This is a genomic window from Hydrogenophaga sp., assembly GCF_048549895.1.
GTDB lineage: Bacteria > Pseudomonadota > Gammaproteobacteria > Burkholderiales > Burkholderiaceae_C > Hydrogenophaga.
In genome coordinates this window covers 1-54,878 of sequence record NZ_JBLYYB010000037.1, presented here as the reverse complement: position 1 = coordinate 54,878, position 54,878 = coordinate 1, and the positions used below count along the sequence as shown (strand labels likewise).

General features: G+C 65.8%; 43 protein-coding genes and 2 tRNA genes. 17 read left to right on the top strand and 28 right to left on the bottom strand.

Annotated features, from left to right (window positions below):
- Window positions 1–117: 117 nt before the first annotated feature.
- The 3 genes from ACN4F8_RS03265 (at window position 118) to ACN4F8_RS03255 (ending at window position 4,756) form a co-directional block, all read left to right on the top strand.
- Entirely contained in the window at window positions 118–447 is a 330-nt protein-coding gene (locus ACN4F8_RS03265) for a hypothetical protein (protein ID WP_419472283.1), read from the top strand.
- A gap of 151 nt (window positions 448–598) precedes the next feature.
- Entirely contained in the window at window positions 599–2,497 is a 1,899-nt protein-coding gene (locus ACN4F8_RS03260) for an ATP-binding cassette domain-containing protein (RefSeq protein ID WP_419472282.1), read from the top strand.
- Between the two features lie 48 nt (window positions 2,498–2,545).
- On the top strand, window positions 2,546–4,756 hold the full coding sequence (locus tag ACN4F8_RS03255; RefSeq protein WP_419472281.1) for an ATP-binding protein: 2,211 nt from the start codon (window positions 2,546–2,548) through the stop codon (window positions 4,754–4,756).
- On the opposite strand, the gene ACN4F8_RS03250 is transcribed toward ACN4F8_RS03255, so the two are convergent.
- Window positions 4,743–6,170, bottom strand: coding sequence for a PLP-dependent aminotransferase family protein (locus ACN4F8_RS03250; RefSeq protein ID WP_419472280.1), 1,428 nt, complete (start codon window positions 6,168–6,170; stop codon window positions 4,743–4,745). The genes ACN4F8_RS03255 and ACN4F8_RS03250 overlap by 14 nt on opposite strands.
- 153 nt (window positions 6,171–6,323) lie before the next feature.
- Here ACN4F8_RS03250 and ACN4F8_RS03245 point away from each other — a divergent pair, with 153 nt between their 5' ends.
- Genes ACN4F8_RS03245 through ACN4F8_RS03225 form a run of 5 tightly spaced genes read left to right on the top strand, consistent with a single transcriptional unit; the run spans window position 6,324 to window position 10,719 of the window.
- Entirely contained in the window at window positions 6,324–6,938 is a 615-nt protein-coding gene (locus tag ACN4F8_RS03245; protein WP_419472279.1) for a LysE family translocator, read from the top strand.
- Window positions 6,935–7,879 (top strand): DMT family transporter, encoded by a 945-nt coding sequence (locus ACN4F8_RS03240; protein ID WP_419472278.1) that lies wholly within the window; start codon window positions 6,935–6,937, stop codon window positions 7,877–7,879. The genes ACN4F8_RS03245 and ACN4F8_RS03240 overlap by 4 nt, the downstream gene beginning before the upstream one ends.
- A gap of 12 nt (window positions 7,880–7,891) precedes the next feature.
- Window positions 7,892–9,184: a PLP-dependent aminotransferase family protein gene (locus ACN4F8_RS03235; RefSeq protein ID WP_419472277.1), complete on the top strand. Its 1,293-nt coding sequence runs from the start codon at window positions 7,892–7,894 to the stop codon at window positions 9,182–9,184.
- A gap of 3 nt (window positions 9,185–9,187) precedes the next feature.
- Entirely contained in the window at window positions 9,188–10,027 is an 840-nt protein-coding gene (locus ACN4F8_RS03230; RefSeq protein WP_419472276.1) for a PhzF family phenazine biosynthesis protein, read from the top strand.
- Window positions 10,024–10,719: a VOC family protein gene (locus tag ACN4F8_RS03225; RefSeq protein ID WP_419472275.1), complete on the top strand. Its 696-nt coding sequence runs from the start codon at window positions 10,024–10,026 to the stop codon at window positions 10,717–10,719. The genes ACN4F8_RS03230 and ACN4F8_RS03225 overlap by 4 nt, the downstream gene beginning before the upstream one ends.
- A gap of 5 nt (window positions 10,720–10,724) precedes the next feature.
- On the opposite strand, the gene ACN4F8_RS03220 is transcribed toward ACN4F8_RS03225, so the two are convergent.
- Window positions 10,725–13,058: a hybrid sensor histidine kinase/response regulator gene (locus ACN4F8_RS03220; RefSeq protein ID WP_419472274.1), complete on the bottom strand. Its 2,334-nt coding sequence runs from the start codon at window positions 13,056–13,058 to the stop codon at window positions 10,725–10,727.
- Between the two features lie 193 nt (window positions 13,059–13,251).
- Between ACN4F8_RS03220 and ACN4F8_RS03215 the strand changes: the two genes are divergently transcribed.
- A complete protein-coding gene (locus ACN4F8_RS03215) occupies window positions 13,252–13,935 on the top strand; it encodes a histidine phosphatase family protein (protein ID WP_419472273.1) in 684 nt (227 codons plus the stop codon).
- Window positions 13,936–13,937: 2 nt separating this feature from the next.
- Here the strand turns inward: ACN4F8_RS03215 and ACN4F8_RS03210 are convergent, their stop codons facing one another.
- The 7 genes from ACN4F8_RS03210 to ACN4F8_RS03180 all read right to left on the bottom strand — a co-directional run bounded on the left by ACN4F8_RS03210 (window position 13,938) and on the right by ACN4F8_RS03180 (window position 20,976).
- Window positions 13,938–15,431 (bottom strand): hypothetical protein, encoded by a 1,494-nt coding sequence (locus ACN4F8_RS03210; RefSeq protein ID WP_419472272.1) that lies wholly within the window; start codon window positions 15,429–15,431, stop codon window positions 13,938–13,940.
- Window positions 15,432–15,509: 78 nt separating this feature from the next.
- Window positions 15,510–16,334, bottom strand: a complete 825-nt coding sequence (locus ACN4F8_RS03205; RefSeq protein WP_419472271.1) for a phosphodiesterase — start codon at window positions 16,332–16,334, stop codon at window positions 15,510–15,512.
- Window positions 16,331–17,395 (bottom strand): ABC transporter ATP-binding protein, encoded by a 1,065-nt coding sequence (locus tag ACN4F8_RS03200; protein ID WP_419472270.1) that lies wholly within the window; start codon window positions 17,393–17,395, stop codon window positions 16,331–16,333. The genes ACN4F8_RS03205 and ACN4F8_RS03200 overlap by 4 nt, the downstream gene beginning before the upstream one ends.
- A complete protein-coding gene (locus ACN4F8_RS03195; RefSeq protein ID WP_419472269.1) occupies window positions 17,385–18,185 on the bottom strand; it encodes an ABC transporter permease in 801 nt (266 codons plus the stop codon). The genes ACN4F8_RS03200 and ACN4F8_RS03195 overlap by 11 nt, the downstream gene beginning before the upstream one ends.
- A 9-nt stretch (window positions 18,186–18,194) precedes the next feature.
- Complete coding sequence (locus ACN4F8_RS03190) at window positions 18,195–19,004, bottom strand: ABC transporter permease (RefSeq protein WP_419472268.1); 810 nt, start codon at window positions 19,002–19,004, stop codon at window positions 18,195–18,197.
- Window positions 19,001–20,011 carry an ABC transporter substrate-binding protein gene (locus tag ACN4F8_RS03185; protein WP_419472267.1) on the bottom strand — a complete coding sequence of 337 codons (1,011 nt, stop codon included), beginning with the start codon at window positions 20,009–20,011 and terminating at the stop codon, window positions 19,001–19,003. Before ACN4F8_RS03185 ends, ACN4F8_RS03190 begins: the two co-directional genes overlap by 4 nt.
- Window positions 20,012–20,145: 134 nt before the next feature.
- Complete coding sequence (locus ACN4F8_RS03180) at window positions 20,146–20,976, bottom strand: creatininase family protein (RefSeq protein WP_419472266.1); 831 nt, start codon at window positions 20,974–20,976, stop codon at window positions 20,146–20,148.
- 219 nt (window positions 20,977–21,195) lie between these two features.
- Here ACN4F8_RS03180 and ACN4F8_RS03175 point away from each other — a divergent pair, with 219 nt between their 5' ends.
- The 4 genes from ACN4F8_RS03175 (at window position 21,196) to priA (ending at window position 27,907) form a co-directional block, all read left to right on the top strand.
- A complete protein-coding gene (locus ACN4F8_RS03175; RefSeq protein WP_419472265.1) occupies window positions 21,196–23,385 on the top strand; it encodes a protein-disulfide reductase DsbD family protein in 2,190 nt (729 codons plus the stop codon).
- Between the two features lie 45 nt (window positions 23,386–23,430).
- On the top strand, window positions 23,431–24,051 hold the full coding sequence (locus ACN4F8_RS03170) for a redoxin domain-containing protein (protein ID WP_419472264.1): 621 nt from the start codon (window positions 23,431–23,433) through the stop codon (window positions 24,049–24,051).
- A 100-nt stretch (window positions 24,052–24,151) separates the two neighbouring features.
- The gene (hemE, locus tag ACN4F8_RS03165) at window positions 24,152–25,255 is read left to right on the top strand and encodes a uroporphyrinogen decarboxylase (RefSeq protein ID WP_419472263.1); all 1,104 of its coding nucleotides are present in this window, start codon (window positions 24,152–24,154) and stop codon (window positions 25,253–25,255) included.
- Between the two features lie 468 nt (window positions 25,256–25,723).
- Window positions 25,724–27,907 carry a replication restart helicase PriA gene (priA, locus tag ACN4F8_RS03160; protein ID WP_419472262.1) on the top strand — a complete coding sequence of 728 codons (2,184 nt, stop codon included), beginning with the start codon at window positions 25,724–25,726 and terminating at the stop codon, window positions 27,905–27,907.
- On the opposite strand, the gene ACN4F8_RS03155 is transcribed toward priA, so the two are convergent.
- Genes ACN4F8_RS03155 through ACN4F8_RS03145 form a run of 3 tightly spaced genes read right to left on the bottom strand, consistent with a single transcriptional unit; the run spans window position 27,904 to window position 29,846 of the window.
- Window positions 27,904–28,329, bottom strand: coding sequence for a hypothetical protein (locus tag ACN4F8_RS03155; RefSeq protein ID WP_419472261.1), 426 nt, complete (start codon window positions 28,327–28,329; stop codon window positions 27,904–27,906). The two genes, priA and ACN4F8_RS03155, sit on opposite strands and share 4 nt — an antisense overlap.
- Window positions 28,326–28,823, bottom strand: a complete 498-nt coding sequence (locus ACN4F8_RS03150) for a GAF domain-containing protein (RefSeq protein WP_419472260.1) — start codon at window positions 28,821–28,823, stop codon at window positions 28,326–28,328. The genes ACN4F8_RS03155 and ACN4F8_RS03150 overlap by 4 nt, the downstream gene beginning before the upstream one ends.
- A gap of 60 nt (window positions 28,824–28,883) precedes the next feature.
- Window positions 28,884–29,846 (bottom strand): AEC family transporter, encoded by a 963-nt coding sequence (locus ACN4F8_RS03145; protein ID WP_419472259.1) that lies wholly within the window; start codon window positions 29,844–29,846, stop codon window positions 28,884–28,886.
- 100 nt (window positions 29,847–29,946) lie between these two features.
- Between ACN4F8_RS03145 and ACN4F8_RS03140 the strand changes: the two genes are divergently transcribed.
- The 4 genes from ACN4F8_RS03140 (at window position 29,947) to ACN4F8_RS03125 (ending at window position 35,138) form a co-directional block, all read left to right on the top strand.
- Entirely contained in the window at window positions 29,947–32,025 is a 2,079-nt protein-coding gene (locus tag ACN4F8_RS03140; RefSeq protein WP_419472258.1) for an ATP-dependent helicase, read from the top strand.
- Complete coding sequence (locus ACN4F8_RS03135; protein ID WP_419472257.1) at window positions 32,022–32,507, top strand: hypothetical protein; 486 nt, start codon at window positions 32,022–32,024, stop codon at window positions 32,505–32,507. The genes ACN4F8_RS03140 and ACN4F8_RS03135 overlap by 4 nt, the downstream gene beginning before the upstream one ends.
- Window positions 32,508–32,704: 197 nt before the next feature.
- Window positions 32,705–33,730, top strand: a complete 1,026-nt coding sequence (locus tag ACN4F8_RS03130; RefSeq protein WP_419472256.1) for a PEP-CTERM sorting domain-containing protein — start codon at window positions 32,705–32,707, stop codon at window positions 33,728–33,730.
- A gap of 196 nt (window positions 33,731–33,926) precedes the next feature.
- A complete protein-coding gene (locus ACN4F8_RS03125) occupies window positions 33,927–35,138 on the top strand; it encodes a tetratricopeptide repeat protein (RefSeq protein WP_419472255.1) in 1,212 nt (403 codons plus the stop codon).
- A 133-nt stretch (window positions 35,139–35,271) separates the two neighbouring features.
- Here ACN4F8_RS03125 and ACN4F8_RS03120 read toward each other — a convergent pair.
- From ACN4F8_RS03120 to ACN4F8_RS03045, 16 genes are all read right to left on the bottom strand, one after another.
- Window positions 35,272–35,347, bottom strand: a tRNA-Phe gene (locus tag ACN4F8_RS03120).
- Between the two features lie 55 nt (window positions 35,348–35,402).
- Window positions 35,403–36,095, bottom strand: coding sequence for a response regulator (locus ACN4F8_RS03115; protein ID WP_419472254.1), 693 nt, complete (start codon window positions 36,093–36,095; stop codon window positions 35,403–35,405).
- 30 nt (window positions 36,096–36,125) lie between these two features.
- Entirely contained in the window at window positions 36,126–38,378 is a 2,253-nt protein-coding gene (locus tag ACN4F8_RS03110; protein ID WP_419472253.1) for an ATP-binding protein, read from the bottom strand.
- Between the two features lie 36 nt (window positions 38,379–38,414).
- Window positions 38,415–39,122 (bottom strand): DUF4390 domain-containing protein, encoded by a 708-nt coding sequence (locus ACN4F8_RS03105; protein ID WP_419472252.1) that lies wholly within the window; start codon window positions 39,120–39,122, stop codon window positions 38,415–38,417.
- A 34-nt stretch (window positions 39,123–39,156) separates the two neighbouring features.
- Window positions 39,157–40,554 carry a 16S rRNA (cytosine(967)-C(5))-methyltransferase RsmB gene (gene rsmB / locus ACN4F8_RS03100; RefSeq protein ID WP_419472251.1) on the bottom strand — a complete coding sequence of 466 codons (1,398 nt, stop codon included), beginning with the start codon at window positions 40,552–40,554 and terminating at the stop codon, window positions 39,157–39,159.
- A 48-nt stretch (window positions 40,555–40,602) separates the two neighbouring features.
- A complete protein-coding gene (locus ACN4F8_RS03095) occupies window positions 40,603–41,661 on the bottom strand; it encodes a M48 family metalloprotease (protein ID WP_419472250.1) in 1,059 nt (352 codons plus the stop codon).
- A gap of 25 nt (window positions 41,662–41,686) precedes the next feature.
- Window positions 41,687–42,280: a LemA family protein gene (locus ACN4F8_RS03090; RefSeq protein ID WP_419472249.1), complete on the bottom strand. Its 594-nt coding sequence runs from the start codon at window positions 42,278–42,280 to the stop codon at window positions 41,687–41,689.
- A gap of 240 nt (window positions 42,281–42,520) precedes the next feature.
- Window positions 42,521–46,744 (bottom strand): DNA-directed RNA polymerase subunit beta', encoded by a 4,224-nt coding sequence (rpoC, locus tag ACN4F8_RS03085; protein WP_419472248.1) that lies wholly within the window; start codon window positions 46,742–46,744, stop codon window positions 42,521–42,523.
- A 79-nt stretch (window positions 46,745–46,823) separates the two neighbouring features.
- Complete coding sequence (rpoB, locus tag ACN4F8_RS03080) at window positions 46,824–50,948, bottom strand: DNA-directed RNA polymerase subunit beta (protein ID WP_419472247.1); 4,125 nt, start codon at window positions 50,946–50,948, stop codon at window positions 46,824–46,826.
- 309 nt (window positions 50,949–51,257) lie between these two features.
- Complete coding sequence (rplL, locus tag ACN4F8_RS03075) at window positions 51,258–51,632, bottom strand: 50S ribosomal protein L7/L12 (RefSeq protein ID WP_419472246.1); 375 nt, start codon at window positions 51,630–51,632, stop codon at window positions 51,258–51,260.
- Between the two features lie 42 nt (window positions 51,633–51,674).
- Window positions 51,675–52,202: a 50S ribosomal protein L10 gene (gene rplJ, locus ACN4F8_RS03070; protein WP_069048047.1), complete on the bottom strand. Its 528-nt coding sequence runs from the start codon at window positions 52,200–52,202 to the stop codon at window positions 51,675–51,677.
- A 255-nt stretch (window positions 52,203–52,457) separates the two neighbouring features.
- On the bottom strand, window positions 52,458–53,153 hold the full coding sequence (rplA, locus tag ACN4F8_RS03065) for a 50S ribosomal protein L1 (RefSeq protein ID WP_056267428.1): 696 nt from the start codon (window positions 53,151–53,153) through the stop codon (window positions 52,458–52,460).
- A complete protein-coding gene (gene rplK, locus ACN4F8_RS03060; RefSeq protein ID WP_056267423.1) occupies window positions 53,154–53,585 on the bottom strand; it encodes a 50S ribosomal protein L11 in 432 nt (143 codons plus the stop codon). It abuts the gene before it with no gap.
- 115 nt (window positions 53,586–53,700) lie between these two features.
- Window positions 53,701–54,276: a transcription termination/antitermination protein NusG gene (gene nusG / locus ACN4F8_RS03055; protein ID WP_056267420.1), complete on the bottom strand. Its 576-nt coding sequence runs from the start codon at window positions 54,274–54,276 to the stop codon at window positions 53,701–53,703.
- The gene (gene secE, locus ACN4F8_RS03050; protein WP_419472245.1) at window positions 54,276–54,659 is read right to left on the bottom strand and encodes a preprotein translocase subunit SecE; all 384 of its coding nucleotides are present in this window, start codon (window positions 54,657–54,659) and stop codon (window positions 54,276–54,278) included. Before secE ends, nusG begins: the two co-directional genes overlap by 1 nt.
- A 143-nt stretch (window positions 54,660–54,802) precedes the next feature.
- Window positions 54,803–54,878, bottom strand: a tRNA-Trp gene (locus ACN4F8_RS03045).

Below are 54,878 nucleotides of genomic sequence, written 5' to 3'. Positions count from 1 at the left end.
CCAGCGTTCAATCTGAGCCAGGATCAAACTCTTTAGTTCGATCTTGAAAATTACTCATAAAAACGGAATTGAAGTGAACTTCACTTCTATTCTCATGAGCGTTTAAAGTCTTGCGACTTGAACTCTTTCGAGTCCGTTTCGCAATCGCCTTCAAACGCCCACGCTTATCGGCTGTGTATTTTTAATGATCCGGCAAACTCAGCGGCCTTCACCACCTTTGTCTGCTTGCTTAGCTGCGATCAGCTGAGCCTCGTAGTATACATCAGTTTTTGCTGCACTGTCAAAAAATCAGATTTTTTATTTGATCTTTTCACGCTGCTTTCACTGCGTCTCCCTCTGTCTTCTTTGGCCTTCCGGTGGAGGGCTGCTGTGTTCAGCGGAGCCTTGCAGTATATGCCAGATTTTGGGCCTTCGTCAAACTTGCTGAAAAAAGTTTTGAAGATGTGAGGCTGCCACTGAGGCAAGCTCCTTGCCGTGAAGGAGGCTTTTGTCTATCTATATGTAGCAGCCCTCCAAGACACATGACTCCTGCAGGCGGGAGGCAAGCGCACACCAGAGGCGGCGGGGATAATCGCGGCTCTTTTGTCTCGGGCTTTGCATGGCACTCATCACCCTTCAGAACGCACAGTTGGCCTACGGCCATGTGGCGCTCCTTGATCACACCGACTTTGCGCTGGACACCCAGGAACGGGTCGGGCTGATCGGCCGCAACGGGACGGGCAAGTCGTCTCTGCTCAAGATACTGGCATCCCTTGAGAAGCCAGACGACGGCACCCTGCAGGTGCAGACCGGCTTGCGCATTGCCTATGTGCCGCAGGAGCCCATTCTGGACCTGCAATCCACCGTGTTTGAAGCGGCCAGCGTGGGCCTGGCCGATGCTCGCGCAGCGAGAGACCTGTATTTGAGTGGTGCCGACGGGCTGGACCTGGACGCGCTGCAGAACCGCATTGAAGCGCTGGACGCCTGGAACTGGGAACAGCGGGTGGAAGAGACGCTGCACCGCCTGCACCTGGAAGGCGATGTGAAGGTGGGCGAGCTCTCGGGCGGCAACAAGAAGCGGGTGGCGCTGGCCCAGGCGCTGGTGAGCCGGCCCGATGTGCTGCTGCTGGACGAGCCGACCAACCACCTGGATCTGGACAGCATCACCTGGCTGGAAGACCTGATGCTGGAATACAAGGGCAGCCTGGTGACGATCAGCCACGACCGGGCGTTCCTGGACCGCGTGGCCACGCGCATGGTGGAGCTGGACCGTGGGCGGCTGCTGAGCTACCCGGGCAACTTTGCGCAGTACCAGATTCTGAAAGAGGAACAGATGGCGCAGGAGGCGGTGATCAGCGCGCGCGCCGACAAGCTGCTGGCCCAGGAAGAGGTGTGGATCCGCAAGGGCGTGGAGGCTCGGCGCACGCGTGCGCAGGGGCGCATCACGCGGCTGGAGCGTTTGCGCGAGCAGCGTGCGCAGCGCCGTGACGCCCTGGGCAGCGTGAAACTGGAGGTGGCCAGCGGCAGCGCCAGCGGCAAGATCGTGGCGGAGCTGGAGAAGGTGACGCAATCGTTCCCTGCGGCCAATGGCGGGCTGCGCACGGTGGTTCGCGACTTCTCGGCGACCATCCTGCGCGGCGACAAGATCGGCCTGATCGGCCCCAACGGCGCCGGCAAAACCACGCTGCTCAAGATCATCCTGGGTGAACTGCTGCCCACCAGCGGCTCGGTGCGTCAGGGCAGCAAGATCAGCGTGGCCTACTTCGACCAGATGCGCGACCAGCTGGACCTCGACGCCACGCTCGAAGACTTCATCAGCCCGGGCAGCGAGTGGATCGAGATCGGCAGCAAGCGCACGCACGTCAAAAGCTACCTGAGCGATTTTTTGTTTTCGCCGGCGCGGGCCAACGCGCCGGTGCGCACGCTCTCGGGTGGCGAGCGCAACCGCCTGCTGCTGGCGCGTCTCTTTGCGCGGCCGGCCAACGTGCTGGTGCTGGACGAGCCGACCAACGATCTGGACATCGACACGCTGGAGTTGCTCGAAGACCTGCTCCAGCAGTACGAAGGCACGGTGTTCCTGGTGAGTCACGACCGGCGCTTTCTGGACAACGTGGTGACGAGCACCCTGGTGTTCGAGGGCGAGGGCCGCTGGCGCGAGTACGTGGGCGACGTGCAGGACTGGATGACGCAGTCGGCCCGCTCTGAGGCTTTGCAGCGCGAGCGCGATGCACAAGCCGCTGCGCCGGTGGTCAAGGCGGCTCCTGCGCCAGTGAGCACGCCCCAGAACCCTTCCGGCAAGAAAAAGCTCAGTTACAAGGAGCAGCGCGAGTTTGATGCCCTGCCCGCACGCATTGCGGCCCTGGAAGCGGAGCAGGCCAGCGTGGACAGCGAACTGGGCGGCGGTCAACTATTCAACACCGATCCCGCCCGCGCGGCTCAACTTGGCGCGCGCCATGCCGATATCGAGGCTGAATGGCTTCGTGCAATGGAGCGCTGGGAGGTGCTGAGCGCAAGCTGATGCACCGGTCGGCGTGAGCAGAAGCTGCGGACAACATCACAATGGCTCATGACACCTGACCGGCTGGCTCTGGACCTGCAGCGAGCGCTCAACGAGCTTGGGCAGGAGAAGGCGCGCACCCTGCAGTTGCTGTCCGAGGTGGAACGCCAGAACCGGGAAATCGACCGGCTGCGCAGTTCGGTGCACCGCGAGTCCAACAGCCGGCTGCTGGCCGAGGAAGCGCTGGACGAGACCCGCGACCGCCTGCAGATGGCGGTGGACGCCGCCGGCCTGGCCCTGTGGGACTGGCAATTGCCGGCGCAGCAGATGTTCCTGACGGCGCGCTGGGGTGAGCTGATCGGCGACATTGGCCGGGATGCCTATTGGGAACTGGCGGACCTGAAAGCGCGCCTGCATCCTGAAGATGCCCATCTGCTGGAAGCGGCCATGTCCCACCTGCTGCAGGGCCGCGAACAGCGCGCTGTGGTGCAGCACAGAGTGCGCACCGACACGGGCTGGATGTGGGTGGAGACGCACGGCATGGTGGCCGAGCACGACGCCAAAGGCAAGCCGATCAGGTTGATGGGCACGCTGGCCGACATTGGCGAGCGCAAACGCATCGAGCAGGACAGCGCGAGGGCGCGCGAACTGGCCGAGCAGGCCAGCCGTGCGAAGAGCGAGTTCCTGGCCAACATCAGCCACGAAGTGCGCACGCCGCTCAACGCGCTGATGGGCCTCACGCGCATGCTCATGGAATCGCCCTTGAACGCGGAGCAGGCGAACTGGCTCTCGCTCATGGACAGTTCGGCGCAGTCTTTGCTGGCGCTGCTCAACGACATTCTTGACCTCTCCCGCATCGAAGCCGGCAAGCTGGAGATCGAACACACGCGCTTCGATCTGCACCGCGCCCTGAGTGACGCCGTGGGACCGCATGCCGAGCAGGCGCGCGCCAAACCTTTGCATTTCCACCTCGCATTCCATCCGGACCTGCCGCAGTGGGTGGCGGGCGATCCGGGGCGGCTGGGGCAGGTGGTCGGCAACCTGCTGTCCAACGCGATCAAATTCACACCGCGCAACGGCCGGATCGATGTTTCTGCGACCTGCGTGGCCGCCACCGGTCAGGCGGCCAGTGTGCTGCAGGTGAAGGTGCAGGACAGCGGTGTGGGCATCGCGCGCAAGCAGCAGGCAACGATCTTCGAGGCATTCACCCAGGCCGACGCGTCCACCGCGCGCCGCCATGGCGGCAGTGGCCTGGGATTGGCCATCTGCGCCCGCCTTGCCGGGCTGATGGGCGGCACGATCGATCTGCAGAGCGAGCTGGGCCAGGGCAGCACCTTCACGTTCAGCCTGCCGCTGCAGGAAGCGCCAGCGGTGGGCGCCGAGCCGTCGAGCGCAGCCCGGGAGCTGACGCAGATCGCCGAGGCTGGCCCGCGTTTTGCCGGCATGGTGGTGCTGCTGGCCGAAGACAACCCGGTCAATGAACTGATGTTGCGCCAGCTGTTGCTGCGCCTGGGTTGCATCGTGCGGGTGGCCCGGGGCGGTGCGCAGGCGGTTGCGCAGTGGGAGCAAGGCGGCGTCGACATGGTGCTGATGGATGTGCAGATGCCGGGCATGAGCGGCCTGCAGGCCACGCAGATGATCCGCGAGGCAGAAAGCAAACGCCGCCTCAAGCGCACACCGATCGTGGCGGTGACGGCCAACGCCATGCCGGGTGACCGCCAGGCCTGCCTGGTCGCCGGCATGGACGGTTACACGCCCAAGCCGGTCAGCCCTCAGGCCTTGATGCAGGAAATGGACCGGGTGCTGGCCGCGCTGGCGTCGGGACAACTGCCCGTGGTGCCTGCACCCGATGCGCCGCCCCCGGCTGCAGCCGCCACGCGCCGTGTCGCCTCGCCCGAGGCCCTGGACGTGGACAAGCTTCGCAGGCGCCTGGACGGCGACGAGGACACCCTGCGTCAGTTGGCGCTGGCCATGCGCAGCGACCTGATGTCCCGGCTTGCCGACATGCAACGGGCGCTGGACATCAAGGACACCGCCGCTGCGGTGGCGCACGCCCACGGGCTCAAGGGTTCGCTCGGCAGCATGACGGCCGAGCGCGGTGCGCGGCTGGCCAAGGGGCTGGAGCTGGCCGCGCGGGCGGACGACTGGAGCCTGTTTGGCAGGGCCTTGCCGCTGATGCGAGCAGAAGCGCGCCAGATCGACCGCATCCTCGCGCGCATCCTGCACGCCGGTGGCAGCGACCTGTTTGGCAGCACCGAGCCGCCGGTCACGGTGTATTGAAACCCCGCCCTCCCCGCGTCAGGCGGCCGAACACGCGCCAAAAGGCGGCGTCCTGGGCGGTGGTGAAGTTGATGCGCATGAGCGTGCTGGGCGCGCGCGCCGCATGAAACAGGGCGCCGGGCGCGATCAGGTAGCCCTCGTCGAGCATGCGCTGCGCCAGCGCGTCGGTGTCCACCCCGGTGTCGACCCAGCCAAACAGGCCCACCGGTTCGGCCGCAAACGTGCACCCCGCCGCCAGCGCCAGCTTCACGCTGCGTGCGCGCGCCGCGTCGAGCCGGGTGCGGATGCGCTCTGCGTGCCGGCGCAACTGGCCTTGTTCGATGCACAGCGCCAGCGCCTTTTCCAGCAGCGCGGGCGTGGTCAACGTGCTCAGCAGCTTGGTGTCGAGCAGCGACTCCACCAGCGCAGGCGGCGCGGCCAGGTAACCGATGCGCCAGTTGGGCGCGAGGATCTTGGCGAAGCCGCTCACGTAGATCGTGCGTTGCAGGCCGTCGAGCGCGCTCAGGCGCGTGGCGTGTTCGGGCGCGATGTGGCTGTAGGTGTCGTCCTCGACGATGTGAAAGTTGTGCTGGTTGGCCAGCTGTAGCAAGCGGTGCGCGCCGCCGGGCGAGAGGCAGTAACCCGTGGGGTTGTGGAACACGCTCACGCTCACATACAGCTTGGGTTTGTGCGCCTCGCAGTACTTCGCCATCACCTCCAGGTCGGGTCCATCGGCGCGCCGGGGCACCGGCAGGATGCGCATGCCAAGCGCGGCCAGGCGCGCGAATTCCACCGCCCAGCCGGGCTCCTCCACCATCACCGGGTCGCCCGGGCGCAAGAGCGTGCGGCTCACGATGTCCAGCGCGTGCGTGGCGCCCACGGTGGTGATGATGTGGTCGGGCTCGGTGTGGATGCTCAGCGTGCCGAGCTTTTGCGCCAGCACACGGCGCAGACCGCTGTCGCCCAGCGGCTCGCCGTACTGGAGCGAGACGTCTTGCAGCGCGCGCGTGCTGGTGACCTTGCGCACGGCCGCCGGCATGAAAGAGGATTCGAGCCAGTCCGGCGGGAACACGCCCATGCCGGGGTGCGGCTTGTTGCTGACCTTGTGGAACATGCCGCGGATCAGGGCGGTGGCGTTGATGGGCGACGCACCCACACGCGCCGCCGCCTTGGCCTCCGCGGCCACACCCTCACCCCGCGCGGTGGGCATCTCGCGCACGAAAAAGCCCCGGTTCTTGCGCGCGTGCACCAGCCCCTGGGCGAGCAACTGGTCGTAAGCCGCCACCACGGTGGCCGTGCTCACGCTGTGCTGTTCGGCACACTGGCGCACCGAAGGCAGCCGCGCACCGGGCGCCAGCAGGCGGCTGCGAATGCGGTCGGCGAAACGCGCGGCGAGTTGCTCGGTCAGGGACTGTGCGGAGGTCTTCATCAGCATGGCGGCGGCATCCTGGCAAGCGTTCTGTACTGTTGACGCGGGCAGTACAGTTTCACAACTGCGCTGGCCAACTGTATTGGTGGTGTATTGGCTGCAAGATTACATTGAACCTCCTGCCATGACAACCCACACGCCCCGTTTGCCCACTTGCCCATGAGCGCCACCGAGTTGACCGCCCTGCTGCTGTTCTGCACCGCGATGAGTTTTTCGCCGGGGCCGAACACCACGCTGTCCACCGCACTCGCCGCCAACCTGGGCCTTCGGCGCGCGCTGCGCTTCTGCTTCGCCGTGCCCACCGGCTGGACGCTGCTCATGCTGGCCTGCGGCCTCGGGCTGGGCGCGCTGGTGATGGGCGTGCCGGCGCTGCGCTGGGGCGTGAAACTGCTGGGCGTGGTCTACATGCTGTGGTTGGCGTGGAAGCTGGCCGGCGCCGCGAAACTGTCCGACATCGACGCCTCGCGCCTCAACGTGACGTTCCTGCAAGGCGTGGGCCTGCAGTTCCTCAACATCAAGGCCTGGATGCTCGCGCTCACACTCACGGCGGGCTGGGTGGTGAACGCCGAAGGCCAGCCCGCCAGCAACCCGGGCGAGCGGCTGGCCATCATCTGCGGCGTGATGGTGGTGTTTGCCTTCGTCAGCAACCTCACCTACGCGGTGGCCGGCTCGCTGCTGCGCGAGTGGCTCACGCAAAGGCGGCGGCTGGTCTGGTTCAACCGGTTGCTGGCGCTGGTGCTGGTGGCCACAGCCCTCTGGATGCTCACGGTATGACCACGCAAGCCCTCGCCACCCCACGCTGGATCGAACAGCCCGCCAACAAAGGCCTGTTGCTCGGTCTGCTCGGCGTGACCATCTTCGCCCTCACCCTGCCCATGACCCGGCTGGCCGTGGGCACGGTGGACGCGCCTCAGATGTCGGGCGTGTTTGTGGCACTCGGACGGGCTGTGGTGGCGGCCCTGCTCTCCATCGGATTCCTGATCGCCACACGCGCCCCGCTGCCCCGGCGCGAAGACCTGTTGCCACTGGCCATCACCGCCGCCGGCGTGGTGTTCGGCTTCCCGCTGTTCACCTCGGTGGCGATGCGTTACGTGGAAGCGGTGCACGCCAGCGTGATCGTGGGCGTGTTGCCGCTGGCCACCGCGGCGGTGGGCGCGCTGCTGCACCGCCAGCGCCCGTCCACCGGCTTCTGGGTGTGCGCAGCGCTGGGCAGTGCGCTGGTGGTGGGCTTTGCGGTGCTGCGCTCGGGCAGCGCCGGCCTGACCATCCACCCGGCCGACGCGCTGTTGCTCGCAGCCATGCTGTGCGCCGCCGTGGGCTACGGCTTTGGCGCGCGCCTGTCGCAACGCATGCGTGCCGAGCATGTGATCTGCTGGGCGCTGGTGATGGCGCTGCCGCTCACCCTGCCGCTGGCAGCCTTCACCCGCCCACAGGCAGCGCTGCCCGCTTCGGCCTGGTGGGGCTTTGCCTACACCGCCGTGTTTTCCATGTGGCTGGGCTTCTTTGCCTGGTACCGCGGTCTGGCCCTGGGCGGCACGGTGCGCGTGAGCCAGGTGCAGCTGGTGCAGCCGTTTCTGGGCATGCTGTTCGCCGTGCCGCTGCTCGGCGAACGGTTGGACGCGGTCACACTGGGTTTTGCCGCGGCCGTGATCGCCACCGTGTTCGTTGGCAAAAAGATGCCGGTACACGCCACCGCACCCACCCAACGGATTTGAACGGAGAACGCCATGAAGCCCAACGACCTGCCATCCTCATCATCGACGCCGTCCACCGCCTGGACCCTCGCGCGCCGCGCCGCGCGCATGAACCCCTCGGTGATCCGCGAGCTGCTCAAGCTCACCGAGCGCCCGGGCATCATCAGCTTTGCCGGTGGCCTGCCCTCGCCCGACACCTTCCCCATCGAAGCCATGCGCGAAGCCTGCGACCGCGTGTTGCGTGAAGACGGCCGCAGCGCGCTGCAATACGCCGCCAGTGAAGGTTACGGCCCGCTGCGCGAGTGGGTCGCGGCCAGCCTGCCCTGGGCGGTGGATCCGGCGCAGGTGCTCATCACCACCGGCAGCCAGCAAGGCCTGGACCTCGTGGCCAAGGTGCTGATCGACAGCGGCAGCCGCGTCCTGGTGGAAACGCCCACCTACCTCGGCGCGCTGCAGGCCTTTTCGCCCATGGAGCCACAGATCGAAGGCGTGGCCAGCGACGCCGAAGGGGTGGACGTGGACGCCTTGCTGCAGCAGCTCGGCGCGGGCGACGACCAGCCCGAGAGCATGGAGCGGCGCCGCCTGCTCACACTCGACCTCGACCCAGCCAGCAGCCCCGTTGCAGCGCCGCGTTTCCTCTACGTGTTGCCCAACTTCCAGAACCCGACCGGCCGCAGCATGGGCCTGGCCCGGCGCCAGGCGCTGGTGGCCGCGGCCGCGCGCGTGGGCTTGCCGCTGGTGGAAGACAACCCCTACGGCGACCTGTGGTTCGATGAGCCACCGCCCACGCCGCTGACCGCGCTCAACCCCGAAGGCTGCATCTACCTCGGCTCGTTCTCCAAGATCCTCGCGCCCGGCCTGCGGCTGGGCTTCATGGTAGCGCCCGCCAGCATCTACCCCAAGCTGCTGCAGGCCAAACAGGCGGCCGACCTGCACAGCCCCAGCTTCAACCAGCGCGTGGTGGCCGAGGTGCTCAAGGACGGTTTTCTGGACCGCCACGTGCCCACCATCCGCGCGCTCTACAAGCGCCAGTGCCAGGCCATGCTCGCCGCGCTGGACAACGAAATGGCGGGCCTGGACGTGCGGTGGAACGAGCCCGACGGCGGCATGTTCCTCTGGCTGCGGCTGCCCGAGGGCATGAACGCCACCGAGCTGCTGCCCAAGGCGGTGGAACACGGCGTGGCCTTCGTGCCCGGCAGCGCCTTCTACGCCGACCACGCCGATCCGCGCACCCTGCGCCTGAGTTTTGTCACGGCCAGCGTCGAACAGATCGCCAGCGGCATCGCCGCACTGGCCCGAACCATCCGCGAGCAGCAGGGCACCTGAGCCATGACCCCACGCGCGTTTCAACAAGTCGACGTCTTCACCGACACGCCCTACCTCGGCAACCCGCTGGCGGTGGTGCTCGATGGCACCGGTCTGTCCACCGAGGCCATGCAGCGCTTCACCGACTGGACCAACCTCTCGGAGTGCACCTTCGTGCTGCCACCCACGGACGCTGGCGCCGACTACCGCGTGCGCATCTTCTGCCCGGGGCGCGAACTGCCGTTCGCCGGCCACCCCACGCTGGGCACCTGCCACGCGTGGTTGCAAGCCGGGGGACAGCCGCGCGGCGAACACGTGGTGCAGGAATGCGGCGTCGGCCTCGTTCCCATCAAACGCGATGGCAACCGGCTGGCGTTTGCGGCACCACCCTTGCGCCGCAGCGGTCCGCTCGATGAAGCCGACGTGGCGCTGATCGCGCGTGGCCTGGGCATCCCGCGCGACGACATCGTGGCGCACGCCTGGTGCGAAAACGGCCCACCCTGGCGCGGCGTGATGCTGCGCACCGCCGAGCAGGTGCTGGCGCTGAAGCCGAACGCCGCCGTGCTCGCGGGCCTGGACATCGGCGTGGTCGCACCGCAGCCCGCGGGCGCGGACACCGCGTTCGAGGTGCGCGCCTTTTTCCACACCCACGACACGCTGAGCGAAGACCCGGTGACCGGCAGCCTCAACGCCGCCGTGGCGCAGTGGCTCATCGGCGCCGGGCTGGCGCCCGAGCGGTACGTGGCCGCGCAGGGCACGGCCATGGGCCGCGCCGGGCGCGTGCACATCGAGCGCGATGGCAGCGGCAGCATCTGGGTCGGCGGCACGTCGGTCACCTGCATCAGCGGTCAGGTGGTGCTGTGACGCCGCGCATCGACCACCTGGTGGTGGCCGCGCGCACGCTGGACGAAGGCGTGGCCTGGTGCGAAACCACGCTGGGCGCTACCCCCGGCCCGGGCGGTGAACACCCCTTGTTCGGCACACACAACCGGTTGCTCAAGCTCGATGACGGCAGCGACAGGCCGCCCTACCTGGAAATCATCACCATCAACCCCAAGGCCACGCCCACGCGCGGCGCCGGGTTCAAGCGCTGGTTCGACCTGGACGACGCGGCGCTACAAGCGCGGCTGACGCAAGACGGACCGCAACTGGTGCACTGGGTGGCCAGCGTGCCCGACATCGACGCGGCACTGCTGGCCTTGCGGGCCATCGGCATCCAGCGTGGGCCGGTGGTCAGCGCCTCGCGTGAAACGCCCCACGGCCTGCTGCAGTGGCGCATCAGCGTGCGCGACGACGGCCAGCGGCTCTTCAACGGTGTGCTGCCCACGCTCATCCAGTGGGGCTCGGTGCACCCCACCCAACACATGCCGGCCAGCGGCATTTCGCTGCGCCAGTTGCGCCTGCGGCACGCGGGAGCGGCCGGCTTGCGCGCGGCACTGCAGGCGTTGGGTCTGGACGGCATGAGCGTGGTGGATGGCCACGGGGGGCCGGCCAGTCTCTCGGTCGAGCTCGACACCCCGACGCGGGGGAGCATCCACCTGCTATCCCCGCCCTGAAACGTTCAAACCGGTTCCGAGCGAACCAGCCGTGCGACCACCTCGCAGAAGGCCTCGACCGCATCGGTCTTGAACACCACCTCGCGCACCCCGGCGGCCTTGGCCTCGGCCTGCAACTCGTCGGTGATGTAGCCCGAGGCCACGGCCACCGGCAGCTTCGGGTTGATCTCGAGCACGGCCCTGGCCACCTCCAGCCCCGACATGCCGGGCATGTTGAAGTCGGTCAGCAGCAGCTGAAACCCGTCGGGCGAGGCCCGCACCGCGTCGATGGCCTGGGTCTGCGACGTGACCGCCGTCACACGGTAGCCCCGGCGCTCCAGCAAACGGCGCACCAGAAACACCAGCGTGTCGTCGTCGTCGAGGTAGAGGATGTGGGAGGGAACCGCGGAGGGATCTTCGGCCATGGCTGGGTCGGATGGAGTGCTTGGAACGGAGGGGCGTACTGTCGCGATGAAACCCATTGTGACGGGTTCAAGTGGCGCCTGGGCAGTGGTTGATTCAGGGTCTGCGGTTATCCGGCTGACAGCGGCGGGGAAAAACAGGGTGAATGCGGTGCCCCGACCGGGCTGGCTGTCAACCTCGATGGCACCCGCATGCACCTGCACGATGCCCAGCACCACCGGCAGACCCAGACCCGTGCCCTGGCCCACCGCCTTGGTGGTGAAGAAGGGCTCGAAGATCCGGTTGCGAACCGCCTCCTCCATGCCGCTGCCGTTGTCGCTCACGCTCAGGCGCACCGCGTCCACGCCGAGCCGGGCGCAGACCTGGGCCAGCTCGGAGGGCAACAGGGGCGAGTCGCTGGCCAGTGCGTCGATGCGGCATTCGATGCGCCCGGGCTGTCCGTCCAGCGCATGGATGGCGTTGGTGCAGAGGTTGACGATCACCTGTCCGATCTGGGTGGCATCGGCTTCGATGCACGGGGTGCCGGGCGCGCACACCTGCACCAGCTCCACCTGCGGCGGCAAGGCGCCGCGCAGCAGCGCACACGACTCGGCCAGGATGCTGCACACATTCACCCGCTTGCGCTCCACCGGCTGCTGGCGGCTGAAGGCCAGGATCTGGCGCACCAGTTCGCGCCCGCGGCGTGCGGCGGTGCTGATCTCGTGCAGGCTCTCGCGCGCCTCGGCCCCGGGCGGCAGATCCTGGCGCGCCAGGTCGGCGTTGCCCAGGATCGCGGCCAGGATGTTGTTGAAATCGTGCGCCACGCCGCCCGCCAGCGTGCCCAGCGCCTCCATCTTTTGCGACTGCGCGAGCTGTGCCTGCAGGTGCTTTTGCTGGGCCTGCGCGTTCTTGAGCGAGGTGATGTCGATGAAGGTCAGCACCACATGCCGCAGGCCGCCTTGCGCGTTGTTCTCGGGGTAGGCGTTGCACAGAGCCCAGTGCACGCCCTGGCCCTCGCCCTGCGGCATGCCGATCACCACGCTGCGCACCGGCAAGCTGGTGGCGAGCACACGTTCGAAGGGCATTTCGTGGCGGCGCATCGGCTGCCCGTCTTCCCTGAGCATCTGCCAGCCTTCCACCGAAGGCTCGGGCAGGGCGGGATTGGCCCCGCCTGCGCCCCAGCCCAGAAAACGCCGGGCGGCGGCGTTGATGCTGGACAAGGTGTGGTCGGGGCGGAACACGATCACACCGGCGCTGAGGTTGTCGATCAAGGCGCGTGAATCGGCTTCGCGCATCAGCAGGCCCTGGCGCGCCTTGTCGCCGTCCAGGCGCAGCCGGTACGACACCAGCGCGCCGTACAGCACCACCCGCAGCAATTTGGTGAGCAGGAAGAAGAAGATGAACGGTGGCGTCACCTCGGCCTGCGACCAGCCACCGAACCTCAGGGACACGGCAAAGCCCACCACGCCCAGGAACTCCACTGTCGTGAGCCACCTGAGGGCCACCATCTCGGGCACGCGGCCCTGCGGGTCGGCCCGCCGGATATCGAACAGGCACAACACCGTGATCGCCATCATCGACGCGATGAAGACACCCTGGCGCACGACCAGCACATCCCACTGGACCAGGAAGTACAGCGTGACGCAGAAGAACGCCAGGCTGACGGCCAGAATGGGCAGCAGGGGTCGGGGCATGCCGACGTAGCTGCGAAAACCCATCCAGGCGCACAGGGCGCTGACCATCAGCGCGGTGTTGCCCAGCGGAAACGTCAGCGCATCGGGCAAACCGCCGCGCGACAACAGCATGACCGAGCCCACGATGCCCAGCAGCGCCGACACCGACCACCACCCCGGGCCACCGATGGCAGGGTAACGGCGCATCTGCGCCCAGAAGGCCAGCGCAATCAGGAGATCGATGCCCACCCGCAGAGCCAGCAGGGTCGGCAAATCAAAAATCATGGATCAGGGAATGAATCGGCATACCAAAACATTGAAGCACAGACGGCCCGCCACAGCGGACGGAAAAGCGCCACAAAGGCAGGGGTGTTCCGCGCACTCCACACCCCGGGCAGACGCCTGCGCGACTGCCCGGGGTGTGGCCAGTCGCTGCCGGGACAAAGTGTGGCCGAGTCGCTGACCCAGAATGCCCCACATGGGAACGCTCTACCTTGTGCGCCACGGCCAGGCCTCGTTTGGTGCGGACGACTACGACCAGCTCAGCGAGCTCGGCCAACGCCAGAGCCGCCGACTCGGTGAGCACTGGGCCGAGCGTGGTGTGGTGTTCGACGCCGTCATCACCGGCACGCTCAAGCGCCACGCCCAGACCTGGGCCGGCATCGCCGAAGGCGCGAAGCTGAACCACGCGCCGCTGGCCTGGCCCGGCCTCAACGAGTACGACAGCGAAGCCGTGATCCGCGCGATCCATCCGCAGCCGCTGCAAAAGCCGCGCAGCGCCGAAGAAGCACCCGAGCTCTACCGCCACCATTTCCGCTTGCTGCGCGACGGCCTCACGCAATGGATGGCCGGCACGGTGAGCCCGCAGGGCATGCCCAGCTACACCGACTTTGTGCACGGCGTCACCAGCGCGCTGGACCACGTGCGGGCCAGCCACTTCGAGAAAAACGTGTTGCTGGTCTCCAGCGGCGGGCCGATCTCCACCGCCGTGGGCCACGTGCTGGGCCTGAGCCCGGAGGCCACGATCGAGCTGAACCTGCGCATCCGCAACAGCGCGGTGACCGAGTTCCAGTTCAACCCCAAGCGACACACGCTGCTGACCTACAACACGTTGCCGCACCTGGACCACCCCGACTACAAGGGCTGGGTGACCTACGCCTGAGATCAGGTCGGGTGCAGGCGCTGCGGCAGCGCCGGATGGTCGCTGGTCTCGTCCACGATGCGTGCCCAGTCCGTGACCTGGAACTGCGAGGAATACGACCAGGCCTTGTCCCAGTAGTTCTGCAGGAACGCTTGCGTTTCAGCTTGTCCCTCCACAATGAAGCCGAACTCCTGCATGCCGAAGGGGTTGAAGGGCATGGCGTAGGCGTTGTCTGAACCGAAGTAGAAGCCCAGCTCATCGATGATCATGACCTTGGCGTGGTTGGCCGGCTCCAGCGCCTCGCCGGTGTTGTTGCGCCACAGCCAGCTTTGGGCAGCCGGATCATCGGGTTGCCGGTCGTACACACGCGTTGGCCCAATGTGCAGGTTCTTGGCCAGCAAGTCGATGAGTTCGTTGCGGGGTATCCCGGGTCGCGCATCGCGGACGGCCTGGGCAAAGTGCCGCGCAGTGGCCTCGATGCCGTCTCCGCTGTAGGAGTCGCGGGTCTGCGTGGTGGCGCCCGTGTCGGAAATGATGAGGCTCAGTTCCTTGCCCGCGAGGATGTGGTCGCGCAGCACCGGGAAAAACTGCAGGTCGTATTCCCCCAGGGGAGAACCCCCGAGCATCTGCTGCGACAGGCGCACATGCCCGTCGGCCATTTGCACAGCGAGCATCCGGGCCAGCAGGCTGGCGTTGTCGGACGGCGCCAGCGGAAACAGTGGCTCCAGTTGAATGCCGGCACGCCCCACCGCCAGCATGCGGGTGGCGCCCACCGGCGGCGCGGTGTTGTCAAAGACGACCCGGGGAGACGGCCCGATCGACCCTTGAAAACCCACCCGGCTCCAGAACAGTGGCGGCGTTTCCTCGCGTGGTGCATTGGGGTCCGTCCACATCCGGTTCCAGACGTTGTTGATGAAGGACTCCCCCACCCGGGCGGCGGGGCCGGAGAACCGGAAGGACACATCGCTCACAGGCGCGAACTGCGTGTAGTCGTCGGACCAATAGTTGTGTCCACCCGAAATGACCCGCTGCCCATCCACGATCAACAGCTTGGCGTGGTTCCAGCTGGTGGCCCAGGTCTGCATGGCCGCCACGTGCACGCTGATGCGGCGCTCCACCGGCAGCCCCAGGCTGCGGATGAAATCGTCGATGGCCACCACCGGATCGAGCAGCGGCTGGATGGGGAAATAGAACCCGGCGGTGATGCGCATGCGAAGCTCGGGTACTTTTGAGCGCAACAGGCCGTTGCGAATGGCCGTGAAGAACCTGCCGCTGGGGAAGGGGTAGAGCACCGAGATGTCGACCGTGGCGGTCGCGGTGGCGATGAGATCTTCGATGGCGGTGGTCAGGTTGACGGCCGCCGGAACGTAGTCGAAGACCGCGGGGTTGTGGCCCCAGAGCTGGGGGGTGTCGAGTTGCTGCTCGATCTGGTTTCCGTCGGTGATGGCGTAGAACCTGCCGTCACCCTGGGTACCTGCCGCGCGCAGGGCCTGGTAAATCGCGTCGATGGACAACATGGGTTTCTCCAAAGTGATGCCGCCTCGCTTGGATGTGGCAGCGGTTGCACAAACCTGTGGCGCGTTGGCACGCCCAACTCAATCGATCAGGCCGCCTGAGTCATGAAAGGGGTAGGGGCCGTCGTACTCGCCCGACGCCGCCAGGTGCGTCACCAAGCGCTCGCCGTTCCAGGCATGGACCCGAAACCCGGGGGGCTCCAGCATCCAGGCCGACGGCGCATGGGCATCGAGATCGAGCGCGACCTGGTGGGCTGGTGCGGGCGACGTCGAGGCGATCGTTCCGCCAAAGCGCACGTCGATCGCCCGATGCAGGTGGCCGCAGATGACCCGCTCCACGTTGGGAAAACGGGCCACCAGTGCCTCCAGCGCAGCGGCACCTTCCAGCAATCCGATCTGGTCCATGTGGCCGATGAGCGTGCGAAAGGGCGGATGGTGCATGGCGATGACCACCGGCTCGTGGCGGCTCGCTTCGAGCTGGGTCTCCAGCCAGGCCAGCCGGTCGTCGCACAGCGCGCCGTGGCTCTGGCCTGGCACGCAGGTGTCGATCGCGAGCAGGCGCAGACCGCCCACGTTCACGCTGTACTGGATGAAGCCGTCCCGGCCGAGGTAGGTGTGGGCCGGGAAGCTGCGGCGCAACTGGTCGCGCTCGTCGTGATTGCCAGGCATCAGGTACACCGGCATGCTCAGCGGCGCGAGCAGCTGCGCCAGGTGCGTGTACTCCTCGGCGCGTCCAAAGTCGCTGAGGTCGCCGGTGATCACGACCGCATCGGGGCGCTGGCGCAAGCGCAGCACGCTCTGAACCGCGCGCTGCAAACAGGGCGCGGTGTCGATCCGCCCATACGCCAGACGGCCCGGCTCGCGGATGTGCAGATCGGTCAGCTGCACCAGACAGATCGGCTTCATGCGCTGGCCTCCTGGCAGGCCATGAGGTGCTGCGGCGCGATGCGGATGCCGATCTCGTCGCCGGCCTGAAACACCGTGTCGCGCGCCACATCCACCAACAATCCCGCCTGATCAGCCGCATGGAGGCGCAGCTGGACCCGGTCACCCAGAAAGGTCCGCTGCTCGACCCTGGCGGCGCCCCATCCCGGCTGCCCGACAGGTCCCACCTCAATGTCCTCCGGGCGCACGAGCAAGGTGGTGTGGCTGCGCCAATCGGGGGGACAGGCCAGGGTCGCACCACCCAACGCCACCAAGCCCTGTGCGACCGCGCCGGGCGTGCGTTGCAGACGGTTCACCCGACCCAGGAACTCGGCCACAAACGGATGAATGGGTGCGCGGTACAGGTCTTCGCCGCGGCCGATTTGCACGACGACGCCAGCGCGCATGACGGCCAGCCGGTCGGCAATGGCCATGGCCTCTTGTTGGTCGTGCGTGACGTGGATGGCCGTGATGTGCAGCCGGCGCAGCAGCTCGGCCAGTTCGCCGCGCAACGACTCCTTGAGCTTGGCATCGAGCGCGGCCAAGGGTTCGTCGAGCAACAGCACGCGCGGGCGCACGGCCACGGCGCGCGCCAGGGCCACACGCTGGCGCTGCCCGCCCGACAACTCACCGGGTCGCTTGCTCTCCAGACCGTTCAGCCGCGTGAGCTCCACCAGTTCACCGACCACGCGTTTTTCTTCTGCCGCAGCAACGCCGCGAATGCGCAGACCGTAGCCGATGTTGGCCGCCACACTCATCTGCGGAAACAGCGCGTAGCTTTGGAACACCATGCCCACGCCGCGCTGCTCCACCGGCCGTTGCGTCACGTCCTGGTCACCGAAGCGGATGCGCCCGCCGTCGTCGAGCGTCTCCAGGCCGGCGATCAAGCGCAGCAGCGTGGTCTTGCCGCAGCCCGACGGGCCGAGCAGCGCGAGCACCTCGCCGGGCTCGACCTGCAGGCTGGTGGGTTGCAGGCCGCGTGTGCCGTCGTCGTAGGTCTTGGAGCAGTGGTCCACAAAGACGGGAATGCGTTCAAGTTTCATGGCGCTTTTGCATGAGTTGGGCGAGGGACTGAAGACCCCACAGCACCGGAAGGATGACAACGAAGAAAACCAGCGTGTAGGCCGATCCGATCTCCAGCCGCATGGAGGCGTAGCTGTCGGCCAGGCCCACCGGCAACGTTCGGGTGAGCGGCGTGTGCAGCATCCAGGTGAGGTTGAACTCGCCGACCGACAGCGTGAACACCATCAGACTGCCAGCCACGATGGCGGGGAACACCGCAGGCACCAGGATGCCGAGAAAACGCTGGCGAAAGCTCGCGCCCAGCGTGCGTGCAGCCTCCTCCAGTGCCAGCAGGTCGTGGCGCTGGAAGGCCGAGGCCACGGTGCGCACCATGAAGGGCAACGTAAACACCATGTGGCCGACGAGGATGAATGCGAAGCTCTGTCGAAAAGCCGTGATCTGCCCGTAGGCCAGGATGAGCGCCAGCGCAGTGGCCAGCCCCGGCACCGCCACCGGCAATGTGAGCAACTCCTCGAAGATGCGCGCGGCACGCGAGCGGCTGCGCGCCAGCGCATAAGCGCAGGGAACACCCAGCAGCACGGTGCCAACGACGCAAACCAACGCCAGCACCAGCGACCACCCCACGGTGCCCCCATAGACCTCCCAGACCTCGACGAACCAGCGCGTGGTGAGCCCACTTTTCAAGCCGACGCTGTGGTTGTTGACCAGACCCGCCATGACCGACAGCAGCATGGGCGCGATCATGAAGAAACTCACGATGGCCGTCACCGCGAACAGGAAAGGTGCCTTGTTGTGCGTGTTGTGTCGCATGCATCCTCCTCAGCGAACCACCGGGCTGCCGCCGACATGGCGAGCCACGAACAGCACCAGCCATGTGACGATGCCCAGCGCGATCGACAGCGACGCGGCGAGCGCGAAGTTGGCGTAGTTGGTGAACTCGTTGTAGATGGTGATCGGGATCACCTCGAACTTGCTGGCCAGCGTGAAGGCCGTGCCGAAGGCGCCCATGGAGGTGGCAAACAAAATGGCTCCACAGGCCAGGATGGTGGGAGCGAGCTCGGGCAACCACACATCGCGCACCACACGCATGCGCGACGCACCCAGCGAGCGGGCCGCTTCTTCGAGCTGCAGGTTCATCGATTCCGCAGCCGCGGCATAGGTGGCGATGGCCCGCGGCAGCGAGAAGTAGAGGTAGGCCAGAAACAGGCCGAGCAGACCGTAGGCAAACGTGATGCGTTCACCCGCCAGCGCGTCGGAAATGTCGGCCACCAGCCCCTGCCGGCCACCCAGCAAGATCACGAAAAAGCCGATGATCACGCCGGGGAACGACAGGGGCAGCGTGAGCAGCGACAGCAGCACCCGCTTGCCCATGAACTCGCGGCGCGCGAGGTACACCCCCACAGCGCCGCCGAGCACCAGCGTGACCAGCGTCACCCCCAGCGACAACAACACGGTGTTGACCATGCTCTGGAGGTAACGGCTGTCGGTCAGCACCGCAAGGTAGGTAGACCAACCCTTCTGCGCCGGCAGCGCCAGCAGGCTCAGCACCGGCAGCAACCAGAACATCAGAAAGAAGGCGGCTGCTGGTGCCGCGCAGGCCAGCAGCCGCCAGCGCTGGCGCGAGGTCAACGCACTTCTTTCAGGTAGCGGTCAGAGAAGGCGCGCTGGGCGGCGGCCATGCGGTCGTAGTTCACCGTCTTGGCACGGGCGTACTCGGTGGCTGGGAGGAACTGGGCCTCCACGTCCTTGGACATCGCCACCGCGCGCACCGGGCGGAGATACGCCTTGGCCCAGATCGCCTGGCCCTCGTCCGACAACACGAAGTCGAGCACCTTCTTGCCCTCGGCGGTGTGCGGCGCTTTGGCCACCAGGCTCATCACATAGGGAACGACCACCGTGCCTTCGGTCGGGATGACAAAAGCGACGTTGGCTTTGTCCTTGTACTTCGCGCGGTAGGCATTGAAGTCGTAGTCGAGCAGGATGCCGATCTCGCCCGACAGCAGGCGCGCGTACGACGTTTGTTTGGGCACGATGGGCTCGTTGGCCTGCAGCGCCTTGAAGTAGTCGATGGCCGGGCCGAAGTTGTCCAGCGTGCCGCCGCGCGCTTCGTTGACGGCCACCGCGCCCACGTAGCCGACAAAAGCCGATGCGGGATCCAGATAGCCGACCAATCCTTTGTAGTCGGGCTTGAGCAGGTCCGCCCACGACTTGGGCACCGGCTTGCCCTTGAGCGCGTCCACGTTGACCATGAAGCCCAGCGTGCCGGAATGGATGCTGAACCAATGGCCCGCAGGGTCCTTGAGCCCATCGGGAATGTCTTTCCAGTTGGCGGGTTGGTAGGGCGCGACCACGCCGTCTTTCTGCGCCTGGATGGCGAAGGTGACGCCGAGGTAGGTCACGTCGGCCACGGGGCTGGCCTTCTCGGCCACCAGCTGCGCCAGGGCCTGGCCGGAGTTTTTGTTGTCGGCCGGCACCGTGATGCCGGTCTTGGCCTTGATGGCGCGCAGTTGCGAGCCCCAGTCCGCCCATTCGGTCGGGCAGTTGTAGCAAATGGCGGTCTGGGCCATGGCGACCGAGCCTGTGAAGGCAACGGCGAACAAACCGGCGCGGGTGATGCGCTGAAGGACAGATGGCATGAGGGCTCCTTGAATGAACAACAAAGACCTCATTCAATCAACTCAATGTGACGAAATGATGTCTTTGGTTGGCAATCAAGGAGCGTGCTGCGCACCCCTGCACGGCGGCCGGCGAAGGCCGGCCAGGGAGACCGTCAGGGCAGGGTCCGCTGGGACAGCGTGTCGGCGGGCAGCCGATCGATCTCGCCCAACAAACGCGCCAGCGAGCGCCCCGCCGCTTCCAGCATGGCGTGCCCCTTCTCGGCCGTGGCGGCCGCCGCGTTGCCCACCGCGCCGCACGCGTTGTAGTCCTGCATCTGCCAGCCGAGCTTGGCGCTTTTGCCGTTGCCCAGGATGCTGAACTGACCGGCACGCTCCTGAGACTTCGACGCGAAGTTCGCGGCGTGTTCCATGCGCACCCGCTCGGGGGCAATGGCCAGCATCAGCGACGTCTCGATCTCGCCGCCGTGGATGCCGAAGCGGTGTTCTTCATGGCTGAACATCGCGTTCAGATCGCGGCCCTCGGCGTCCAGCAGCGGCAGGTGAAACCAGTTCACGCTGTAGACCAGCAGCCCCAGGCGCGCGCGCAGGTCGCGCGCCACCACGTCCAGCAAACCGACCTGCCCGCCGTGCGCGTTGAAGAGCACCAGCTTCTTCACCCCACTGGCGGCCACGCATTCGCCGATCTCGGTCCACAGGCGCAGCACGGTCTCGGCCTTGAGCGTGAGCGTGCCGCCAAAGCGGGCGTGTTCGGGTGAGTAGCCAGCGGCCTGCGTGGGCAGAAAGAGCGCGGGCAGATCGGGTGCGATGTGGGGCAGGCTGGCAGCCACCACGCCGTTGGCGATGTCCGTGTCCACCGACAGCGGCAGGTGCGGGCCGTGCTGCTCGATCGCGGCCACGGGCAGCACGGCGATGGCGCGCGCCAGGTCGAGCGACGCGAAGTCGGCGGTGCTGAGGTCGGACCAGAAGCGGTGGGGGCTTGTCATGTACCGATCTTACGGTCGGCATGCATCCCGTGGCAGGCCAGGGGCAGCGGCACGCGCTTCACGATCGATCCCCTGCACGCTTGCCTGCGGGGCAAACAGCACTGACTTATATTCAAAAGCCGTTTCACCCGCCAGCCCGAGGAACTTGGGCAGGCCCGGCGGCTCACACCGTTCGCCGTTACACACCCACGCACGATGCCGTCCACCTCCTCCCCCCGCATGTCTGCCGCCTTTCGCCTGCTCGGTGCCTGGCTGTTGGCTGTCGCCCTGCCCCTGGGAGCCGCTGCCCAAAGCCTGCTCGGCAACCCGACCGCAAGTGCGACCGTGGTGCAAAGCGATCAGGCGCGCGCCGAGATCGTGGCGCACGCGCCCGACGGCGCCGGACCGGGCCAGAGGGTCTGGGTCGGCCTGCAACTCACCCATGCGCCCGAGTGGCACACCTACTGGAAAAACGCGGGCGACTCCGGCCTGCCCACCGAGCTGCGCTGGACCCTGCCGCCCGGCGTGAGCGCGGGCGACATCGCCTGGCCCACGCCGCGCAAGTTCCCCATCGGCAACCTGGCCAACTACGGCTATGACGGCACCGTGGTGTTGCCGGTGCCGCTGAATGTGGCCGCCGATTTCAAGGGCGACGCCATCAACGTGCAGCTCTACGCGGCCTGGCTCGTCTGCCTCAAGGAGTGCATCCCGGAAGAAGGCAACTTCACGCTGAGCATTCCCGTGCAAGGTTCGACCGGCAGCTCTGGTGCGGCGTTCGCTGCGAGCTTCCAGGCCGCGCCCAAAGACCAGGCTGCGGCCGACAGCCGCCTGCAGCCCGAAGACGGGTTTCTCAACGTGTCGCTGGCCAACCTGCCCGCCGCCTGGCGCGGCAAGGCGTTGGAGTTCTATCCCGAGACCACCGGCCTGATCGAACCCGGCGCGCCCTGGACCCAGGCCTGGGACGGCGAGCGCTGGACCGCGCGCGTGCCGCTCTCGCCGCACCGCAGCGAAAGCCCCGCGCAGCTCGCGCTGGTGGTGGCCGAAGCCAATCCTCCCGGCTCTGGCCCGGGCTTGGCCGGCGCCCGTTTGGACGTGCCGGTCCAGGGCGCCTGGCCCGCGCCCGCACCGCTGCCCGCCGCCGTGCCCGACGCCTTGCAGGCCGCACTCGATGCCAACGCCGCTCGCGCCGCCGCACCTGTGAGCAGCGCCAGCTCGCTCACGCTGGGCGCGGCCTTGTTGGGCGCACTGCTCGGCGGCCTGATCCTCAACCTCATGCCCTGTGTGTTCCCGGTGCTGGCCATCAAGGTGATGGCGTTTGCCAAACACGCCAACGACCGCGCGGCCCACCGCGCCAACGGCCTGGCCTACAGCGCGGGCGTGGTGCTCTCGTTCACCGCGCTCGGTGCCCTGCTGCTCGGTCTGCGCGCCGCGGGCGAGCAACTCGGCTGGGGCTTCCAGTTGCAGAGCCCGGCCGTGGTGGCGGGGCTGGCCGTGCTGTTCACGCTGATCGGCCTGAACCTCGCCGGCCTGTTCGAGTTCGGCAACGTGTTGCCCAGCCGCCTGGCCAGCCTGCAGGCCAAGAACCCCACGGTGGACGCTTTCCTCACCGGCGTGCTGGCCACCGCCATCGCCTCACCCTGCACCGCGCCCTTCATGGGCGCCTCGCTGGGCCTGGCCATCGGTCTGCCGCCTGTGCAGGCGCTGGCCGTGTTTGCGGTGCTGGGCCTGGGCATGGCCCTGCCTTACCTTGCCGCCAGCTGGATACCGGCCGTGGCGCGCGCCCTGCCCCGCCCCGGCGCGTGGATGGACACCTTCCGCCGCGGCATGGCCTTCCCGATGTTCGCCACCGTGGTCTGGCTCCTGTGGGTGCTGGGCCAGCAAAGCGGCATCGATGGCGCGGCCGGCTTGCTCATGCTGCTGGTGGTGCTGGCGCTGCTCGTCTGGTCGCTCGGCTTGCGCGGCAAAAGCCGCGCGGCTCTGTCGGGCCTGTCCCTCGCTGGCCTCGTCTGGCTGGGTTGGACCCTCGGCCCCAACGTGACGCGCCTGCAGGAAACCACACCCGGTCAGACCGTGGCCACCGCGCAGGCCGGCGTGAGCTGGCAGGCCTGGAGTCCCGAAACGCAAGCCGCCCTGGTGGCCGAAGGCCGCCCGGTGTTTGTGGACTTCACCGCCGCCTGGTGTGTGACCTGCCAGTACAACAAGCGCACCACGCTGGCCGACGCCGCCGTGCTCGGCGACATCGCCGGCAAGAACGTGGCCCTGCTGCGCGCCGACTGGACGCGCCGCGACCCGGCCGTGACCGCCGCGCTGGCCACGCTGGGCCGCAACGGCGTGCCTGTGTACGCGATCTACAAGAACGGACAAGCGCCCCAGGTGCTGTCCGAAGTGTTGAGTGTGGAGGAGGTCCGCGCGGCGCTGTCCCGGCTCTGAGCCTGTGCTGTCGCCATCTTTGTTCCGCCATCAGGAGTCATCGCCATGCAACGCCGCCCCGTCATCGCCTTCGCTGCGCTCTCACCGTTCGCCAGCCTGCTGCTGCCCGCCACCGCCCAGGCCGCCAGCGTGGGCCAGGCCGCACCCGATTTCACCTTGATGAACACGGCGGGCCAGCCGGTGAAGCTCTCCCAGTTCAAAGGCAAACCCGTGGTGCTGGAGTGGAACAACCCGGGCTGCCCGTTCGTGAAAAAACACTACGAGGGCAACATGCAGGCGCTGCAAAAAGAGGTGGTGGCGCAAGGCGGTGTGTGGCTGGCCATCAACTCCACGCGCGACGACAGCGGCGACTACATGACCCCCGCCCAGCTCGGCCGCTGGATGACCGAGCAGAAAGCCAGCCCCACGGCCACGCTGATGGACGAAGACGGCAAGGTCGGCCAGGCCTATGCGGCGCGCGTCACGCCGCACATGTACATCGTGAGCGCGCAGGGCGTGCTGGTGTACGCCGGCGGCATCGACAGCATCGCCTCGGCCCGCGTGGACGACATTCCCAAGGCCACCAACTACGTGCGCCAGGCCATGGCCGAGATCAAGGCCGGCAAGCCGGTGAGCGTGGCGAACAGCCGGGCTTACGGTTGCTCGGTCAAATACCAGTCAGCCTGAACGCTTTCCCTTCTGCACGGGGGCCTTGTCACCCACGTTCAGCGCCCCGCGGTGCAGCCCGGATAATGGTCCGCATCGCAGACAACCCGCCGGACGCCCCATGCCCTTTGCTCCCCTGAAGAACGACACCTTCATTCGCGCCTGCCTGCGCCAGTCCACCGACCACACGCCCGTGTGGCTCATGCGCCAGGCGGGTCGTTATCTGCCCGAGTACTGCGCCACGCGCGCCAAGGCCGGCAGCTTCATGGGCCTGGCGACCAACGTGGACCACGCCACCGAGGTGACGCTGCAGCCGCTGGAGCGTTATGCGCTGGACGCGGCCATTTTGTTCAGCGACATCCTCACCGTGCCCGACGCCATGGGCCTGGGCCTGTCGTTCGCGCTCGGCGAAGGGCCGAAGTTTGCGAAGACCGTGCGCACCGAAGCCGACGTGGACACGCTGGCCGTGCCCGACATGAACAAGCTGCGCTACGTGTTCGACGCGGTCACCTCCATCCGCAAGGCATTGAACGGCCGCGTGCCGCTGATCGGCTTCTCGGGCAGCCCGTGGACGCTGGCCTGCTACATGGTCGAGGGCGGTGGCTCGGACGACTACCGCGCAGTCAAAACACTCATGTACAGCCGCCCGGACCTGATGCACCGCATCCTGGCCATCAATGCGGATGCGGTGGCGGCCTACCTGAACGCGCAGATCGATGCCGGCGCGCAGGCCGTGATGGTGTTCGACAGCTGGGGCGGCGTGCTGGCCGACGGCAATTTCCAGGACTTCAGCCTGACCTACACCAAACGCGTGCTGGCCCAGCTCAAGCGCGAGCACGACGGTGTGGTGATCCCGCGCATCGTCTTCACCAAGGGTGGCGGCCTGTGGCTGGACGACATGAAATCACTGGACTGCAATGCGCTCGGCCTGGACTGGACGGTGAACCTGGCCAAGGCGCGTGCGCAAGTGGGCGAGGGCCCGCAGGGCAAGGCGCTGCAGGGCAACATCGACCCCAATGTGCTGTTTGCGCAGCCCGGGCAGATCGACGCCGAGGTGGCGCGTGTGCTGGAGAGCTTTGGCACGCCGCACCAAGGCCCGGGCACGGGGGCCACCCACATCTTCAACCTCGGCCACGGCATCAGCCAGTACACGCCGCCCGAGCATGTGTCGGCTTTGGTGAACGCGGTGCATTCTCATTCGAAGCGCTTGCGCGCCATGCCCTGAGCCCGGGCCGGGAGCGCGGCAGGCGCTCCCGTTTTTGAAGCTTCATCCGCAGTTCGGGCGGGGCCTGCGGTGAACGCGCCAAGGCCTTTTCAGTAGTCCGAAAGGCGTCATGAAACCGTCATGACACCAGGGCTGCGGCGGGCTTTAACACAAAAATTGCCGAAAAACGCACTTGACAAGCTTCACTTATGCACAAAATTTGTGCTGCGGTGCGCCATGAACCCGACACCCCCGCACAAGCCACCCATCGCGCGGGATTCCTCCACAAGTTGTTGATTCATATAGGTTTTAACATCTGCTTTTTTTGCAGGCAGTTTAAGCAAAGCCTTGATTCTCAAGGGCTGCGGCACCGGAAAATGAACCTATCAACAAAGTTATCCACAGAAATTCTGGATATGTCCCGATGCTGAGCCAAATCAATGACTTACGCCATGTTTCGACAGTTCAACTGAGGAAGAACCGCTAACCATGGCTTTCTGGCCCAGCGTCGTGGTGGCCACCCCCGCCCACAGCGGGGTGGGGGCCTGCCTGACCTACCGAAGTGAGTTGTCGCTCGCGCCCGGCACGCTGGTGCGGGTGCCGTTGGGTGCGCGCGAGGTGCTGGGCGTGGTCTGGGACTGCCCGGCCACACCGCCCGAAGGCCTGTCTGAGGCGAAAACCAAACCGGTGGCCGGCGTGCTCGACGGCCTGCCGCCGCTCAACGACCGCTGGCGCCAGCTGGTCCAGTTTGCCGCCCGGTACTACCAGCGCAGCCTGGGCGAGGTGGCCCTGGCCGCGCTGCCGCCGCAGTTGCGCGACCTCAGCAACGTGCAATTGGCGCGCCGGCTCAAACGCCGCACCAAGGCCGGCGTGGACAGACCGGTGCCGGCGGGTGATGTGGTCGATGGCCACAACCTCAGCGACGAACAACGCCGGGCGCTGGACGCGCTGGCCGATGCGAAGGCGCCGGTGCTGCTGTTCGGCGCCACCGGCAGCGGCAAGACCGAGGTGTACCTGCAGGCCACGCAACGTGCGCTGCAGGCCCACACCGACGCGCAGGTGCTGGTGATGGTGCCGGAGATCAACCTCACGCCGCAGCTGGAGGCGCGTTTTCGCGAGCGCTTCGAGCCGCTGTGCGGCGCCGGTGCGGTGGTCTGCCTGCACAGCGGCATGACGCCGGCGCAGCGCCTCTCCAGCTGGCTCGCAGCGCACACCGGACAGGCGCGCATCGTGCTGGGCACGCGCATGGCCGTGCTGGCCAGCCTGCCGGGGCTGCGGCTGATCGTGGTGGATGAAGAACATGACCCGAGCTACAAGAGCCAGGAGGGGGCGCGGTACTCGGCGCGGGATCTGGCGGTTTATCGGGGGAAGGTGGAGACGGAGGCTTTGGTTCAAGAAGTTGAGCTGCTGCGGGCGGGCCCTCACCCCAGCCCTCTCCCAGAGGGAGAGGGCAGGGGTGAGGGCGTGAACGCCCCTCGTTGTCAGGTGGTGCTCGGCTCGGCCACGCCTTCGCTGGAGAGCTGGCATGCGGCCGATCAGGGGCGCTATGTGCGGCTGGCCATGCCGGCGCGCATTGGTGGCGGTGCCCTGCCGCGCCTGCGGCTGGTGGACATGAACCACCAGCCCAAGGGTGCCGTGCTTGCACCCCCACTGATCGCCGCCATGGCCGAGCGCATCGCGCGCGGCGAGCAGTGCCTGGTGCTGCTGAACCGGCGCGGTTACGCCCCGGTGCTGGCCTGCCACGACTGCGGCTGGAAGAGTTCCTGCCCGCACTGCAGCGCCTACCGCGTGTTCCACAAGCTCGACCGCACGCTGCGCTGCCACCACTGCGGCTTCACCGAACGCGTGCCGCGCGCCTGCCCCGACTGCGGCAACCTCGACATCGCGCCCGTGGGCCGTGGCACCGAGCAGGTCGAAGAGCAACTGGCCGCGCTGCTGGCCGATGTGAAACGCCCCGACGGTGCTCCAGCGCGCGTGGCGCGCATGGACGCCGACTCCACCCGCCTCAAAGGCAGCCTGGAGGTGCAACTCGCCACCATGCACAGCGGCGAGGTCGATGTGCTGGTCGGCACGCAGATGATCGCCAAGGGCCACGACTTCCGCCGCATCACCTTGGTGGCCAGCATCAACGCCGACTCGGGCCTGTTCGCCAGCGACTACCGAGCGCCCGAGCGGTTGTTTGCGTTGCTCATGCAGGCGGCGGGCCGCGCCGGGCGCGACGCTGCGCAGAGTGCCGCCAGCGAAATGTGGGTGCAGACCTGGTACCCGCAGCACCCGCTGTTTGCCTCGCTCAAGCAGCACGACTTTCCCGCGTTTGCCACCACGCAACTGGCCGAGCGGCTGAGCGCCGGCATGCCGCCCTATGGCCACCAGGCCCTGCTGCGCGCCGACGCCCGCACCCAGCAGGCGGCCCAGGCCTACCTGAACGCCGCCGCGCAGGCCGCCGTGGGCCTGCCGCACTTTGAAGACGTGACCCTGTACCCGGCGGTGCCGCTCACCATCCAGCGCGTGGCCAATGTGGAGCGCGCCCAGTTGCTGGTGGAAGCCGCCTCGCGCGGCGCGCTGCAGCGTTTTCTGTCGGCGTGGCAGCCGGTGCTGCTGGCCGGCCGCAGCCTGCCCGAGGCGCGCGGCCTGGTGCGCTTTGCGGTGGACGTGGACCCGCTGGCGATCTAGGACGGTGCGGCTGACGGGTCCACCGCAGGCTCGGGCGCCAGCGCCTCCAGCGTCTGCACCACGTCGCGGATCTTGAACGGGGTGAGCAGCAGGCGCAGCACCTCCAGTTGTTTGAGGCGCAAGGCCAGCGGGCCGTCACAGGCCGGCGCCAACACCACCACCGGGATGTCGGCCCGGCTCGGAAACTCGCCCGCCCGCAGACGGGTGAGCAATTCCAGCGCGGCCTCGGTGTCGGCCAGCGACAGCACGAGCGCGTCCACTGCCGTCTCGGTCAACACCTGAGTTCCCAGCGGCACACTGGCCGCCTGCTGCACCTGGGCGAGTTCAAGTTCACGGACGACCGCGGCCACCGTGCTGCGCACCACAGCATCGGGTTCCAGCACCAGCATCGAGTGGGTGGGTGAATGGAGCAGTTGGGTCATGTCGCAGCCTCCCGGCGCTGCAGTTCTTCAACCACCAGGGCGCGCAAGGCGCCAAGGATGGCCAGATCGATCCGGTCCATCTGGCGCGGTTGTGTGTCCATGACACACAGGGTGCCGACGATGTCGCCACTGGGCAAGCTCAGCGGGGCCCCGGCGTAGAAACGCACAAACGGCTCGCCCGTGACGAACGGGTTGTCGGCAAACCTCGGGTCGCGCGTGGCGTCGGGCACCACCATGGTGGCGGGTGCCATGATGGCGTGGCCGCAGAACGACGTGTCGCGATCGGTCTCGCAAAAGGACACGCCCACCTGGGCCTTGAGCCACTGGCGGTTCTCGTCCACCAGCGACACCATGGCCATGGGCACGTTGAATTCGGATGCCGCGAAGGCGGCAATGCGGTCAAACCGCTCTTCGGGTGGCGTGTCCAGCAGCAGCAAGGCCCGCAGGGCATGCAGCCGCTCGACATCGTTGCCCGGTCGGGGCGCTTTCATCATGAATATCTCCTCACGGACCCAGGGCCTGAGTTCAAAAAAAGGGTGTGGGTTCCCGACGCGTCAGATCATCAGCGTCACGGCCGCCGAGAACGTCAGAAACGCAGCGGCGGTCGTCACCAGGATGATGCGGGCAATGCGGCCGTTGTCCGCGCCAAAGCGCTCGGCCAGCAGCGAGACGTTGCTCGCACTCGGCAAGGCCGCCACCAGCACCATCACGGTGAGCGCCGCCGGCGACAGCGGCACACCGAGCTGGATCGCCCCCGTGCCCACCGCCAGCACGAGCAGCGGATGCAGCAGGAGTTTCATCAGCACCACCGGCACGTAGTCCGACAGCGGCATCGGGTGGTTGGACTGCATCTGCGCACGCGCCAGCACCGCGCCGATGGTGAACAGCGCCACCGGTGAGGCCGCATCGGCCAGCAACCACACGGTTTGCTCCACCGGCTTGGGCAAGCTGAATGCAGACGCAGAAGCCACCGCACCCAGGATGATGGACCAGGGCATGGGATTGGCCACCACGCCGCGCAGCGCCTTCTTGCCCGCGTCCAGCATGGCCCGACCGCCGTGGCCCTCGGTTTCGTCCAGGCGCGAGAGCGCGATGCACAACGAACTGGTGACCACCATGTCCACCAGAATCGTGAGGATCACCGTGCCCGCCACCTGCGGACCCAACAGCGCGGCCAGCAAAGGCACGCCCATGAACCCGGTGTTGGGAAAGGCCGCCACCAGCGCACCGATGGACGCGTCGTTCCAGCGGATGCGGGCGTTCAGCGTCATGACCACCGCAAACGCGACCATCACCAGGCCGCACAGCAGATACACCCCCATCACCGACGCATCGAGCAGGGCGGCAATCGGTGTGGTGGAGCCGAAACGGTAGAGCAGACAGGGCAGCGCAAAGTACAGCACAAAGCCGTTGAGCCCCGGGATCGCATCCAGCGGCAGCATCTTGCGCCGCGCGGCCACAAAACCGCCGAGCACCAGCGCAAAAAAAGGAAATGTGACGAGCAGGATGTGGAGCACGGGGGCGATTGTCTCAGGCAGCACAACCCCTGCTGCGCCAACCCCTCCCGGTATGATCCGACGCTGTGTTTTTGCTGCGCTGCCCGCCTCCTTTGCCCCCATGTCCAACGGCCTGAATCTCGCCCAACTCGAAGCCGTGAACCACCTGGGCGGGCCATGTCTGGTGCTGGCGGGCGCCGGGTCGGGCAAGACGCGGGTGATCACGCACAAGATCGGCCGGCTCATCCAGGCCGGCCTCGCGGCCGACCGCATCGCCGCCATCACCTTCACCAACAAGGCCGCCTCTGAGATGCGCGAGCGCGCCAAACAGCTGGTGGGGCGCGACGCGAAGAAGGTGCTGATCTGCACCTTTCATGCGCTGGGCGTGCGCCTGCTGCGCGAAGACGGCGCCGCACTGGGCCTGAAAAAACAGTTCTCCATTCTCGACACCGACGACATCACCAGCCTGCTCAAGGACTGCGGCGGCACCAACGACGCGGCCACCGCGCGCGGCTGGCAGTGGGCCATCAGCGCCTTGAAGAGCTCGGGCCTCAATGCCGCGCAGGCGCTGGCCCAGGCCAAGGACGAAAACGAGCGCGTGACCGCAACCATCATGGGGCGCTACGAGGAGCGCCTCACCGCCTACCAGAGCGTGGACTTCGACGACCTGATTTCCCTGCCGCTGAAGCTGCTGACCGAGCACCTCGATGTGCGCGAGCGCTGGCAGAAGAAGATGGGCCATGTGCTGGTGGACGAGTACCAGGACACCAACGCCACGCAGTACGAGCTGCTCAAGCTGCTGGTGGGCGAGCGCGCGCGCTTCACCGCCGTGGGCGACGACGACCAGTCCATCTACGGCTGGCGCGGCGCCACGCTGGACAACCTCAAGCGATTGCCGCAGGACTTTCCCGAGCTCAAGGTCATCAAGCTGGAGCAGAACTACCGCTCCACCAGCGCCATCTTGCGCGCGGCCAACAACGTGATCGGGCCCAACCCCAAGCTGTTCCCCAAAACGCTGTGGAGCGACCTCGGCGAAGGCGAGCCGGTGCGCGTGGTGGACGCCGACAACGAGGACCACGAGGCCGAACGCGCGGTGGCGCGCATCCAGAGCCTGCGCTCGAATTCACAGCACAAGGAGTTTCGCGACTTCGCCATTCTTTACCGCGCCAACCACATGGCGCGATCGTTCGAACAGTCGCTGCGCCGCGCGCAGATTCCCTACAAGGTCTCGGGCGGCCAGAGCTTCTTTGACAAGGCCGAGATCCGCGACCTCTGCGCCTGGCTGCGCCTGCTGGTCAACAACGACGACGACCCGGCGTTTCTGCGCTCGGCCACCACGCCCAAGCGCGGCATCGGCCACACCACGCTGCAGGCGCTGGGCAGCTTTGCCACGCAATACAAACTGAGCCTGTTTGAAGCCCTGTTCGCCAACTCGCTGAGCACCGCCCTGCCCGCGCGCGCCGTGGCCACGCTGCACGAGTTCGGCCGCGCGGTGAACGAGCTCGAGTACCGCGCCAAACACACCGTGGGCCATGAGGCCGCGCGCGCTTTTCTCACCGAATGGCTCAAGGACATTGCGTACGAAAAGCACCTGTACGACAGCGAGGACAACGAAAAGGTGGCGGCCGCGCGCTGGACCAACGTGATGGACTTCTGCGACTGGGTCGCCGGGCGCTGCGGCGGCCAGATCGAAGACGAGGCGGGTGTGCAGGTGGAGGCCGAACGCAAGAGCCTGATGGAGGTGGTGCAGACCATCGCGCTGCTCTCCACCCTCTCCGAACGCGAGAAGGACCAGAACGTGGTGACGCTGTCCACGCTGCACGCGTCCAAAGGCCTGGAGTGGCCGCACGTGATGCTGGTCGGTGTGAACGAAGGCCTGCTGCCGTTCAAGATGGACGAAGAACCCGGCCAGAGCGACGCGGCGGTCGAGAACATGGCGCAGCGACTGCAGGAAGAACGCCGCCTCATGTACGTGGGCATCACGCGCGCACAGCGCACGCTGGCCGTGAGCTGGCTCAAGCGACGCAAGAAAGGCCGCGAAAGCATTCCCGGCCAGGCCAGTCGCTTCATCAAAGAGATGGCGCTGGACCAGGCCACCACCAAAGAAGACCCGCGCGAGAAACTGCGCGCCCTGCGCGCCGAGTTTGCCCAGCGCGCCACCGACCAGGCCGCCCAAAAAGCGGCCGACACCGCACCATGAAGCCACGTCCACACCACTGGATCGCAACGGCAGCCCTGGCGCTGGCCGTCGGTCTGCCCGCCTCGGCCCAAACGCCCGCGACTGTCTGCACCGCGCCCGCCGACATGGCGCCCGCCCAGCTCTACGGCCTGTGGCAACTCGTGCTGTGGCCACAAGAGGGTGGCAGCGAAGCCGCGCCCGCGTCCACCGGCGCCTTGCTGTTCGAACGCCACCCCGAGTACCCGGGCAGCGTGCGCGGCAACCTCAAGCGCACGACACCCGGCAACGACCGCCAGGCGCTGGTCTCGGGCGATGTCACCAGCGGCGAGTTCAACCTCGACGAATCGGCCGACGGCGTGACCATGGACGCGGTGTGGGAAGGCAACGTGACGCCCTCCGGCTGCGGCCAGGAACTGCGCGGCATCCGCCGACCCGCCGAGGGCCGACCTGCGGGTGAGCTGGTGATGAACTTTGTGCTGAAAAAGGCGCCGGGCTGGCGCTGAAACCACAGTCCAACCTTGTCCGCGCAAGCCGCCGCATACCCATGCCGGTATGTCGAAGAGCTTTACAGCAATGTTGCGGAAAGTGCCTGGAAGCCATGCAAGTCATTGATATTTAATGGTTAAAAAAGCTGGCCCAAGCTTTGCTAGTGGGACGTCCGAGGGGCAATACCGCCGTATGTATCGCTAAAGGACGTGTCATGAAACTCATCAACTCCACCGTTGCTGCGGCCGTACTGGCTCTGGGCAGCATCGCGGCGGGCTCGGCACATGCCGACACCGTCATTTTCAACAATGCCCTTGCGGCCAATGCGACGGTTGCATTGGGCGTGAACGACGATGGTTCGCTGAACACGGCGACCGGCAACGTCGCGCAAAACTCCAGCCGCACGGGCCTCGCCTACAACTTTGGCACACCCGAAAGCTCCAATTGGCAAGACTCGACGTCCCCTGGCTGCTTTTGTGAAGGCTGGGGCGTGTCGGTGAACGGCACCACGAGCGGGTACGCGAACGTGTCCACCGACGGTGGACCCGTCAACCTGTCGTTTGGTGCTGCCACGGGCGTCGGCCCCACGAGCGTGACAACCTTGGCAGCCCTGACCAGTCTGGCAGGCCTGACCGTGACCCATGCCTATGCCGTATCGGGCGCCACCAGCGCGCTGTTCCAAAGCACGGTGACGATCAGAAATGACACCGGCGCCACCGTGAATGACGTGAAGTACGTCCGCGTGATGGACTGGGACATTCCCCCAACTGAGTTCGCTGAGTACGTCACCATCAAAGGCACGGCCACGACCACGCTGCTCGAGAAATCGCACAACAACGGGTTCAACACCGCCAACCCCCTGAACGACTTTGGCCCACGTGACCCGGCCACTGTAGACGTCGATTTCACCGATAACGGAATCGATGACCATGGCGCCTACTTCCGCTTCAACTTCGGCTCCCTGGATGACGGCGAAGAGTACACCTTCAGCATCTTCTACGGCGCCGCAGGCAACGAGGCTGACGCACTGGCAGCCGTGGCCGCCGCAGACATCGAGCTCTACTCGTTCGGTCAGTCCTCGGACGGTGGAGAAATCACGGGCTCGCCGGCGACCTTCATCTTTGGCTTCAGCGGCGTCGGCGGCATCCCGGTCGGCGAAGTGCCCGAGCCAGGTTCGCTGGCCTTGGTGGGCCTCGCGTTGGCGGGTCTGTGCTACGCACGCCGTCGCCAACAAGCCTGAGCCTCTCCTAGAAGACGCTCCGAGCGTCTCTGACAAGACCCCCGCACCACGTCGGTCCGGGGGTTTTTCTTTGGCTTCCCGCTAAGATGGTTTCATGACATACACGTTCCGCTTCGCCCCCCGTCGGCCACTGCCCGCTGCGACGCTGGTGCTGGCCTTGCTCGCAGGCGCCGCCGCTGATCTCGCGGCAGCGCCGGTGGTGAACGACATCTCAAAGCCCGCCAGCGGCGTGGCCGAAGACGCGTATCGGCGCGGTATTGAAGCGCTGGGAAAGAACGATCTCAAAACAGCCGAGACCAGCTTTCGTGAAGCCCTCCGGCAAAACCCCCAGATGGTTTCAGCGCTGCTGGCCATGGGCGAGATCGCCTTCATGTCCCGGCGAACTGATGACGCCGGCCGCTGGATCGAGCAGGCTGTGAAAGCAAACCCGACCGACGCCAACGCGCAAGCGTCCCTGGGTCGATTTCTGGCGCTCAAAGGCCGACGTGCCGAAGCTGAAGTGGCCTTGAAACAGGCGGCCGCGCTGGATGGCAAGGCATTCCGCCCTCGCGTCGACCTTGCCGACATGCTGCTCTCGCGCGGCGATGCCGAGGCAGCCATCCCGCTGTACCGGGAGGCCTTGGCGATTTCGCCCGACCATCCCGGTGCTCGCTACGCACTGGGTCAGGCGCTGTTGTCGGCGGGATACCCGGCGGCAGCGGCGACTGAATTGACTCAGGCCGCATCCCTGGCCAAAGGCAATCCGCTTCCGCTGGTGGCGCTGGCGAGGGCAGAGTTCGCGCGCAAGCAGCCCGACGCAGCGATGAAGGCGGTCGATCAGGCGTTGCAGATTCAACCGACCCTGGTGGAGGGGCTCATCCTCAAAGGTGACCTCCTCGAAAGCCGTGGACTGCCAGAGCCCGCCCTCAGGCACTACGAACGCGCGTCTCAACTTGCTCCCAAGCTGGCGTTGCCGCATTTGCGCACCGGGATGGTCCAGCAACAACGCGGTCAGCCTGATGCGGCGAACAAGGCGTATCAACGCGTCATTGAACTCGATCCGAAACAACCCGTCGCGCTGAACAACCTGGCTGCGCTGGCCGTGGCGCGTGGCCAAAACCTCAAGCAGGCCGAGTTGTGGGCGCGCCGTGCAGTGGCTGCTGCACCACGCGCCGCGCAACTCCACGACACCCTGGCATCGGTGCTGCTTGCGCAAGGAGACCACAAGGGCGCTGTGTCAACGCTCATGACAGCCACCGAACTCGCGCCCAGAGATCCATCGATCCGCTACCACCTCGGCAAGGCACTGGCCAAAGCCGGTGACAAGGCACAAGCGCGCAAGGTGCTTCGGGAAGCATTGGCACTGACGCCCGATTTTCCCTCAGCGGCCGAAGCACAGAAACTTCTCGACAGCCTCGGATCCTCCTGATCTTCCGCATTTTTCAGCGCACAGCGCATCGAAGCGCAGCCGTGCGCAGTGGGCCACCACCGACAGTGTCAGAAACACCGTCAGAAAAGCAAAAAGCCCACCTGTTGAGGTGGGCTAAGTGCTTGATTTTATTTGGTGGCCTGGGACGGAATCGAACCATCGACACGCGGATTTTCAATCCGCTGCTCTACCAACTGAGCTACCGGGCCTGAGAGAAGCGAGATTGTAGCAGCTTCCGTCGCCCCACTTTCCGGGCGCGGGGGCTCAAAGTGCGTTGCGTTTGCTGCGCGCCAGGTCCACGCCGAGCTGCTTGAGTTTGCGGTAGAGGTGGGTGCGCTCCAGACCGGTTTTTTCGGCGACCCGTGTCATGGAGCCGGCTTCCTTGGCGAGGTGGTACTCGAAGTAAGCCTTTTCGAACTCGTCGCGGGTTTCGCGCAGCGGACCTTCGAGGTTGAAGGACTGCGACGGCTGCGGCCCCATGTCCATCTGCGGCTCGGGCAGGCTGCTGCCGGTCATGGCGGCTTCGACTGTGAGTTCCATCGACAGCCCGGGTATCAGCCGAACCGGTGCGGCGATGGTGCTGGTCTTGGGTGGTGTCTTGTTGAGGCCCTGGTCCACCGCCTTGAGCAGCTTGGCCATGGTGATCGGCTTTTCGAGAAAAGCGGTGGCGCCGATGCGCGTGGCTTCCACCGCGGTGTCGATGGTGGCGTGGCCACTCATCATGATCACCGGCATCGACAGCAAGCCTGTGCTGGCCCACTCCTTGAGCAGCGTCACGCCATCGGTGTCGGGCATCCAGATGTCGAGCAGCACGAGGTCGGGCCGCAACTGGGCTCGCACGGCGCGGGCCTGGGCCGCGTTCTCGGCCAGTTCGACCGTGTGACCTTCGTCGTTCAGGATTTCGGACAGCAAGTCCCGGATGCCCAGTTCATCGTCTACAACCAGAATTGTTGCCATGGCGCGGTGTGTTTCCCTCGGTACTTGTTGTCAATTCGCAACCGCGAATGATAACGACACTTGCGCGCCGACCACCTTGCCATCGGTCACACGGTTGCTGAGGTCCACGCGTCCGCCGTGCTCGTCCATGATTTTCTTGACCACGGCCAGGCCCAGCCCGGTGCCTTTGACTTTGGTCGTCACATAAGGCTCGAACGCGCGCTTGAGGATGTGCTCGGCAAAACCGGGGCCCTGGTCGAGCACCGAGAGGCGCACCCACTGGCCAGAGTCGGAGCAGCGGGTGCGCAGCAGCACCTGCGCATCGGGCACGCCGGCCATGGCGTCCTGGGCGTTTTGCACCAGGTTGTGCAGGATCTGGCGCACCTGCTGCGGATCGGCCTGCGCCAGCGGCAGGTCGTCGGCGGCTTCCAGGCGCACGGGCACGGCGGCGTTGTCGTAGAGCGAGAGGATGTCGCGCGCCAGCGCATTGAGATCGACCGGTTGCAGCTGCGCAGCGGGCAGGCGGGCGTAGTCGCGGAACTCGTTGACCAGGCGCTTCATGGCGTCGACCTGGTCGACGATGGTGCGCACCGATTTGTTGAGGATGGCCTGCTCGGCAGGTTGCACCTTGCCGTCGAGCTTCATGGCCAGGCGCTCGGCCGAGAGCTGGATGGGCGTGAGCGGATTCTTGATCTCGTGCGCCAGGCGCCGCGCCACCTCGCCCCAGGCCTTGGCGCGCTGGGCCGAGACCATTTCGGACACGTCGTCGAACACCAGCAGGCGCTCGTTGTTGGGCAGCAGCGCGCCGCGCGCGATGAGCGTGATGCCTTCGTCGAACGGCGTCGTGCCGTTGGCGCTGAGTTCAAACGACTGCTGCCAGTAGCCACCTTCGTGCGGGGTCTGGTCGGACAGAAATCGTTCGAACTGCTGCAGCACCGCGGACGAAAACGTTTCCAGCCCGGGCACGGTGGCCAGGGGCTGGCCCATGTGCAGGTTGAGCGGTGTGCGCAGGATGCGCGCGGCGCCGGGGTTGACGCTTTGCAGGCGGCCCTGCTGGTCGAGCACCACGACGCCAGCGGTGAGGTTGTCCAGGATGGTCTGCAGGTTGTCGCGCGCGGCGTCCACCTGCTCCATGCTTTGCTGCACGGCGGCGCGTGCGTCCGAGAGGTCTTGCGTCATGAGCGCGAAGGTGCGGGTGAGTCCGGCGAGCTCATCGCGCGAGGTGAGCGATTTCTTGGGCGAGAGGTCGCCAGTGGCCACTTCGCGCATGCCCTCGGCCAGCACCAGCAGCGGGCGGATCAGCTGGTTGCCCAGCAACACCGCCAGCAGCACCGCGCCGAACACGGCCAGGAACAGCGCCAGCGTGAGCGTGCCGATGTACATGCGCCGCAGGCCCTCGCGCGCCAGGGCGCGTTCCTGGTACTCGCGGTTGGCAAGTTGCACCGCCAGCGCGTCGGACACCAGCGCAGCGGGCAGGGGAGCCACCACCTGCAAAAAACGCGGCTCGGTGTTGAAGCCGAAGCTGGGCGGACTGACCAGCGCCAGCACCTTGATGCGCGCCTGGCCGGCGGCGATCACCGCCTCCATCTCGCCGTCGGTGCCTTCGTCCAGTCCTTCGATCTGCGCCACCACGCGCGAGCTCCGAACACTGCGCAACTGGGCGGCACTGGGTCGTTCGGGGCTGAGGTCAAAGCGCGACAGGCCCGAGCTGCCCAGCGCCTGACCCGAGGCGCTCCAGAGAATGAGGTCGGTCACGCCGAGCTGTTCACGCAGGCGCTCCAGCGCCAGCACAGCCGACGAATTGGGTGTGCGTCCCAGGCCCTCGGCGGCCACCCGGGTCTTGCTGCTGAGGTCGGCGGCGAGCGTGTCCAGCGTGGTACGCCCCAGGTTCAGGCCGGCGGCCAGTGCCGACTCCACGCGCACGTCGAACCAGCTCTCGATGGAGCGCGAGACAAACTGGTACGACACGGTGTAGATGAGCAGGCCGGGCAGCACGCCGACCAGCCCGATGATGGCCGCCAGCTTGATCAGCAGGCGGCTGCCGAACTTGCCGCGCCTGAACCGCATGGACAGCCGCACACCCAGCCACACGATGACCAGCAGCAGAAAGCCCGCCACCGCCACGTTGATGGCCACCAGCCAGCCGAAGTTTTGTTCGTAGAGCGCGCGGTTGCGTGTGGCCAGGGTGAGCAGAAACAGCAGCACCATGCCGACACCGGTCATGAAAACGATGCCGGCACCGATGGCCCAGCGCACAGCCCCGGGCCGCTTGCGTGGGTTGGAAAGGGTGCTGTCTGGGTTCACGGTGGTGGGCAGTGGGCACGCTGACGCGCGTCGACGTCAGCGCACGGGGGCTGTGGCTTCCGCATCGATCCGGGCGCTGGCGTTGGGCGGCACCTCCACGCTCTCGCCCGCCGGGGCAGCGGGCGCTGGTGGCCGGTCGGGCTCGACGCGCTGCGGCACGTTGATCCGGTCACGCACCTCGATGTTCCATTCCCGCTGGTTGCCGATTCCGATCTGGAACGGGCGTGGCAGCAAGGACAGGTCCAGGCGGAAGGCAAATTCGAGGTAGTGGTCCTCGTCGGTGGACAGGCGCGCCGCCTCGGCGATCTTCCAGCGGGTGACCCGCCCCACACCGGCCAGCGCATCGGCGAGCGAGTCGTAGTTCTGGTGCAGGGCGTACTGCAGCCCGGCCCCACCGGCGATGGCGCCGGCGTCGTTGGACAGGCTCACGCGCCAGCGCCGGGTGAGCGGTTGGTACGCCAGGCGCAGGGTGCGAGTGACGCTGGCGATGCGGCGGTCGGCCCAATACCAGCGCTCGCGGTAGACGTCGGCCTGCCAGACGAAATACAGCGGCACCGACTTGAGCAGCGTCTCCTCCACCACCTGCTCTGGCGACAGCTCCATGCGGGCGGACAGGTACAGCGCTTCGGTCGTGCGCTGCAGATTGAGCTGGAAGACCTGGGGTTTCTGCGTCTGGGCTTGCGCTGCGAGGCACAGGGCAAGCACCCACACGGCGAAGAGCCGGCCCACCCAGGATGCCTTCATGACACCCACCCACCGCGTCTGGCGCGGTGACAGGTCAAGGCGCGGCCTTGTCGAGGCAGGTGTAAAAAAATCCGTCATATCCACCCACCGGATTGTCGTTGAACTGCCCTTGCACAGCGGCTGATGCGGGCAGCAAATGGCCTGGAGAGGGTCGATGCACCGCATTGGTGTGGCGCTCAAGGAACGCTTGCACCTGCTCAGCGCCCTCGGCCCGGAAAACCGAGCAGGTGGCGTAGACCAGGCGCCCGCCCGGTTTGAGCAAGGGCCAGAGCGCTTCCAGCAGTCCGCGCTGCACTTTGACGAGCTGATCCACGTCGCTGGCTCGGCGCAGCCAGCGCACATCGGGGTGGCGGCGCACGATGCCGGAGGCAGTGCACGGCGCATCGAGCAGGATGGCGTCGAACGGCTGGCCGTCCCACCAGGTGGCGGGCTTGGCCGCATCGGCGCAGCGCACCTCGGCGCTCAACCTCAGGCGCTTCAAGGTGTCGTCGACACGCTCGCAGCGGTGGGCGTCCACGTCCAGCGCCAGCAGGCTCACGTCGGCGCGCTCCAGCAGGTGGGCGGTTTTGCCACCGGGCGCTGCGCAGGCGTCAAGCACGCGGTCGGCGGTGCTCCAGTTGCGGCCTTCGAGCAGCAGCGCCGCAGCCAACTGGGCGGCGGCATCCTGCACCGAGCAATGGCCCTGCGCAAAGCCCGGCAGGCGCGTCACTGGCTGCGGCGCGTCGAGCACCAGGCCGTCCGCCCCCACGGGGGTGGACGCCACGCCGATGGCCAGCAAGGCCTGCTGGTACGCAGCGCGCTCCACCCGGCGGCGGTTGACGCGCAGCGTCATGGGGCCGGGCTGGTTGTTGGCCTTCAGGATGGCCTGCCAGTGCTCGGGATGGTCGCGCTGCAGGCGCTCGATCCACCACAGCGGGTGGTTCCAGCGCGCCACCGGAAGGCGCATGGCCGCAGCCAGCAGCGCCGGGCGCTCGCGCAGAAAGCGGCGCAGGCAGGCGTTGATGAAGGCCGCCTGGCGCGCGGTGCCTCGGTCTTGCCGCGCTGCGTCCACTGCCTGATTGACCACGGTGTGGGCCGCGTAGTGCAAGCCGCTGGAGGAGCCCGCTTCGGCGTCTTCCAGCATCAGGCTCAGAGCGCTGCACAACAGGGCCTGCACCGCCGCTTCGGGCTTGCGCTGGACCAGTTGCTCCACCAGCGCGCGGGCGGTGCCCAGATGGCGCAACACATGGAACGTGAGGGCCTGCACACCCGGGCGCAGTTCGGACGCGACCTGCGGCAACACGTCGCTGAGCGACTGCCCTTGCTCCACCGCCCGCACGCAACGCGCCGTGTGGCGCAACTGGGTGGCCAGGCTGGGGCCCAGCGGTGCGCCGGGTGGGCGAGAGGCGGGTGAGGAAGGGGCGGCCGAGGCGGTCAAGCGGGTTCCGGACAAAGGTGTGGGACCGGTGAGGGTACCAGCACAGCCTGCCGCGAGGGCTCGTCAGATCAGCGTCCAGCCCGGTGCGTCCTGGCCGGGGGCATCGGCTGCAGGAGCCGCATCAACCGGTGTTTCCCGATGCAGCGGCAGCGGACCCGGGTTGCGACCGTAGATGCGTCGAATCCGCTCGGTCAGCGGCGGGTGCGAATCGAACCAGCCCGCGACCTTGCCCGACTCGTTGGCCACCAGCAGCATGTGCTGCACCACCGACCCCACGGTGCGCGTCTCCACGCCGTCGTTCTGCTGCGTCAATGCCTTGCGCAGCACACCGCCCAGGCCGTCGCGGCTGCGCGTCCATTGCACGGCCCGCGCATCCGCCAGCAGCTCGCGCTGGCGCGACACCGCCGCCTGCAAGGCATGGCCCGCCACCCAGCCCAACCAACCCGCGGCCATGACGGCCAGGCCGATGAGTGCGGCGGCCATGCGCCGGTCCTTGGTGTCGGGCTCGAACAGCGCCTGGCCCATGCGGTAGAGCATCTCCAGACCAAACACCATGCCCACCAGCCGCATGTTCAAACGCGTGTCGCCCTCCCCGATGTGGCTGAACTCGTGCGCCACCAGCCCCTGCAGCTCCTCGCGCGTGAGGTACTCCAGCGCACCCTGGGTGACCGCCACCACCGAGTCGTCCTCGTCCCAGCCGGCCGCAAACGCGTTGATGCCCTGGTCGCGCGCCATCACCATGGCCTGCGGCCGCTGCACATTGGAAGCGATCGCCATCTCGTCAACGATGTTGCAAAAGCGTTGCTCGTCGAAGTTGCCCGAGGGCTGCGCCAGCCGCGCGCCCAGCTGCTCGGCCAGGCGCACACCACCACCCTCGCTCAGGCGCGAGGTTTCCACCCACCAGCCGCCCAACACAAACAACAGCGTGACAGCGGTGTTGACCTCAAAAAAGTAGCGCGGGAAGCTCAGGCCGCCCGGCATCCAGAAACCCCAGCTCAGGCCCCAGGCCAGCGCCAACATGGCGTTGACGGCGAACAGCAGCAGCAGGACCGTGACCCCGAAAGCCAGCAGCAGGCGTGCGGTCTCGCCACGTGCCTCGCGCTGGAATTCGAAGAACCGCATGCCCGGAGCCGCTGTGGATCTGGCTTCAGAACTCGACCTTCACGGGCTGGCGCTCCACGTCGCTGGTGGTGGACTCCAGCATGGCCTGCGGCACAAAGTTGAACAGCCGCGCCACGATCAGCGTGGGGAACTGGGCCGCCGCATCGTTGAACTCGAGCACGTTGTCGTTGTACGCCTGGCGCGCAAACCCGATGCGGTTTTCGGTGCTGGAGAGCTCTTCGCTGAGTTCGCGCATGTTCTGGTCGGCCTTGAGATCGGGGTAGGCCTCGGCCACGGCAAACAGCCGGCCCAGAGCACCCCCCAGCAGTTGTTCAGCGCCGACCAGGGCACCCAGCGCCCCCGCGTTGAGCGGGCTGCCGGCCGCCGTCTGTTCGGCCGTTTTGGCCTGGTTGCGTGCAGCGATCACCGCCTCCAGCGTCTGAGACTCGTGGGCCAGGTACTTGCGCGCCACCTCCACCAGGTTGGGAATCAGGTCGTAGCGCCGCTTGAGCTGCACATCGATCTGACCAAATGCGTTGGCGATGGCGTTCTTCAGCCGAACCAGGCGGTTGTAGGCACCCACTCCCCAGAAAAACACAGCAAGCCCCACCCCCAGCAACACCCACAGCGAAACGGACATCTCCGGCACTCCTTGTATGCGACCCCGCCCCCCGGCAGGCCGAGCCAATATACCCGTGGCCCTCGGCCCACGCGCGGGACGCCACCATGAAAAAAGCCCCCGGTCGGATGACTGGAGGCTTCTGAAGATTCGACGGCGCGAAGGGTGTTCAACCCAGAAACACCGCGGAACCGGCTTTGCCGGGCCGCAGGTGTTGCCCCCTTGAGAGGGTGGCGCGCAGCGCCGCGGGGGAGGGCCCTATTATTCAGCGGACTCGTTCGCGCTGGACGCGTCGGCCTGCTCGGCCTGATCGGCCGCCAGCGACACGGCATCGGCCTCGGCGATGGCACGGCGTTCTTCGTCGTCCATCTTCTCCTTGACCTTGCGCGCCTCGTGGTAAGCCATGCCGGTACCGGCCGGGATCAAGCGACCCACGATCACGTTTTCCTTCAGACCCCGCAGCTCGTCGCGCTTGCCCATGATGGCCGCCTCGGTCAGCACCCGGGTGGTTTCCTGGAAGGAAGCCGCCGAGATGAACGAGTCGGTCGACAGCGACGCCTTGGTGATACCCAGCAGGATGTTGCTGAACACCGCTGGCAGCTTGCCTTCGGCGCGCAATGCGTCGTTGGTGTTGAGGATCTCCGAACGCTCGACCTGCTCACCGGCGATGTAGCTCGAATCACCCACGCTGTCCACGACCACACGGCGCAGCATCTGGCGAACGATCACCTCGATGTGCTTGTCGTTGATCTTCACGCCCTGCAGGCGGTAAACGTCCTGCACTTCGTCGACGATGTAGCGGGCCAGCTCTTCCATGCCCAGCAGGCGCAGGATGTCTTGCGGATCGGCCGGGCCGTCCACCACGCTCTCGCCCTTGTTGACCACCTGGCCCTCGTGCACCAGGATGTTCTTCTCCTTGGGGATGAGGTCGTCCCACACCTTGCCTTCGGGGTCGGTGATCTGCAGGCGAACCTTGCCCTTGGTTTCCTTGCCGAACGACACGGTACCGGTCATCTCGGCCAGCATGCCCTTGTCTTTCGGGCTGCGGGCTTCGAACAGCTCGGCCACACGCGGCAGACCGCCGGTGATGTCGCGCGTCTTCTGACCTTCCACAGGAATGCGGGCGAGCACCTCGCCAGGGCCCACGTCCATGCCGTCGCGCACCTGGATCAACGAACCGATCTGGAAGCCGATGGTCACCGAGTGGTCGGTGCCCGGGATCTTCACTTCGTTGCCTTGCCCGTCGATCAGCTTGACCTGCGGACGCACGACCTTGGCCACGCCGCGGCGCTTCGGATCGATCACCACCAGGGTCGACAGACCGGTGACATCGTCCACCTGCTTGGCCACGGTGAGGCCTTCCTCGACGTTCTCGAAACGCACCTGACCGGCGAATTCCGTGATGATCGGGCGGGTGAGCGGGTCCCAGTTCGCCAGGATGGCGCCGGCCTTGATGTTCTGATCGGCTTTCACCGACAAGATCGCACCGTACGGCACCTTGTGGCGCTCGCGCTCACGACCATGTTCGTCGTGGATGATGATTTCGCCGGAGCGCGAGATCACCACCAGTTCGCCCTTGGTGTTGGTCACGTAGCGCATGGTGGCGTTGAAGCCGATCACGCCGCTGGACTTGGCTTCCACGCTGGAGGCCACCGCCGCACGCGACGCCGCACCACCGATGTGGAAGGTGCGCATGGTCAGCTGCGTGCCGGGTTCACCGATGGACTGCGCGGCGATCACGCCGACCGCTTCACCGATGTTGACCAGACCACCACGGCCCAGGTCGCGGCCGTAGCACTTGGCGCAGATGCCGAAGCGGGTTTCGCAGGTCAGTGCGGTGCGCACTTTCACCTCGTCGACCGCGGCGGCTTCCAGCATGTCGAGCATGTCTTCGTCGAGCATCTCGCCGGCAGGCACCAGCAGGGCACGGGTCTCGGGGTGCGTCACTTCCTCGGCCGTGGTGCGGCCCAGGATGCGGTCGCGCAGCGATTCGATGACCTCACCGCCTTCAACGATGGCGCGCATCAGCGTGCCGTTGGTGGTGCCGCAGTCCTGGGTGTTGACCACCAGGTCCTGCGTCACGTCCACCAGGCGGCGCGTGAGGTAGCCCGAGTTCGCGGTTTTCAGTGCCGTGTCGGCCAGGCCTTTGCGAGCGCCGTGGGTCGAGATGAAGTACTGCAACACGTTGAGGCCTTCACGGAAGTTCGCCGTGATGGGGGTCTCGATGATGGAGCCGTCGGGCTTGGCCATCAGGCCGCGCATGCCGGCGAGCTGGCGGATCTGCGCAGCAGAACCACGCGCACCCGAGTCGGCCATCATGTAGATGGAGTTGAACGACTCCTGATCCACTTCCTTGCCATGGCGATCGGTGGTCTTCTGCTTGGCCAGCTGGGCCATCATGACCTTCGAGATCTCGTCACCGGCCTTGCCCCAGATGTCCACCACCTTGTTGTAACGCTCACCTGCGGTCACCAGACCGGAGGCGTACTGCTGGGCGATTTCCTTCACCTCGTTTTCGGCGCGGTCGATGATGGCCGGCTTCTCCTTGGGCACCAGCATGTCGTCCACAGCGATCGAGATACCGGCGCGCGTGGCCAGACGGAAGCCGTTTTGCAACAGCTTGTCGGCGAACACCACGGTTTCCTTCAGGCCGCACTTGCGGAACGAGGTGTTGATCAGGCGCGAGATTTCCTTCTTCTTCAGCGGCTTGTTCAGCACGTCGAAAGGCAGACCACGCGGCAGGATCTCGGAGAGCAGCGCACGGCCCACGGTGGTGTCCACCAGCGAGGTCGACGACGTCCATTCACCCGTGGCCTTGTCCAGCGTCTGCTGGGTCAGGCGCACGCTGATCTTGGCGGTGATTTCCACCACGCCGTTGTCCAGCGCACGCTGCAGCTCGGACAGGTCGGCAAAGATCATGCCCTCGCCCTTGGCGTTGATGCGGTCGCGGGTGGCGTAGTACAGACCCAGCACCACGTCTTGCGACGGCACGATGGACGGCTCGCCGTTGGCGGGGAACAGGATGTTGTTCGAGGCCAGCATCAGGGTGCGCGCTTCGATCTGCGCTTCCACCGACAGCGGCACGTGAACGGCCATCTGGTCACCGTCGAAGTCGGCGTTGAACGCAGCGCAGACCAAGGGGTGCAGCTGGATCGCCTTGCCTTCGATCAGGATGGGCTCGAACGCCTGGATGCCCAGGCGGTGCAGCGTGGGTGCGCGGTTGAGCATCACCGGGTGCTCTTTGATCACCTCTTCCAGGATGTCCCACACCACCGGCGTGCCGGCTTCGACTTCCTTCTTCGCGGCCTTGATGGTGGTCGCGATGCCCATGGCTTCCAGGCGCGAGAAGATGAAGGGCTTGAACAGCTCCAGGGCCATCAGCTTGGGCAGGCCGCACTGGTGCAGCTTGAGCGTTGGGCCGACCACGATGACCGAACGGCCCGAGTAGTCGACGCGCTTGCCCAGCAAGTTCTGGCGGAAACGACCGCTCTTGCCCTTGATCATGTCGGCCAGCGACTTGAGCGCGCGCTTGTTGGCGCCCGTCATGGCCTTGCCACGGCGGCCGTTGTCCAGCAACGAATCAACCGCTTCCTGCAGCATGCGCTTCTCGTTGCGCGCGATGATTTCAGGAGCCTTCAGCTCCAGCAGGCGGCGCAGACGCGAGTTGCGGTTGATGACGCGGCGGTACAGGTCGTTCAGGTCGGAGGTGGCAAAGCGGCCACCGTCCAGGGGCACCAGCGGACGCAGGTCCGGCGGCAGAACCGGCAGCACGTCGAGCACCATCCACTCGGGCTTGATGCCCGACTTCTTGAAGGCTTCCAGCACTTTGAGGCGCTTGGCGTTCTTCTTGATCTTGAGCTCGGAGCCGGTCAGGTCGTTGCGCAGCTTTTCGATCTCGATGTCGAGGTCGATCGCTTGCAGCAGTTCCTTGATGCCTTCGGCGCCCATCTTGGCCACGAACTCGTCGCCGAATTCCTTGCGCTTGGCGTCATAGTCGTCCTCGGACATGATGCCGAACTTCTTCAGCGGGGTCATGCCGGGGTCGGTCACCACGTAGGCTTCGAAGTACAGCACGCGTTCGATGTCGCGCAGCGTCATGTCCAGGATCAGGCCCAGACGCGATGGCAGCGATTTCAGGAACCAGATGTGGGCGCAAGGCGCGGCCAGGTCGATGTGGCCCATGCGCTCGCGGCGCACCTTGGTCTGCGTGACTTCAACGCCGCACTTCTCGCAGATGACACCACGGTGCTTCAAACGCTTGTACTTGCCGCACAGGCATTCGTAGTCCTTGATGGGGCCGAAGATCTTGGCGCAGAACAGGCCGTCGCGCTCGGGTTTGAACGTGCGGTAGTTGATGGTCTCGGGCTTCTTGACTTCACCGAAGGACCACGAGCGGATTTTTTCCGGCGAGGCCAGGCCGATGCGGATGGCATCGAAGTGTTCGTCGGGTGTGAACTGTTTGAACAGGTCGAGCAAAGATTTCATGTGACTCTTTCCAAATCGTTAATCAGTTGAGGACAGAGCAAAAATTGCTGTGCAATTCATTGGTCTGTCCCACAAGGTCTCAGGACCGCTCAAGCTCAATATCGATACCGAGCGAGCGGATCTCCTTGACCAGCACGTTGAACGACTCGGGCATGCCGGCGTCGATCGTGTGCTCGCCCTTGACGATGCTCTCGTAGACCTTGGTGCGACCCTGCACGTCGTCCGACTTGACGGTGAGCATTTCCTGCAGGATGTACGAGGCTCCGTAGGCTTCCAGCGCCCACACCTCCATCTCGCCGAAACGCTGGCCACCGAACTGCGCCTTGCCGCCCAGCGGCTGCTGGGTGACGAGCGAGTACGGGCCGGTCGAACGGGCGTGCATCTTGTCGTCGACCAGGTGGTGCAGCTTCAGGAAGTGCATGTAACCCACGGTGGTCTTGCGCTCGAAGGCGTCACCCGTGCGGCCGTCGTACAGCTGTGCCTGGGTGCGGGTGGCGGTCAAGCCCTTGATCTCGGCAATGTCGTCCGGATACGCCAGCTTGAGCATGGTGCGGATCTCGTCTTCCGAAGCACCATCGAACACCGGGGTGGCGAATGGCACACCGGTGGTGAGGTTCTCGGCCATCTCGACCACTTCGGCGTCGCTCAGGTTGCCCAGCGCTTCTTTCTTGCCGGCCTGGTTGTAGATGGTGTCGAGGAAACCGCGCAGTTCGGAGACCTTGGCTTCGGCTTGCAGCATGTCGCCGATGCGCTGGCCCAGGCCCTTGGCGGCCCAGCCCAGGTGGACTTCGAGCACCTGGCCCACGTTCATGCGCGAAGGCACGCCCAGCGGGTTGAGCACGATGTCCGCAGGGGTGCCGTCAGCCATGTAGGGCATGTCTTCCACGGGCACGATCTTGGAGACCACACCCTTGTTGCCGTGGCGGCCGGCCATCTTGTCACCGGGCTGCAGGCGGCGCTTGACGGCCAGGTAGACCTTGACCATCTTGAGCACGCCAGCCGGCAGTTCGTCGCCCTGCGTGAGCTTCTTGCGCTTTTCTTCGAACGCGAGGTCGAAGCTGTGGCGCGTCTGCTCCATCGAGTTCTTGATGGACTCCAGCTGGGCCGCCACGGTCTCGTCGGCCGGGCGGATGTCGAACCAGTGGTACTTCTCGACGTCGTCCAGGTAGGCCTTGTCGATGGTCGTGCCCTTGGACAGCTTCTTCGGGCCACCGTTGGCCAGCTTGCCGATCAGCAGCTTCTCGATCCGGTCGAACGCGTCGGCTTCCACGATGCGCAGCTGGTCGTTCAGGTCCAGGCGGAAACGCTTGAGCTCGTCGTCGATGATCTGCTGGGCGCGCTTGTCGCGGGTGATGCCTTCGCGGGTGAACACCTGCACGTCGATCACGGTGCCTTGCGAGCCCTGGTCCACGCGCAGCGAGGTGTCCTTCACGTCGGAAGCCTTCTCGCCGAAGATCGCGCGCAGCAGCTTCTCTTCGGGCGTGAGCGTGGTCTCGCCCTTGGGCGTGACCTTGCCCACCAGCACGTCGCCGGGCAGCACTTCGGCGCCCACGTAGATGATGCCGGAGTCGTCCAGGCGGTTGAGCTGTTGCTCGGCCAGGTTGGGGATGTCGCGGGTGATTTCTTCCGCGCCCAGCTTGGTGTCGCGTGCCATCACCACCAGTTCCTCGATGTGGATCGAGGTGTAGCGGTCTTCGGACACCACCTTTTCGGAGATCAGGATCGAATCTTCGAAGTTGTAGCCGTTCCAGGGCATGAAAGCGATCAGCATGTTCTGGCCGATCGAGATCTCGCCCAGGTCGGTCGACGCGCCGTCGGCGATCACGTCACCCTTGGCCAGCAGGTCGCCCTTCTTCACGATGGGGCGCTGGTGGATGTTGGTGTTCTGGTTCGAACGCTGGTACTTGATGAGGTTGTAGATGTCCACACCCACTTCACCGGCCACCGCTTCAGCGTCGTTCACGCGCACCACGATGCGGGTCGCGTCCACGTAGTCGACCTTGCCGCCACGGGTGGCGGTCACCACGGTGCCGGAGTCGATCGCGGCGACGCGCTCGATACCGGTGCCCACCAGCGGTTTTTCAGGACGCAGCACAGGCACGGCCTGGCGCGACATGTTGGCGCCCATCAGCGCGCGGTTCGCATCGTCGTGCTCGAGGAACGGCACCAAAGATGCCGCCACCGAGACGATCTGCGCTGGCGACACGTCCATGTACTGGATGGTGTCGGACGGCGTCAGGATCGACTCGCCTTTTTCACGCGCAGAGACCAGGTCACCGGTCAGGCGGCCTTCGCCGTCGAGCGTGGCGTTGGCCTGCGCGATGACGTACTTGCCTTCTTCGATGGCCGACAGATAGTCGATCTGGTTCGTGACCTTGCCTTCGATCACGCGGCGGTACGGGGTTTCAATGAAACCGTACTCGTTCAGGCGAGCGTAGAGAGCCAGCGAGTTGATCAGACCGATGTTCGGGCCTTCAGGCGTCTCGATCGGGCAGACGCGACCGTAGTGGGTCACGTGCACGTCGCGCACCTCGAAGCCGGCGCGCTCGCGGGTCAGACCGCCCGGGCCAAGGGCCGACACGCGGCGCTTGTGGGTGATCTCGGCCAGCGGGTTGGTCTGGTCCATGAACTGCGACAGCTGCGACGCACCGAAGAACTCCTTCAAAGCCGCGGAAATCGGCTTGGAGTTGATCAGGTCGTGCGGCATCAGCGGCTCTTGCTCGGCCTGGCCCAGACGCTCTTTCACGGCTTTTTCGATACGCGCCAGACCGGTGCGGTACTGGTTCTCGGCGAGTTCGCCGACGCAGCGCACGCGGCGGTTGCCCAGGTGGTCGATGTCGTCGACTTCGCCACGGCCGTTGCGCAGGTCCACGAGGATCTTGACCACAGCCAGGATGTCTTCGTTGGACAGCACCATCGGGCCAGTGGATTCGTCGCGACCCACGCGGGCGTTGAATTTCATGCGGCCCACGCGCGACAGGTCGTACGTGTCCGGGTTGTAGAACAGGCGGTGGAACAGGGCCTGCACCGCGTCTTCGGTTGGCGGCTCGCCGGGGCGCATCATGCGGTAGATGGCCACGCGCGCTGCGAACTCGTCGGCGGTTTCGTCGATGCGCAGGGTCTGCGAGATGTAGGCACCCTGGTCGAGTTCGTTGGTGTAGAGGCACTGCAGGTCCTGCACACCGGCGGTGCGCAGTTTCTTCAGCAGCACTTCGGTCAACTCTTCGTTGGCCTTGGCGATGATCTCGCCGGTGTCCTCGTCCACGATGTTGCGCGCCACCACGCGACCGATCATGAAGTCTTCGGGCACGCTGATGTGCGTGGTGCCCGACTGCTCGAGCTCGCGGGTGTGGCGCACGGTGATGCGCTTGTCTTTCGCGACCACGACCTTGCCGGCCTTGTCGGTGATGTCGAAACGGGCGACTTCACCGCGCAGGCGCTCGGGCACGAATGCCATCTGCGCGCCGCTGTCCATCACACGGAAGTGGTCGTTGACGAAGAAGTTGGCCAGGATGGTTTCCGGCGTCAGGCCGATGGCCTTGAGCAGGATGGTGACCGGCATCTTGCGGCGACGGTCAACCCGGAAGAACAGCACGTCCTTGGGATCGAATTCGAAGTCGAGCCAGGAACCGCGGTAGGGAATGATGCGAGCGGAGAACAACAGCTTGCCCGAGCTGTGCGTCTTGCCCTTGTCGTGTTCGAAGAACACACCGGGCGAACGGTGCAGCTGCGACACGATCACGCGCTCGGTGCCGTTGATGATGAAGGAGCCCTTCTCGGTCATCAGGGGCACTTCGCCCATGTAGACCTCTTGCTCTTTCACTTCCTTGATCACCTTGGACTGCGCGGTCGAGGACTCGCGGTCATAGATGATGAGCTGCACGCGGGCGCGCACAGCGGATGCGAAGGTCAGACCACGGGTCTGGCATTCACGCACGTCAAAAGCCGGCTTGGCCAGGTTGTACTCAACGAACTTCATCTCCACAAAACCGTTGTGGGAGACGATGGGGAAAGCGGCTTCAAACGCCGCCTGCAGGCCCTCGTTGGTGCGCTTTTTCGGCGCGTTGTCGGCTTGCAGGAACGCGGTGTAAGCGTCCTTCTGCATCTGCAACAGGTAGGGAATCGCGAGAACGTTTTCGCGGGTACCAAAGCTCTTGCGGATGCGTTTGCGTTCGGTGTATGAGTATTTCGATGCTGGGGCCATGAGATCTCCGGGCTTGAGGTCTGCGGCGACTGTCTTGCCTACCAGGGGGACGGATTCCTGGTGGCTTTCTTGGTGGCTGGCCTCTACCAACCATTGGCGGACGGCCTGTGCGTTGCACACAGGCCCGAACCAAGTCGTTTTCTGCAGTCGGGGTCAGAAAACACTGGTAAACAAACTCATGGAATTTGCTTGCCGGTGTTTCAACAAAACATTCAAAAGCGGGGTCTGCGACCGGGCTTTTGAGTGCGCTCTGAAAGCACAGAAGGCTGGAGGCCCTTGCGAGCACTCCAGCCTCGGGGAACGAGCGAATTACTTCAGCTCGGCCTTGGCGCCGGCTTCCACCAGCTTCTTCACGGCTGCGTCGGCGTCGGCCTTGGCAATCGCTTCTTTCACGTTCTTCGGTGCGCCATCGACCAGGTCTTTGGCTTCTTTCAGGCCCAGACCGGTGATTTCGCGAACGGCCTTGATGACCGAAACCTTGTTGGCGCCGGCTTCGAGCAGCACGACGTTGAACTCGGTCTTCTCTTCAGCAACAGCAGCAGCACCGCCACCACCGGCTGCGGGTGCGGCCATGGCGGCTGCGCTCACGCCAAACTTCTCTTCGATGGCTTTCACCAGGTCGTTGAGTTCCATGACCGTCATGCTGTCCAGCGCGGTCAAAAATGCGTCTTTATCGAATGCCATTTTGATTTCCTAACAATTGGTTGAACGAACGGTGCGCGCCACTCAGGCAGCAGCCGCTTCTTCGGCTGCCACAGGGGCAGCGCCTTCGCCTTTTTTCGCCGCCAGCGCGCCCAGCACAACGGCCGTACGCGACATGGGCGACATCAGCAAGCCACACAGCTGAGCCAGCAACACTTCTTTCGAAGGGATGCTTGCGAGCTGCTTCACGCCATTGACGTCCAGGACTTTGCCACCGTACACACCGGCGCGAATGACCAACTTGTCGTTGGTTTTCGCGAACTCGGCCACCACTTTTGCGGCGGCCACGGCATCGACGGAGAAGCCATAGATCAGCGGACCGGTCATCTGGTCGGCGGCCACTTCAAATGCGCTGCCAGCAACCGCGCGGCGGGCCAGGGTGTTTTTCAACACGCTCAGGCTCACACCGTTGCTGCGGGCTGTGACGCGCAGTTTGTCCATGTTCGCGACCGTGATGCCACGGTATTCCGCCATCACGAGCGTTTGAGCTTTTGCGGCGAGGCTGGTCACTTCGGAAATGACCGCTTCTTTCTCACTGCGATTCAGACTCAAGGTCTACTCCTTAAATGTGTCTTCGGTCCAACGACCTGAGACACGCCTCATTGCAGCGATCAACTGTTTCGGAACGGGTTCCATCTGCAGCGGGATCGCCATCTGCGTTGGCTTGTCACAATTAAGTCGGACCGCATTCCAAAGAACTTGATCCGACACCAACGGTCTTGGATGGCCCCGGGGACCGGTCATCACAACCGGCCCCTGGGCCCACCACACCCGGGCAACCTGCGTCACCCGAATTCTTTCTCGCGATTACGCCGAGATGGATTGCATGTCCACACGAACGCCGACACCCATGGTCGACGACACCGCTACCTTGCGCAGGTACACACCTTTGCTGGTGGCTGGCTTGGCCTTGGTCAGAGCGTCGAGCAGGGCCACCAGGTTGCCCTGGAGCTTGTCGGCTTCAAACGAACGGCGGCCGATGGTGCCGTGCACGATGCCGGCCTTGTCGACACGGAACTGGACCTGGCCAGCCTTGGCGTTGCGCACAGCCTGGGCCACATCGGGCGTCACGGTGCCGACCTTCGGGTTGGGCATCAAACCGCGCGGACCCAGGATCTGACCCAGGGTACCGACGACGCGCATGGCGTCCGGCGAAGCGATCACCACGTCGAAGTTCATGTTGCCGGCCTTGATGTCGGCAGCCAGGTCGTCCATGCCGACGATGTCGGCACCGGCGGCCTTGGCTTCTTCGGCCTTGGCACCTTGGGCGAACACAGCCACGCGCTTGGTCTTGCCGGTGCCATTGGGCATCACGACGGCGCCACGCACGACCTGGTCGGATTTCTTGGCGTCCACGCCGAGCTGGATCGCCACGTCGATGGATTCGTCAAACTTGGCGTTCGCGCATTCCTTGATGATGGCGATCGCTTCGGTCAGGGCGTACAGCTTGTTGCTGTCGACCTTGCCTTCGAAGGCTTTCTGTTTTTTGGTCAGCTTGGCCATTTACACGCCCTCCACAATCACGCCCATCGAGCGGGCCGAACCGGCGATGGTGCGCACGGCAGCGTCCACATCGGCAGCGGTCATGTCTTTCATCTTGGTCTTGGCGATCTCTTCGAGCTGTGCGCGCGTGATCTTGCCGACCTTGTTCTTGTTGGGCACCGAAGAGCCCTTGTCGAGCTTGATCGCCTTCTTGATCAAGGTGGTCGCCGGCGGCGTCTTGATGATGAAGGTGAAGCTCTTGTCCGCGTACGCCGTGATCACCACGGGCAGCGGCAGACCTGGCTCAACGCCCTGGGTCTGGGCGTTGAACGCCTTGCAGAACTCCATGATGTTCAGGCCGCGCTGACCCAGTGCCGGGCCGATCGGAGGGGAAGGGTTGGCCTTGCCAGCTGGGACTTGCAGCTTGACGAAGCCGACGATTTTTTTCGCCATTTTTTAGCTCCTGCGAGTGCAGACGGTTGCCACTGTGGACAACCTCCTCGCGGTTGGGGACCCGGAAAACTTCAGCAGCGCTGGCGTCGGGCCGACCCGCCAGCACCTGAAAAAATCAGGTTTTTTCGACCTGGCTGAATTCGAGTTCGACCGGCGTGGCACGACCGAAGATGGTCACCGACACGCGCATCTTGTTCTTCTCGTAGTTGACTTCTTCGACCGTGCCGTTGAAGTCGGTGAAAGGGCCTTCCTTCACACGCACGTACTCGCCCACCACGAACTCCACCTTGTGGCGCGGCTTGTCGGTGCCTTCCTGCATCTGGTTGACGATCTTCTGAACGTCTTCCTCGGAGATCGGGGCCGGGCGATTCTTGGCACCACCCACGAAGCCGGTGACCTTGTTGGTGTGCTTCACCAGGTGCCATGTGTCGTCGTCCATCACCATTTCCACCAGCACGTAGCCGGGGAAAAACTTGCGTTCGGTGGTGCGGCGCTGGCCGTTTTTCATCTCGACCACCTCTTCGGTGGGCACGAGGATGCGGCCAAACTTGTCTTGCATGCCGGCGCGGTTGATGCGCTCGACGATATTGCGTTCTGCGGCTTTTTCCATGCCCGAGTAGGCGTGGACCACATACCAGCGCATGCCTTCTGCGGCCACACCGTCGGTCACGGGACTGTTTTGCTCGGTCATTATTTTCTCCAGCCCAGGATCAGGTCGTAGAACAGCCATTCGACCGTCTTGTCGGTGAGCCACAGAAAGAGCGACATCACCAGCACGAAGGCGAACACATAAGCCGTCATCTGGATCGCTTCCTTGCGAGCAGGCCAGACAACCTTTTTTACTTCACGCCAGGAGTCGCGACCAAAGGCCACCAACTGCCTGCCCGACTCGGACACGCCAAACACCACCACAGCCGCACCCAGCAACACGATCAGCGCACCCCACTGCACCAGGGCACCGCGCGACGACAGCAAATAGAAAGCGACAAACGAGCCCAACAGCAACGCGATGGCAACCGCCAGCTTGGCCTTGTCGGCGCCGGTGTGGACGGTTTGTACTTCGGAGGTGGCCATGGATATCCAGACAAAACTGTTCAAAAAACGCGCTCAAAACCCGAAAGCTTGAGACACGCAAGCCCACCAGAGGTCTTGACGACTTCGGTGGGCTTGTCAACCACTCAGCAGGGCCGGATCCGCTTCCGGGCTTCCCTGTTGGGTGGCAGGGGCAGTAGGAATCGAACCTACAACCTTCGGTTTTGGAGACCGACGCTCTGCCAATTGAGCTATACCCCT

What these genes read in the sequence shown, in the direction of transcription:
- ACN4F8_RS03260 (WP_419472282.1), top strand. Translation starts at nt 599, where the DNA reads ATGGCACTCATCACCCTTCAGAACGCACAGTTGGCCTACGGCCATGTG.
- ACN4F8_RS03255 (WP_419472281.1), top strand. Translation starts at nt 2,546, where the DNA reads ATGACACCTGACCGGCTGGCTCTGGACCTGCAGCGAGCGCTCAACGAG.
- ACN4F8_RS03250 (WP_419472280.1), bottom strand. Translation starts at nt 6,170, where the DNA reads ATGCTGATGAAGACCTCCGCACAGTCCCTGACCGAGCAACTCGCCGCG.
- ACN4F8_RS03245 (WP_419472279.1), top strand. Translation starts at nt 6,324, where the DNA reads ATGAGCGCCACCGAGTTGACCGCCCTGCTGCTGTTCTGCACCGCGATG.
- ACN4F8_RS03240 (WP_419472278.1), top strand. Translation starts at nt 6,935, where the DNA reads ATGACCACGCAAGCCCTCGCCACCCCACGCTGGATCGAACAGCCCGCC.
- ACN4F8_RS03235 (WP_419472277.1), top strand. Translation starts at nt 7,892, where the DNA reads ATGAAGCCCAACGACCTGCCATCCTCATCATCGACGCCGTCCACCGCC.
- ACN4F8_RS03230 (WP_419472276.1), top strand. Translation starts at nt 9,188, where the DNA reads ATGACCCCACGCGCGTTTCAACAAGTCGACGTCTTCACCGACACGCCC.
- ACN4F8_RS03220 (WP_419472274.1), bottom strand. Translation starts at nt 13,058, where the DNA reads ATGATTTTTGATTTGCCGACCCTGCTGGCTCTGCGGGTGGGCATCGAT.
- ACN4F8_RS03215 (WP_419472273.1), top strand. Translation starts at nt 13,252, where the DNA reads ATGGGAACGCTCTACCTTGTGCGCCACGGCCAGGCCTCGTTTGGTGCG.
- ACN4F8_RS03210 (WP_419472272.1), bottom strand. Translation starts at nt 15,431, where the DNA reads ATGTTGTCCATCGACGCGATTTACCAGGCCCTGCGCGCGGCAGGTACC.
- ACN4F8_RS03205 (WP_419472271.1), bottom strand. Translation starts at nt 16,334, where the DNA reads ATGAAGCCGATCTGTCTGGTGCAGCTGACCGATCTGCACATCCGCGAG.
- ACN4F8_RS03200 (WP_419472270.1), bottom strand. Translation starts at nt 17,395, where the DNA reads ATGAAACTTGAACGCATTCCCGTCTTTGTGGACCACTGCTCCAAGACC.
- ACN4F8_RS03195 (WP_419472269.1), bottom strand. Translation starts at nt 18,185, where the DNA reads ATGCGACACAACACGCACAACAAGGCACCTTTCCTGTTCGCGGTGACG.
- ACN4F8_RS03185 (WP_419472267.1), bottom strand. Translation starts at nt 20,011, where the DNA reads ATGCCATCTGTCCTTCAGCGCATCACCCGCGCCGGTTTGTTCGCCGTT.
- ACN4F8_RS03180 (WP_419472266.1), bottom strand. Translation starts at nt 20,976, where the DNA reads ATGACAAGCCCCCACCGCTTCTGGTCCGACCTCAGCACCGCCGACTTC.
- ACN4F8_RS03175 (WP_419472265.1), top strand. Translation starts at nt 21,196, where the DNA reads ATGTCTGCCGCCTTTCGCCTGCTCGGTGCCTGGCTGTTGGCTGTCGCC.
- ACN4F8_RS03170 (WP_419472264.1), top strand. Translation starts at nt 23,431, where the DNA reads ATGCAACGCCGCCCCGTCATCGCCTTCGCTGCGCTCTCACCGTTCGCC.
- hemE (WP_419472263.1), top strand. Translation starts at nt 24,152, where the DNA reads ATGCCCTTTGCTCCCCTGAAGAACGACACCTTCATTCGCGCCTGCCTG.
- priA (WP_419472262.1), top strand. Translation starts at nt 25,724, where the DNA reads ATGGCTTTCTGGCCCAGCGTCGTGGTGGCCACCCCCGCCCACAGCGGG.
- ACN4F8_RS03155 (WP_419472261.1), bottom strand. Translation starts at nt 28,329, where the DNA reads ATGACCCAACTGCTCCATTCACCCACCCACTCGATGCTGGTGCTGGAA.
- ACN4F8_RS03150 (WP_419472260.1), bottom strand. Translation starts at nt 28,823, where the DNA reads ATGATGAAAGCGCCCCGACCGGGCAACGATGTCGAGCGGCTGCATGCC.
- ACN4F8_RS03140 (WP_419472258.1), top strand. Translation starts at nt 29,947, where the DNA reads ATGTCCAACGGCCTGAATCTCGCCCAACTCGAAGCCGTGAACCACCTG.
- ACN4F8_RS03135 (WP_419472257.1), top strand. Translation starts at nt 32,022, where the DNA reads ATGAAGCCACGTCCACACCACTGGATCGCAACGGCAGCCCTGGCGCTG.
- ACN4F8_RS03130 (WP_419472256.1), top strand. Translation starts at nt 32,705, where the DNA reads ATGAAACTCATCAACTCCACCGTTGCTGCGGCCGTACTGGCTCTGGGC.
- ACN4F8_RS03115 (WP_419472254.1), bottom strand. Translation starts at nt 36,095, where the DNA reads ATGGCAACAATTCTGGTTGTAGACGATGAACTGGGCATCCGGGACTTG.
- ACN4F8_RS03105 (WP_419472252.1), bottom strand. Translation starts at nt 39,122, where the DNA reads ATGAAGGCATCCTGGGTGGGCCGGCTCTTCGCCGTGTGGGTGCTTGCC.
- ACN4F8_RS03095 (WP_419472250.1), bottom strand. Translation starts at nt 41,661, where the DNA reads ATGCGGTTCTTCGAATTCCAGCGCGAGGCACGTGGCGAGACCGCACGC.
- ACN4F8_RS03090 (WP_419472249.1), bottom strand. Translation starts at nt 42,280, where the DNA reads ATGTCCGTTTCGCTGTGGGTGTTGCTGGGGGTGGGGCTTGCTGTGTTT.
- rpoC (WP_419472248.1), bottom strand. Translation starts at nt 46,744, where the DNA reads ATGAAATCTTTGCTCGACCTGTTCAAACAGTTCACACCCGACGAACAC.
- rpoB (WP_419472247.1), bottom strand. Translation starts at nt 50,948, where the DNA reads ATGGCCCCAGCATCGAAATACTCATACACCGAACGCAAACGCATCCGC.
- rplL (WP_419472246.1), bottom strand. Translation starts at nt 51,632, where the DNA reads ATGGCATTCGATAAAGACGCATTTTTGACCGCGCTGGACAGCATGACG.
- rplA (WP_056267428.1), bottom strand. Translation starts at nt 53,153, where the DNA reads ATGGCCAAGCTGACCAAAAAACAGAAAGCCTTCGAAGGCAAGGTCGAC.
- rplK (WP_056267423.1), bottom strand. Translation starts at nt 53,585, where the DNA reads ATGGCGAAAAAAATCGTCGGCTTCGTCAAGCTGCAAGTCCCAGCTGGC.
- nusG (WP_056267420.1), bottom strand. Translation starts at nt 54,276, where the DNA reads ATGACCGAGCAAAACAGTCCCGTGACCGACGGTGTGGCCGCAGAAGGC.
- secE (WP_419472245.1), bottom strand. Translation starts at nt 54,659, where the DNA reads ATGGCCACCTCCGAAGTACAAACCGTCCACACCGGCGCCGACAAGGCC.